The organism is Neobacillus rhizosphaerae (genome assembly GCF_050477885.1).
Lineage (GTDB): Bacteria > Bacillota > Bacilli > Bacillales > Cytobacillaceae > Neobacillus > Neobacillus rhizosphaerae_A.
The window spans coordinates 1-57,671 of the sequence record NZ_JBCNAC010000020.1 but is presented as its reverse complement, the minus strand read 5'-3'; the positions used below and the strand labels follow the sequence as shown (position 1 = coordinate 57,671).

Here is a 57,671-nt window from a genome sequence, read left to right as displayed (position 1 = left end):
TGGTGTGTAATAACCAAAAGTGACAAAGCTCGCACTCACAGTACCGTTCACCGTCAGCCCGCCATAACTACGCAATCCGCCCAGCACATAGACATTCCCGTTAATCGTTACATTGCTATTAATCGTTAACCGCGCACCAGGAGTGATATACACATCCGAGTTGACCGTCTTGTTGGACCAAGTTTCATACGAGGTAACGACATAGCTGCTCAACGGCTCCACACCCTTAAGCACGGTAAAATCGCCAACACTTAAATCGGTCTCATCCGCTTTTACTACGGTGCTATTCAAATTACTATCTTTTAATTCAATAGATTTTACTTTCCAATTACCAACCTCAGTAGTATTGTCAATTGAGAAGCTTCCAATAAATTGAGATCCACTATAGGATAGGGGGACTGTCACTGTAGATTGATTTATTGGTGAAATGTAAGTGACTACACCTTCCTGTAAGTTGGTGTCATCCTTAGCATCTACAGTTATATGGACAGAATCACCTGACTCCACTAAATTCTTATCTATAGATAGCTTAGAAAACGTAGGAGGGTTTGATTCATTAAACACTCTAAATTCACCATTATCAAATTTATTTAGGTAATCATCTGATTGAAAAATAAGGGTTTGATTATTAGATGTATCTCTTATATTAACGTAGGATACACTGTAAACTCCCGCTGCAGATGTAGAGGAAATAGGGATGATCCCTTCATAGCTATCTGTTTCCGAATTATAGTTCACAGGAACGTTAAAAGTCGTATCAGTGCCAGGTACCTGATAATAGAGATAGACTGATTTGATTCCAAAATCATCAGTAATCTTAAGGCTAACTTTTACTTGATCTCCGAAGGTTGCTTCTTTCTTATCGACAGTCATGCTCTCGAAGGTTGGTTTAGTAATATCCGCGCCACTTGTGCCGGAAACCGTAAAAGATCCATTATCAAACTTATTTTGGTAATCATCTGATTGAAAAATAAGGGTTTGATTATTCGAAGTATCCCGAATATTGATGTAGGATACCTTGTAAACTCCTGCAGCAAAATTAGAAGGAATGGAAATAGACCCTTCATAGGTATCTGTTTCAGGATGATAGCTGACAGGAACGTTAAAAGTCGTATCAGTACCAGGCACCGTGTAGTATAGATAGACAGATTTAATTCCAAAATCATCAGAGGTCTTCACACTAACATTAACCGTATCCCCAGGACCTGCTTCCCATTTATCTACACTGATACTCTCAAAAACGGGCTTGGTAGTATCTGCGCCACTTGTACCGGTAACTGTAAAGGAGCCATTATCAAACTTATGTTCATAATCATCGGATTGAAAAATCAGGGTTTGATTATTCGAAGTATCCCGAATATTAATGTAGGATACCTGATATACTCCTGTAGCAAAATTAGAAGGAATGGAAATAGAACCTTCATAAGTATCCGTTTCAGGATGATAGCTGACAGGAACGTTAAAAGTCGTATCAGTACCAGGTACCGTGTAGTAAAGATAGACAGATTGGATTCCAACATCATCTGTGACATTAACACTAATCTTTACCGTATCCCCAGGACCTACCTCCTTCTTATCCACGCTAATACTTTCAAAAACAGGCTTCGTCACATCAGCCGCCGCCATCACATTGCTGATAGGCACTGTGCTAATGAACAATAACACCGCCATAAATAGGGATATGACTCTTTTCAACTCTATCTCACTCTCTTTCTTTTAAAAAAATTCACGAATAGTTTAATAGTATCATAGTTATGTCGAAAAACAGGTATTACCTACCAAATTTATCGGATATAAATACTGGGAATTCTGCCTTTTCGAAAAATAAATCCTTCAATAGTTCGACAAAATTCATGGTTTATCCGCATGTTCAATGGGGTAAACCATTTACAATTAATGTATATTGTTGTAGAATTCAAAATTAGAAGAATAAAAGGGAGGGAGAATAAGAAGTTGGAAAGGAAAGCTGGAAAGAGTGCGAACACCGTCGATTTTTCTGAGATTGTGAAAAAGGCTTATGACAAAGGCGTAAACGAGAACGAAATCACCCTTGAAAAACTAATGGAAGAACTAAAAGCGGATTTAAAACAATTAGTTGTTTGCTAATATATATTATAGATACAAAAGGCTGTGGGAGAGAAATCTCCGCAGCCTTTTTCTGTGGGGAAATTGGTTATATTTCACTCTCGTGGGAAAAATAAAGAAAAACGCATGAAAGCGGAGAAATTGCCTTTAGCATCAACAGAATGGTCATCGAAGTCGTTAAAATTGACCTTTTTTAATATTTAACCGCCAAAGATAGAGCTGGAAATGATTTGTATTCGCGAATTGTAGATAGTTATTCGCGGATTTCCAACTTTTATTCGCGAATCTGCATAACTTATTCGCGAATGTACCATCTTTATTCGCGAATCCTCGGACTCATCAAGTCTACGGGTCAACCCAACCGATTTATGAGCGAATTTTCCTCATTTATGAGCGAATATTCACATTAAATGAGCGAATTACCGCTCCATATGAGCGAATGAAACCCATTTATGAGCGAATCTAAAAAGAGGTAACTTAAAAGCAATCAATTTAAGAGCGATTGCCTAGTCTATTGGCGAATCTCCGCACCAATCGGCGAATCCGCCCAGTCTATCGGCGAATCGCAAAAACCAGCCTATTCAAAGAAAAGGAAGCCCAACCAACTTTCGAACGTTTTAAGCCTAATTTAGAGCAAACCTTACGCTTTATCGGAGGAAACCCATCCATGCATATAATCCTTACCGCGATCCTTCTCCTTGCGGCGTTCTGGAAGGGGGATTGGCGACATTGGCGTAAATATCATCACACCATTCAATATATTATTATCTGTAACCTACTCTACAACGTTCTGTGCAGAGACCATTTGCTCTGGAAACAGAACCCGGATCTATTACCGGAATCCCATGCAATCGTTGATCTCATTTATACCTTTATCAATCTCCCTGCGGTGACATTGATCTATCTTACTCATTATCCATTTAAAACATCCAACGGGAAACAAGTGCAGTACATCCTGTGGTGGATCCTGGGCTCACTCGTCGTCGAATACCCTTTTTATAAAATGCACAGACTCCTCCTCCAGCATGGGTACCACTTCTGGATGGAGCCCATCTTCTACATAGCGATGTACACCATGATTCGCCTGTATTTCACAAAGCCGCTTCTTACATACGGAATCACGGCTGTCATTATTGTATTGCTGCTTCAATACTTTAACATTCCCGTTAAATAGATCCTGGAAAACCAAGAGAGGTCACATTCAATGTCTAGAGATTACATAATTATCATTCTAATATGGGTTATAGGTATAAGCGCATACCTATTCCTTACGCCAAAAAACCGATACAGAAAAGTCTTGTTCGCCTTAATTCTCTGCCAGGCCTTTGTATGGGTGAGCTCGCTGTTACATGTCAAATATCATCTGCTGGCCTTCCCGGTCCGTGAATTTCCGAAAGCCACAGATGTGCTCGTCACAACCGAGTATTTCTTTTACCCACTTCTATCAGGGTTTTATATCATCTTTGAACCAAAACGATCACTCGCCATTCGCTTACTCTATTTGTCGCTTTGGATCTCGGGCCTGACCCTAATGGACGTCATGCTGGTAAAATATACGAACCTCATTGAGTACGTACATTATTCCTGGTACCTAACCTGGATCAATTTCTTTTGTATATTTGCCGTCACAAACCTCATCTACCAATGGTTTTTTAGAGACAAGGCCCATTTTCAGGTGGAAAAGGAGGCGGTCAAATGAGACTAGAATGGTGGATTTTACTCGCTGTTTGGATTCTAACGACCGGGATGCTTTTCTTCATCCCCAAAAAGAAAATCTGCTTAGCCGTGACCGCCTTCTTATTCAAACAAGGAATCACGTGGATCTTTGGTTTAGTGGTAGTTGAATATGGTCTCCTATCATACCCAATCAGGCTATTTGCAGACGTCAATCGCTCAAGCTTTACCTATGAGTTTTACGTCTATCCAGCCGTTTGTGCGATCTTCAATGTATTCTACCCGTACACGAGGAGCAAGCTCATCCAGTTCCTATACTACTGTGCGTTCTGTACCGCCATGACCGTACCGGAGATTTTTCTCGAAAAATATACCGATTTAATCCACTACCTGAACTGGGCCTGGTACTGGACGTGGATTACGCTGTTCCTCACCTTTGCGCTCACTCGGTGGCTTTGTGTGTGGTTTATCAAGGGAATTGAAAAAGAGATGGATGAAAGTGGAATACACAAAGAGTAGTTTGCTGTATAATTATGGTATAAATCCATAATGATGGAGGAGGCCCTATGGGAGACTTACGGTTTGGCCTATTTGCACTTTTTCCGATTGTATTGTATTTGATCATTCTCGGATTCACGATCTATTTCATCGTCCGGGCACTGCGGTTCATGAACGACAAAACCAGATTAGACCAAGAGAGAAACGACAAGCTAGATGCCTTAATCAAGGCGGTCCAAGCGAACAACAAAGAACAATAGAAAGCGGGGAGCTGCCTCCAAAGCATCTCCTTTATTGAAAACTTTAAACATCTTTAAAAGTTTATTCATAGTTTGTTCATACAATCGGGGTATAGTAAGTACATGAAAACGAGATGCATATCTTACTTTTCTAAGACCCCCTTAAAATATTTGTATTGCGCGTCCGGCTTCTCTCATGGAGCTGGATCTTTTTTTGTCTATGAAGGAAAAAATGAGGTTCCGCCCGGCAAAAATTGTCTTTCATCCCGCCGATGAAAGACAAAAACCCAGCCCGCCCTCTCCATACCTGACCTCACAATAAAAAGGACCTACCACCTTCACAAGGAAGAAGGTATGCCCTTCAATAACCGAGTTTCTACATATTAATATATTAGTGTTTAAAACGCAGATTTTCCTTTACACAACCCACGCACGTCATGATAATAGCGAAATAAATTTCGTCCGTCGGCCTTGGCTTGGTAAAGGGCATAATCGGCATGCGTCATTAACGTTTTTTGGTCCTCTCCGTCCTCAGGAAAGAGGCTGATTCCAATGGAACAAGTCGTTGTAAAGGAATGGCGATCGATGGACCATTGCTCCTGCAATGATTGAATAATCCCACTAGCTAAATCATCGAGGTTGTTCTTCTGAGCTAATCTACGAGCAGGACCTTTGGAATCGAGCCGCTCCACATTCCAAGCAGACGTCATCTCCTTTGAATCAGCCCAAGAATAAATAACCGCAAACTCATCACCGCCAAGTCGACAAAGCGAAGCCTCCTCTGGTAGAACCGCCTGAATCCTGCCAATGAATTGCTTCAAGAGCTCGTCCCCTACATGGTGGCCCATTGTATCATTGACCCATTTAAAACGGTCTAAATCTAGAAAAAGTAAAGCAAACTGCTGATTCGCACCCACAGCTACCGATACCTTTAAATGAATCGGTAGGGTCTCAGACTCAACACCATCCGCCACCCGAGCTACATTAAACGCTTTACCCAGCAATCGATAAAACGCCCTTCGGTTAGCAACCCCCGTCAGCGAATCCACATAGGCGAGCTCCTCTAGCTTCTGCTCATACTTCTTGCGCTCGGAAACATCTCGTGAAACCACAACATACTGGAGCAACCGTCCATCCTCATCAAAAAACGGATCACAGTGCGCCTCAATATAAATCGGTTCGCCACCATCCTTCTGCAACTTTCGGTACTCCAACATATAGGTCCGCGGCTCAGCCACCATCTCCTCAAACGACGCACGCACCGCTGCCACATCTTCAGGATGAATATTGATAAAAAACGGCTTTCCTATCAAATCATCCGGGTCGTAGCCGAGCAAGGAATGGTGGGCAGGCGATGCATACTGCACCAACCCGTCCGTAGACACCAAACGAATCATATCTGAAGAATGCTCCGCAATAATCTTAAACCGATTCTCCATGCTTTTTCGCTCCGTCTCATCCCTAGTAATCGCTGCAAAACCAGTGATCTGTCCGTCAAAATTCCTTAAGGGTGAAACAGACACATTCACATCAACGAAGGAACCATCCTTGCGAACGAACTTCGTTTCCCAGTTACGAACTACCTTTCCTTGCCGCAGTAAGATTCTCATCCGATCCTCTTCCTCCTGCAACCGAGCGGGAATAATCGGCAACTTAGCACCAATTAGCTCATCCTTTGTCCAACCGTACATCTTCTCAAAGGCGGAATTCACATAAACCACCTCGCTATCTACAGTGGTGATATTAATCGCATCCACCGTACTGTTAAAAAAGGACTCCAACCGCTCGTTTGTTTCTTGTAAAGAGGCAAAAACCTGCTCCCTTTCTGAGTAATCCTCAACCACAACGTACACACCATATAGCCTCCGATCGACCATTGGAATGAATTTCAGCTGTAACACTAAGAACCTCCCATTTTGACGTGTGGAAATGACCTTACATTCGGCAGCCTTCCCTTTTAAGGCAGAGTGTAACTGTGTTAAAACTGTAAGCATATGACTCGAGTCCACAAAATCGGTGAAAAATCCCCCAGCCATCTCGAGAAAGGAAAGACCAAATAATTGTTCCGTCGCAGCATTTACTCTTGTAATCCGTCCATTCTCATCCAAGCTAAGAATGGCATTCGGATTTTCTTGAATGAGTGCTTTAAATAAAGGTATATTAAAATTCAACATCGCACGGCGATAATTCAGAAATAGAACTTGAGCAATAATCACGAGTAAAACCAATAAGATGCAAAACAAAAAGACTAAATATGGATTAAATAAATTCATCATGTAAATTGCACCTCCATATAAAAAAGATTAATAGATTAATTTTAGATATCGTAGGAACTTTCGACAATCCGTTGGCCGTGAAATGGACGAAAGGACGATTAAGGAGTAGGTATAAAGTACTCATCTGTCCTTTTTTCACCAAAAAAATTACTAACATTTACATGTTAAAATTTGTGAAAGAATAGTTTACCATTATTTTAGGAGAATAATTACCATTTAAAAACTACGTACCAAACAAACATAGAAATCAACTAAACGAGATAGCAGGTGATGAAATGGGGGTCATCGTTCACCATGCCCTATCGGCGTTAGAGCGCATATCTGATGGGGTACTTAGTATTGATTTGGAAGGACAAATCACATATATCAACCAACCAGCAGCCCAATTATTAGAAATTGCTCATGCGACACAAACGGGGGAACCAATTAGCAAAGTCGTACGAAACGCAATCGCTGTGGGACTAGAAAGAAAAATCAACCACGCCATCAGCCAACAAAGCGATGCCCATTTTGAGCTCCAGGTCCATGCTTCAAAATGGATTGAAGTTCATATATATCCATCTGCTGATGGGGCCACCATCCTCCTGAGGGATATCACCCCACAGAAGCAAATTGAGGAAACCATCCAAGTCCAGAATGAGAAATTGTTGTTATTAACGGAAGCGGCTAACCATTTATTTTATAAAAAAGAACCCAAAGCGTTGCTAGACGCACTGTTTCAGGATTTAGCCGAATACCTGGACTTGGATGTCTATTTTAATTACTTATACGACCCGGCAAAAAGCAAAATCCGCTTAATGAACTATACTGGAATACCTGAGGCAACGGCCAAAGAAATCGAGTGGCTGGAATTAGGAGAGGCAGTCTGCGGCTGTGTCGCTCGTGACCGCAAGAGGATTGTCGCAGAAAAAATTGATACATCAGATGACATCCGGGTTCAACTCGTCAAAGGCTGGGGCATCAAGGCTTATGCTTGTCATCCGTTAATGTCGTACGGTAAACTAATTGGAACCCTATCATTTGGGTCGAGTAAGCGATCACATTTCACGGAAGAGGAGCTTGACCTTATCTTCACGATCTGTCAGCAGGTGGCCACTACCTTAGAGCGGACCTTCTTAATTGCTGAACTAACACAGAAGAAGGAAGAGGCGGAAAAAGCCAATCAAGCCAAGTCAGATTTCTTATCGATGATCAGCCATGAGCTACGAACGCCGCTCAATTCAATCATGGGCTTTGCGCAAATATTAGAAGCGGACCAAAGGGATCCACTAACTGCTGGACAGAAGGACAGGGTGCAGAAGCTTCTGAAAGCGAGCCGGCATTTATTGGAGCTGATCAATGACATGATTGAAATTACTCGTAACCAAACGGGCCAACGGACCCTACAGGTGGAATCCGTCCACCTCGAATCTGTTGTTGAGGATTGTATAAAAATGATCCGCTCTATTGCGGACCATAAGGGAATTTCCATCACTAGTATTTGTCACACGGGAACCATTCAAACCGATTCCAAGCGAATCACACAAGTGTTACTGAATCTATTATCGAATGCCGTAAAATATACGCCGGCCAACGGGCAAATCGCAGTCACAGGTGAGCCACAGGGCGATGGCATCAAAATTACAGTGAGCGATACCGGCATTGGAATTTTACAACAAGAGCACGAAAAAATCTTTACTCCGTTTTATCGGATTTTTAATAAGGATATGAACATCGAAGGGGCCGGAATTGGCTTAACCATTGTGAAGCAATTGGTGGAGGAGCTACAAGGGGAAGTGGGAGTCGATAGTCGACCAGGGGAGGGAAGTCAGTTCTGGTTCACGATTCCAAATCAGAGGTAAACAAAGGGGAGAGACAAATGAAGCCGATTAAATGGATCCTGGCAGAGGATCATCCTGACTCAATGGAAATCATAAAATATTTCATCGGTGAACTGCCAGATTTCCAGTTAGTCGCAAGCTGCACAAACGGGGAAGAGCTTGTGGAGATGGTGATGGTCATGAAGCCGGACCTCGTGATCACAGATATCAATATGCCGAAGAAAAATGGGATCCTGGCGATAAAAGAATGCCTTTCCTTTCACCCGACTCTCAAGTTCATTTTTCTAACGGGCAATGATGAATTTGCGATTGAGGCATTTGAGATTAACACCGTCGATTATTTGGTGAAACCGATTGAGCGGACGCGGTTAATGGTTGCCATGGAAAAAGCGAGGAACATTCTCCAGTTTGAACACGGCGATGGGGATACCCGCAATCACCGGCTACACATGCTTCCGTTAAAGGAGCAAAACTGCACGCAGTATATCCCGCTATCGGACATCTACTTTATTGAAAAAGCAGGGAAGAAATGCTTGGTGTATACAAAAGCGCAGATTTATGAAACAAGCGAGTCCATCAGTAAGATTATGTCCCGGCTCGATGATTCCTTTTTCCAAGCGCACCGGTCGAACATTATTAATTTGAAAAAAATCTCGCAAATCATCCCGCAGAACGAAACCTATATGGTTCATTTCAAGGACTACGACAAGCCAGCCAGCCTGTCCAAACTCAAAATCAATGAAGTCAGAGAAAGAATGCTTCAATAAAAACAACGGCCAATAGAGTGTTTGGAGGAATCCAGGCCCAATTAGGCGAATCCCCTCCTAATAAAAAAGGAGTAACCATATGTGAACTGAAACACACATACGGTTACTCCTTTTTCTCTGCCACATGGGCTAACAGATTCAGGTATTCATCTAACTTTTGGCTGCACTCAACCGCTTCATCGGACGTAATCCCGTACTTAGCCACACGCTCAGCCAGCTCCTTCTTATATTGCTCAATCAAGATAATCAAATAGGTCATATGCAATCTGCTCCCTATGCAAAAAATCCCAGTGATTTGTAAAAATAATCGTAGCACGGAACTGACAAAATATGATAGTGAGGGAGTGGAATGGACCAAATGCGGATTGAAATGCGGAAATCTCGGTTTCAAGAGACTCGAGACCGTTTCAAGCGAAAAAATAGGGTTTGTTTGTTACTAAATAATGGATTATGATGAGGGGGATACTCAGACTAAAGGTGTGATAGTTATGGTCCATGCAGGATCTTACGATATGAAGCTCGTCATTTTATCCGTCATTATTGCTATCTTCTCTTCATTCGCCTCGTTAAAAATCATGACGAGACTAGCCGTAACCAAGGAAATCGAAAGGCAATTCTGGATTCTAGCAGGAGCAACCATCATGGCATTAGGCATTTGGACCATGCATTTTATTGGCATGCTTGGACACCACTTACACAGTCCTATGACGTTCAATACCAGTCTCACCTTTCTGTCCTTTCTTTTCATATTCATTGGCTCGGCCTGTATCTATGTCATTACAGCTAGATCCACCATTCCCTATCTCTCCAAATTGATTGGAATAACCGTCATGGGGGTTTCCATTATTGGGACCCACGTCATTGGGATACTTTCTGTACAGCCAATGGGAGTGGTCCATTATCATTTGCTTCTTACACTCATTACGTTGTTCCTGTCTCTTACAATAGGGGCAGGCATCTTTCTTCTGTTTTTATATATAAAAAATACAACAACGCATATTACGTTAAAAAAACTGATTAGCTCTTTTTTCATCGGCATTGGTGTTTCAGCTGTCCACTACACGGCAATGGAAGCAGTTCAATTAACGGAAGGACCTTTGTCTTTTAATGTAGAACGGATGACCATGATTAGCAGTCTGGTCTTCTCAACCGATCGACTGGCCTATGTGGTGGGACTTGCAACCATAGTCATTATTCTGTCGATTATAGTTTTAACCTATTCAGATAAAATAAAAGCGGAACAGCAGCGACTCCTGTTGGAAAGGGAGTTGGCCGAACAAACAAACAAGGCACAGCAGGACTTAATTAACACGATCCAAAGACAGCAAGGCGTAACCTTGAAATATGTTAAAATCGGGGAACGTTATGTTCATACCTTGGCTGAGGGAGAGCTACTGGCCAAGCTTGGACTCACACCTGACATTGTCGTGGGCAAGGACTTGAGAGACTTTTTGCCTCAGGACTATGCGGAGCATAAGCTTCAGTCCTATATAAAAGCCTGGGAGGGTGAGGTCGTCAACTATGAAGAACAGTTGAACGGGACGGATTATTACATGAGCCTAAGCCCTGTAATCGAAAATGGGAAAGTAATTGAAGTCATCGGCTCGGGGATTGATATTACGGAACGGATGCGTGCGGAACGAATTCTATTAGAGAGTGAAAAAAAACTAAGAGAATCACATGCCTTACGCAGAACGCTCATCGACAGCTTACCGATTGCCATCTTAGTTCTCGATACCAATCTCAATATCATCTCGGTCAATAAACCTCATTGTCATCTATTTAACATCGATGTTCCCATCAAAGAAATCATCGGAAAGAACGTCGTTCAGTATCGTCCGAACTATTACAAGAACATTAACGAGGAAGAGGCCAAGGTGAAAGGGATTATTGAGAATAAGCAGCCGGTAATAGATGAAATCGAACTGCACAGTGGAAGAATTATTAAGCGAAGCTATTTTCCATTCTTTGTGGGTAAAGAATTCAGAGGGCATTTATGGACCTTTGAAGAAATCACAGAGCGCAAACAAATCGAACAAGCCAACCAGCAAGCGCGGGAAGCGGCGGAGAAGGCGAACTTGGCGAAATCTCGGTTCTTGTCGAATATGAGCCATGAGCTACGCACGCCGTTAAATGGCATTTTAGGCTTTGCGCAATTGTTGGAATTAGATGATACACTAACGAATCAGCAGCGGATGTTCGTTCATGAAATCAACAAAGGCGGCAGACATTTATTAAATTTGATTAACGAAATATTTGACTTATCTAAAATTGAAGAGGGGAAATTAACCATTTCAACCGACAGCATCAGAGTCGATACGGTGGTCAACGAATGTATCAATCTAATTGGTTCGGCTGCAGATCAAAAGAGTGTCCAAATCATTCATGAAACGGAAAACGTGGAGGAGGGCTATGTGTATGCCGATCCGATTCGCTTGCGGCAAATAATCTTAAATTTACTGAATAACGCGATTAAGTATAATCGGTTAAACGGGGAAGTAACGGTCTGCTATACGTACCAGGAGGAACATCTATCCATCCATATCCGTGACACAGGAATCGGCATCCGGCCAGAAGAACAGGAAATGATTTTCGCGCCGTTTTACCGAATTAATCATGCCTATATAGAAGGAACGGGAATTGGCCTCTCTCTCGTGAAACAGCTCGTGTCATTAATGGAAGGCGAGGTAGGGGTCAAGAGCCAAGTCGGTTTAGGCAGTGAGTTTTGGGTCAGTCTGCCGCGTGCGGCCTGTTGCAAAGACGCCATAAATACACCGAATGAGAGGAAGAACGCAAACCTCCTGAAACAAAATACGTATATTATTCTCTATATTGAAGACAACCCGTCCAATATGCATTTGGTAAGAGAAATACTTGGTACGGTCACTGGGGTGACGTTACTATCTGCGATGACTGGAAAAGAGGGATTAAAGATAGCGGCACAACAGTCACTAGATTTAATCTTATGTGATATTCATTTGCCTGATCTGCATGGGTTTGAAGTACTCGAACGATTGCAGTCGAATCCGCTAACCGAGCATATCCCTGTCATTGCTTTAAGTGCCAATGCACTTAAGGAAGACATTCATCGGGCATTGGAAGCCGGCTTTACCGATTATATCACCAAGCCGATCGATATTCCCGCGTTCATTGAAGCCATTTCAGAGCACATGTCAAACGAATGATAGAAAGGTCCTCCGTCCATTCTCCTATGAGGAAAAGTGCTGTCAGAATGTCGTGAAATGTCCGTTTTTTGTCGCATGCTGTCCTTCCTCACCGGTCATTGGCAGAAATCGGTGCCTCTCGTGTCGATTTCTGAATAGACAGAACCTGTGATAAAAGTTACAGTTGATACTAACAATACAGGAAATAGGGTATATAGGTAGAGTGGAAGGGAGCGTTGATGATGAGCAGAGGAGAACTGGATCAGCTTCGATTGGTCAAAATGGAACATGTGTATCAGCCCTTGTGGAATGTAACCAACATGAGTCTATTTGGATATGAAGCCCTGTTACGATTTCCAGACGGATTCTTCCAAGGGAATATCGAAACATGCTTCGAACAGGCAAGAGAAGTAGGAATATTATATGAACTAGATACAAGATCAATTGAGGGTGCAGCGAGCAGCTTTCCCCTTCATCAACTGAACGAGGAGCGGCTGTTTATTAATATTTACCCATCGACACTGCTTCATCCTCAATTCGAAGCGTTTATAGATCAGTTTTTGCTCACCTATCCACAAGCCTATGGAAAAATAGTCTTTGAATTAAGTGAAACAAAATTTGAAGACGATATTTGGGAAGTGAAAGAACTAAAAGAACGGGTATGGCTCCTAAAAGAAAAGGGATTTTCCATTGCTCTAGATGATATCGGCAAGGGTGCGGCTGAGCTTCAAAAAATGATTGAGTTTACCCCGGATTACATTAAATTAGACCGCTATTTCGCAAATGAACTAGCGGTTTCAAAGGAAAAACAAGAGATGATTGCCCTCTTCATCCAATACTCAAAAGGGAAAATGGGAGTCATACTTGAAGGAATTGAACAGGGGCTAGATTTAGAACAAGCAAAAAAACTGCATGTTCCCGTTGCTCAGGGGTATTTATTAGGCAGACCGCAAAAAATTACCACCCAGAGCTTTATTCGCGATTTTTCTGCGTAAGATAAAAGAGACTTACAGCTAATGGGAGGAGGATGCTTATGGGAGAAATGAAAGTTATCATTGTAGATGATGATGCTTCTTCAAGAACTCTTTTATCACATTTTACTCAATTAGTTCCTGATTATCATGTATTGGGCGAAGCTGCTAGCAGTAAAGAGTGCATCGAATTAGTCAAGCAAGAAAAACCAGACATTGCCTTAGTCGATATCGGGATGCCCGATCTAAATGGTGTGGAAACGATGAAAATCTGTAAAGAAGTTCATCCATCCTTACAGGTTATCTTTACAACAGGTCATGATGAATATGCAATCGATGCCTTCGACCTTGCAGCAGTCGACTATCTAGTCAAACCTATTGAGCGGGTTCGTCTATTTATTGCACTCGAAAAAGCCAAAAAGTCGATTCAAATGGTCAAAAGCTTGGAAGCCAAAAAGAGTCATAAAGGCATCAATAAGCTGTTGTTTAAATCAAATCAGACATTTGTCTACCTGGCCCCTAATGAAATCCTTTATATCGAAAAAGAAGGTAGAAAATCGGTCGTTCATACAGAAACTGACCAGTTTGAAACGATGGAATCGCTGCTAGAAATGGAGGAAAGATTACCTGATACGTTTTTTAAAACGCACCGCTCGTATTTGGTGAACCTCCAAAGGGTAGCTAAAATAGAATCGCTGGGTGAAACATATGCAGCGACCTTTCCACAATCAGAAAAAAAGGCCTATATATCAAAGTTGAAAATCAATGAAGTGCATCGGCTAATGGGAACGTAAGAGAGGTCTATTTCAAGAGCCTCTTTTTTTTGAGTTGTCATCGATTTCTCAGTAAATGCATTGTGCAATACTTTCCAATTTAAAAAAACTGCTTCAAATTTCTTACAAATGGGTGTTTAATAGATATTGTGATTCACGACAATTCGACATCAGTTCGAAATGGTTTTGAAATAATTTTGACAAAAAATAGTCAAAAGATGACAAATTATGATATAATATTCAATGTTTTGTATTTAGGAAATTTAGGAGGACGAAATGGAAGAGACTATTAGTTTAAAAGAGTTACTTGAGACTTTGAAAAAACGATTGCTCCTCATCGTTTCTATAACAGTCATTGCAGGATTAGTCAGTGGAATAATCAGTTTTTACGTATTAACCCCCATTTACCAAGCTTCTACACAGATTCTCGTAAACCAAGCAAAAGGCGACCAAAGCATGTACAATCCAGGTGAAGTACAGACCAACCTTCAATTAATCAATACCTATAATGTAATAATCACAAGCCCAGCGATTCTAGATATCGTTTCAAAAGAACTTGATTTAGATATGACAGCTTCTCAATTAAAAGAAAAGATTACGGTAGGTAGTGAAAAGGATTCCCAAGTAGTCAACCTATCTGTTCAAGACCCAGATGCGAAAGTAGCAGCGCAAATTGCTAACAAAACAGCAGAAGTATTTAAAAACGAAATCTCTAAAATCATGAAGATAGATAACGTCAGCATCTTAGCAAAAGCGGATGTGACTGAAAATCCATCACCGATTAAACCAAGGCCATTATTAAACGTTGCCATTGCAATTGTGGTTGGCTTAATGGCGGGTGTCGGACTTGCATTCTTACTAGAATACTTCAATAACACGATTAAGAATGAACAAGATATCGAAAAAATACTTGGACTTCCCATCTTGGGGGTTATTGCAACCATTGAAGACCAAAAGCTTGAAGAATTAAAGAACAAGAGAGCAGCAAGAAATTCAAAAGTAAGAGGTGAGACTGTTGGCTCTTAAGAAGAAAATGAATCTAACAAGCCTAAACACTGGACGTAAGCTGATCACTTCGGTTGCGCCAAAGTCACCGATCTCTGAGCAATATCGTACAGTTCGTACGAATATCCAATTTTCATCCATTGATGGAGACATGCGAGTGATGATGGTTACCTCTTCCGGTCCTGGAGAAGGAAAGTCCACCACAGCAGCAAACTTAGCGGTTACTTTTGCTCAACTTGGAAAAAAAGTACTACTAGTGGACGCGGACCTTCGTAAACCAACGGTTCATCATACGTTCGCGTTGAAAAATCAGGTTGGTTTTACCAATGTATTAACGAAGCAAGCTTCACTTGGTCAAGCAGTAGTAGAAACAGAAGAAAAGGATTTGTACGTCTTAACAAGCGGACCGATTCCTCCGAATCCAGCCGAGCTGTTAGGCTCGAAATCAATGGAGCAGTTTGTTGAAGAAGTGAAGGCGCAATTTGATTATGTCATCTTCGACACGCCGCCATTATTAGCGGTTGCAGATCCGCAAATCTTAGCGAATCAATGTGACGGTTCGATTCTTGTGGTATACAGTGAAAGAACGGAAATTGAAGCAGCAAAGAAGAGTAAAGAGTTACTGGAAAATGCCAAAGGAAAGTTGCTTGGTGTCGTGTTAAATCATAAAGAACTAAAAAATAGCGACTATTACTATTACTACGGTGCGAAGTAAAAAGAGAATAGGGTGGTACGAATTACCACCCTATTTTTTCGACATACGACAGTATTCGACAAAATCCCACCCTTTCTCATTTGCTTCGACAGTGTTACCATTGTAATAGTTCGAAAATACCGGGAAGGGTGTGGGAAAATGGTTGATTTTCACTGTCATATATTACCTGGCATAGACGACGGTGCTCAGAATTTGTCGGAAAGTATCGAAATGGCAAAGGTTGCTGCGCAACAGGGAATACGAACCATTGTGGCCACTCCTCACCATAAGAACAATCGCTACGAGAATGATAAGCAAAGTATTCTTGCTAGAGTAGAAGAATTAAACCGAGTATTACAAGAAGAAAAGATAAATATAAAGGTGCTTCCAGGACAGGAAGTGAGGATTTGTGGTGAATTAGTTGAAGGGTACGACTTAGGAGAAATCCTTCCAGTCAACCACACGCAGTATGTCCTTGTAGAATTCTCATCCAGCCATGTGCCGAGATACACGGAGACGTTATTTTATGATTTACAGAATAAAGGTCTTATTCCAGTGATTGTTCATCCCGAAAGAAATCAGGAGATTATCGAGAATCCAGAGATTCTGTATAACTTGGTGCAAAAGGGTGCGTTATCACAGGTGACAGCTGGAAGTTTAATAGGGAACTTCGGGAAAAAGATTCAGAAATTTTCCTTTCAATTAGTTGAAGCCAATCTAACACATTTCATCGCGTCTGATGCGCATAACACAAGTAGTCGGACGTTCAACATGCGAGAAGCATATAACCTAATCCAAGCGAAATATGGCAATGACATGGTCTATTTGTTTGAAGAAAATGCGGAGTTATTAGTAGAAGGAAATCAGGTCTATAAAGAAGTACCAGAACGAATTAAAAAGAAACGATTCTTTAATATTTTTTAGCTGAAACGAACAAAATGGTTGTATTATACATCTAATTCAGGCTGCAGCGCCTGAGCGGCGAGGCTTCCCTGTCCGTTATCCATGGGGGCACTCGATCATGCTGTGGGAGGAAGCTTGAACTTCCTAACCTTAGACGCAGGTCGTCAAAAGCATGGTGTGAGGAAGGGTTAAATGCCGAAAATAATAAAAAACAATAAATATCTAATGAAAGAGCTAGTGTCAAGACACTTGAGTTTCCATTAGATATTTATTTTTTTGCCCACTTGCTTTAGTGGGTGAAAGTGAATGCAGAGATAAATAAAAGAAAAAGGGGGAGCAGTGAGTGACTTATAGAAGAAGAATATTCACATTGGCACTAATCGATACGGCCATCATTTTAGTTGCAAGCTACATACGTTTTATTACGTTAACTCCAGAAATGCAGATCTTTCAAGCTCCAATGTTTTTAGTAACGACACTAACACTAGTATTATGCCACCATGTCTTTGCTATTATGTTTAAGCTCTATAACAAGGTGTGGCAATATGCGAGTGTAGGGGAGCTCATTGTCATTTTAAAAACCGTTACATTATCGGTCGCGGTAACGGCAATAGTGAATTTTATACTAGTTCAAGATATTTACTTTAGAGGCATGATGCTAAGGTGGATGTTGTCTGTGTTGTTCCTCGGTGGTGCAAGGTTTTCTTGGCGAATATTCCGAGACAATTATATGACAAAACAAGAAGACGTGAAACGAACGTTAATTATTGGTGCAGGGGCAGCTGGCCGAATGGTTGCACGACAGCTGTTTTATAGCCAGGATTCAGAATTAAAACCAGTTGCGTTTATTGATGATGATCCAAAAAAACTGAAATTAGATATTCTAGGAATCCCTATCGTAGGTGATTCAAGCCGTATTTTTGCCACAGTGGAGAAATACGAAATTGAAAATATCGTTATTGCAATTCCCTCTTTAAGTCAAAAGGAGTTGAATCGGATTTTCGATGAATGTGCAAAAACATCGGCAAAAACGCAAATGATTCCTAAGCTTGAAGATTTGATGACAGGGAAGGTTTCTGTTAATCAATTCCGAGAAGTTCAAGTAGAGGATTTACTTGGAAGAGAGCCAGTTGAGTTGGATATTAATAGTATCTCGGAAGTTGTTTCTGGAAGGACCGTTTTAGTAACAGGTGCGGGTGGTTCTATTGGATCGGAAATTTGTCGTCAAATTTACAAGTTTAACCCAAGTAAAATTGTTTTAGTTGGTCATGGGGAGAACAGTATCTATTTAATTGATATGGAGCTTCGGAAAAAGTACCAACACCATATTGAAATTGTACCGGTAATTGGGGATATACAAGACCGGAATAGAATGTTTGAAGTGATGGAGCAACATAGACCATACGTGGTTTATCATGCTGCTGCGCATAAGCATGTTCCATTAATGGAATACAACCCAAGAGAAGCAGTTAAGAATAATATCTTTGGAACGAAAAATGTTGCTGAGGCTGCGGATACCTTTGGAGTGAATACTTTTGTTTTAATTTCTTCAGATAAAGCGGTGAATCCTCCGAATGTTATGGGTGCTACTAAGCGATTTGCGGAGATGATTATTCAGAGTTTGGCTGTAAATAGTAATACTAAATTTGTTGCTGTGCGTTTTGGAAATGTTTTGGGTAGCCGTGGAAGTGTTATTCCTTTATTTAAAAAACAAATTCAAGCGGGTGGGCCAGTTACAGTTACGCATGAAGATATGACACGTTATTTCATGACGATTCCAGAAGCATCACGTCTTGTTATTCAAGCTGGGACATTAGCTCGTGGCGGTGAGGTGTTTGTTCTGGATATGGGTGAGCCGGTAAAGATTGTTGATTTAGCGAAAAATGTGATTAATCTTTCTGGATACTCAGTAGAAGAAATTGGTATTCAGTTTACGGGGCTTCGTCCTGGTGAGAAGATGTATGAAGAACTTCTTAATGAGAATGAAGTGCATCCTGAGAGTGTGTTTCCGAAGATTCATATTGGGAAGGCGAAGGTTATTCATTCTGATGAATTAGCACGATTGATTGGTAGTTTATTAGATATGTCTGAATTGGAAATGCATGATACTTTGATTGATGTTGCTAATAATAAGTTTGAGGGCTTTTCTAGTTTGTCAGCTGTTAACTAGATGGATTGATTAAAAGAGCCAAGCCTTACGGTTTGATTTAACATGTAAAAAGGGGAATTGGTATGAAAAGAGTACGGAAGGCTATTATACCAGCTGCAGGACTTGGAACGAGATTTCTACCTGCTACTAAGGCTATGCCTAAGGAAATGTTGCCGATTGTTGATAAACCAACGATTCAATATATTCTTGAGGAAGCAATTGCATCTGGTATTGAGGATATTATCATTGTCACAGGGAAAGGAAAGCGCGCCATTGAGGATCATTTTGATTATGCGCATGAACTAGAACAAAACCTTTCAGAGAAAGGTAAAACAGAATTGTTAGATAAAGTGCGTTATGCTACTAATCTTGCTGATATTCATTATATTCGACAGAAGGAACCTAAGGGGCTTGGACATGCAGTTTGGTGTGCTAGGAACTTTATTGGGGATGAACCTTTTGCAGTTCTTTTAGGTGATGATATTGTACAGAGTGAAACTCCTTGTCTTAAGCAGCTAATTAATCAATATGAAGAAACCCTTTCTTCTGTGATTGGTGTGCAGACAGTTCCAGATAATGAGACTCATCGTTATGGAATTGTTGAACCTTCGGTTCAGGTTGGTAGGAGATATCAGGTTCAGAATTTCGTTGAGAAGCCTGCTCCTGGAACTGCTCCTTCTAATCTTGCGATTATGGGGCGGTATATTCTTACACCTGAGGTTTTTATGTTTTTAGATCAGCAGGAAACTGGGGCTGGTGGAGAGATTCAGTTGACGGATGCGATTCAGAAGTTGAATCAGATTCAAAGGGTATTTGCTTATGATTTTGAGGGGAAAAGGTATGATGTTGGGGAGAAGATTGGGTTTGTGAAGACTACTATTGAGTTTGCTTTACAAAACCAAGAGTTGAGATCTGAGTTGCTTACCTATCTTGATGAGGTTATGAACCAAGTGAAGGTGAAATAATTTGGGATTTTTCTAATCAAGCCTATTCTTTGGTTGATGTAATAAGAATAGGTCTTGGTTGGATAGTTTAGTTTTAGTGGTTTAGTAGTTATTTGGAGTGGATAGGTATTTCCAATTAAGTCCTAACTTACTAAATAAGGTTCAAGGAGTGTTACAGACATGTATATGAAAATTAAAAGATTGATAGATATTATTCTTTCATTAATTGGACTCATAGTACTATCACCGATTTATTTAATTCTAATTATTGCTATTAAGGTCGACTCAAAAGGTCCGGTTTTGTTTAAGCAAAGGCGCGTTGGAAACCACAAAACGCATTTCAATATCTTGAAGTTCCGTACTATGAAAATAGATACGCCTAAGGATAGGCCTACACATTTGTTAGAAAACCCAGAACAGTATATTACCAAAATGGGTAAGTTTTTGAGAAGTTCTTCACTAGATGAGTTACCACAGATATGGAATATCTTTGTTGGGCAAATGAGTATTATTGGGCCAAGACCGGCATTGTGGAACCAATATGATCTTATTGCTGAACGAGATAAGTATGGTGCTAATGATGTCCCACCTGGATTGACTGGATGGGCGCAAATTAATGGTAGAGATGAACTTCCTATTGAAATTAAGGCTAAATTAGATGGTGAGTATGTTGAGAAAATTAGTCTTTGGATGGATGTTAGGTGTTTCTTTGGGACTATTGTTAGTGTTGTTAAGAGTGATGGAGTTGTTGAAGGTGGAACAGGAAACAAGAAAGAAGTTGTAGAAACTAAAGAAAATTAAAGAAAATTAAAGATAAAACATAAAGTAATTGTTAATAAAAGCTCGGGGGCATATTCGCATATGAAAATACTAGTTGTTTGCCAATATTACTATCCTGAACCTTTTAGGATTTCAGATATATGTGAAACTCTTGTTAAAAAGGGCCACGAAGTTACGGTATTAACAGGTCTTCCTAATTACCCAGAGGGTAGAATACTTGACGATTATCGTTACGGTAAGAAAAGAAATGAAGTAATAAACGGTGTAAAAGTTATTAGGTGTTTTGAAATTGGTCGAGGGAACAGTAATTTGAGACTTTTTTTGAATTATCTTAGTTTTTCAGTATCAGCATCGTATAAGGCGCTGTTATTAAAAGAAAAGTTTGATGTTATATTTGTTAATCAGCTTTCTCCAGTAATGATGGGGATACCTGCAATCTTATATAAGAAGAAGCATAAGAGAAAAATGTTGATTTATTGTCTTGATTTATGGCCAGATAGTTTGGCTGCAGGCGGTATAAAAGAAACCTCTATAATTTATAAAGTGTTTAAAAAGCTCTCTAAATGGATTTATAGTTCAGCTGATTCCATCGCGGTGACATCTAGTATGTTTAAAGAATATTATAAATACACTCTTGGGATTAACATAGACAATGTTATTCATTTACCACAGTATGCTGAAGATTTATTTTCCGAAAGCGTTGAAGTTACTAAAAAAAATAAATATAATTTTGTTTTTGCCGGAAACATTGGTGATATGCAAAGTGTCGAAACAATTATAAAAGCTGCTAACGAATTGAGAAATCGTTCTGATATAACTTTTCATATTGTTGGAGACGGGTCGAAATTAGAAGAATGTAAATTGTTAGGTAAGGAATTAGGTCTTGCAAACATTGTATATTATGGGAGGCGGCCTGTGAGTGAGATGCCGAAGTATTACGGATTAGCAGATGCGATGTTAATTACCTTAAAGGATAATAAGAACATTTCATACACGTTACCTGGAAAGGTTCAATCTTATATGGCTGCTAGCAAACCAATAATTGGAGCCATTAATGGTGAAACTAGCCAAGTGATAAAGAAAGCAAAATGCGGGTTAGCATGTACCGCTGAAAATTATAAAGGGTTAGCAAATTTAATTATAGAGTTTTGTAATAGTGATAAAAAAGAAGAAATGGCGAAAAAATCCTACGATTATTACGTTAAAAATTATAGCAAGGAAAATTTTATATCAATCCTAGAAGAAACCTTAATTAACTTGGAGGGCAAATAGATGTTTAAAGATAAAACATTATTAATAACTGGAGGAACTGGTTCCTTTGGTAATGCTGTCATGAATAGATTTTTAGATACAGACATTAAGGAAATTAGAATATTCTCTCGTGATGAAAAAAAACAAGATGATATGAGAAAACTTTATAAAAATGAAAAGCTTAAATTCTATATTGGTGATGTAAGAGATTTGGCAAGTGTAAAAAATGCTATGTATGGTGTCGATTATATTTTCCATGCTGCTGCATTAAAACAGGTGCCTTCTTGTGAATTCTTTCCACTCGAAGCTGTTAAGACTAATGTGCTTGGAACAGAGAACGTCCTTAACGCTGCTATTGAGAGTAATGTAAAGAAAGTTATATGCCTTTCTACTGATAAAGCTGCTTATCCTATAAATGCAATGGGGATTTCTAAAGCAATGATGGAAAAGGTATTTGTAGCCAAAGCAAAAGCTGTAGATCCAGAGAGGACATTAATTTGTGGAACTCGTTATGGAAATGTAATGGCTTCTAGAGGGTCTGTAATTCCATTGTTTATTGAACAGATTAAAAGTGGACAACCTTTGACAGTTACTGATCCTAATATGACAAGATTCCTTATGAGTTTGGAGGAAGCTGTAGAGCTCGTAGTATTTGCTTTTGAAAATGCTGAAGCGGGTGACATAATGGTGCAAAAATCATCAGCTTCAACTATTGGTGATTTAGCGCAGGCACTCAAAGAATTATTTAATGTTGATAATGAAATAAAAGTTATTGGTACTCGTCATGGTGAAAAGTTATACGAAACATTGCTTACAAGGGAAGAGCATGTCGTTGCAAAAGATTTAGGTGGGTTTTATCGAGTTCCTGCAGATAAAAGAGACCTTAACTATGAAAAGTATTTTGAAGAAGGGGACCAAAAATTATCTTCTGAAGAGGAATATAATTCTCATAACACAGAGCGGCTAAGAATTGAAGCTGTTAAAGATAAACTCTTAATGCTTGATTATGTTCATGAAGAATTGAAAGGTTGGAATAAATGATGAAGATATTAGTAACTGGATCAAAAGGTTTTATTGGTAAAAATCTCATAGCAGAATTAAGAAACCGAAATTATACTGATATCTATGAATTTAGCAGGGAAACAGATCCAGTTCTACTTGATGAGTACTGTAGAGATGCCGATTTTGTATTTCATCTTGCTGGAGTAAATCGCCCTAAGGATCAATCTGAATTTATGGATGGAAACTATGGTTTTACATCTATATTATTAGAAACTCTAAAAAAGTACCAAAACAACTGTCCAGTTATGATTTCATCTTCAATTCAAGCAAATTTAGAAAACCCTTATGGTATTAGTAAAAGAGCAGGTGAAGATTTACTTTTTCAATACAGTAATCAAACAGGAGCAAAAGCGCTAGTATATCGTTTCCCTAATGTTTTTGGGAAATGGTGTAAACCTAATTATAATAGTGCAGTTGCTACCTTTTGTAATAATATTGCTTATGGGCTACCAATCAATGTAAACGATCCAAACGTTAAAATGAATTTAGTTTATATTGATGATGTTGTTGAAGAACTCATTAATGCTTTAAATGGTAATGAAAATAATATTGATGATTTTTGTGTGGTTCCAGTAGTACACACTATTTCTCTAGGTGAAATTGTTTATCTGATTTATTCTTTTAAGGAGAGTCGAGAAAGACGTTTAGTTCCCGATATGTCTAATTCATTTACTAAAAAATTATATAGTACGTATTTGAGTTATTTGCCAGAAGACCAGTTCAGTTATGATCTCAAAATGAATGTAGATCACAGAGGTTCTTTCACAGAGTTTATTAAGACTCCAGAAAGAGGGCAAGTTTCTGTTAACATTTCAAAACCTGGAATTACAAAAGGTAATCATTGGCACCATACAAAGAATGAGAAGTTTCTGGTTGTTAGCGGCCATGGAGTTATTCGTTTTAGAAAAATTAATTCTAATGAAGTTATTGAATATTATGTCAGTGGTGACAAAATGCAAGTAGTTGATATACCTACTGGGTATACACACAACATTGAGAATCTTGGTGATACGGATATGGTCACTATTATGTGGGCAAATGAGCTATTTGACCCAGAGAAACCAGATACTTACTACCTGGAGGTTTAACCATATGAAAAAATTAAAAGTTATGACAGTCGTTGGTACTAGGCCAGAGATCATCAGGCTGTCAGCTGTGATTAATAAATTAGAAGAATCAAACGCCATAGAACATACACTTGTTCATACAGGGCAAAACTATGATTATGAATTAAATGAAGTGTTCTTTAAAGATTTTAATTTAAAGAAACCCGACTATTTTTTGAATGCAGCTAACGGCACTGCTGTTGAAACAATCGGTAATATTCTTGTGAAAATTGATCCAATTATGGAAGAAATTCAACCAGAGGCTTTATTAGTACTAGGTGATACAAATAGTTGCTTATGTGCAATCGCTGCAAAGAGAAGACATATACCAATATTCCATATGGAAGCTGGAAATAGATGTTTTGATCAAAGGGTGCCAGAAGAAACAAACAGAAAAATTGTGGATCATACTGCAGATATTAATTTAACATATAGTGATATTGCAAGAGAGTATCTTTTAAGAGAAGGGTTACCTGCAGATAGAATCATTAAAACTGGGAGCCCTATGTTTGAAGTTCTCAACTCAAGAAAAAACGATATTGAGAAATCTGATGTATTAGAAAGATTGGAATTAGAAGCTGGAAATTATTTTGTGGTTTCGACTCATAGAGAAGAAAATATTAGTTCGGAGACTAATTTTCAAGATTTAGTTGATAGTTTAAATGCAATTGCACAGAAATATAACTTACCTGTTATTGTAAGTACACATCCTAGAACTAGAAATATGATTAATGCCAAAGGAGTAAAGTTTAACCCTTTAGTTAAGACGTTAAAGCCTCTTGGATTTAATGATTATGTAAAACTTCAAATAAAAGCTAAGACAGTTCTAAGTGATAGTGGAACGATAAGTGAAGAGTCTTCAATTCTTGGCTTTAGAGCTCTTAATATAAGACAAGCTCACGAGAGACCAGAGGCTATGGAAGAAGCATCGGTTATGATGGTAGGTTTGAAAAAAGAGAGAGTATTGCAAGGATTAGAGATTTTAGAAACTCAAGATAATAATACATTAAGGCATGTTTCTGATTATAGTATGCCTAATGTATCAGATAAAGTGCTTAGAATTATAATATCTTACACAGATTATGTAAATAGAGTTGTTTGGAGGAACAACTAGTGAGAATATTACAAATTAATTCTGTGTGTGGAGTAGGGAGCACTGGTAGGATAGCAACTGATATTCATCAGTTACTGATTGAACAAGGGCATGAAAGTTATATTGGATATGGTCGTGGTGAAGCTCATAATTGTGAAACAGCTATTAAGATAGGAAATAAGTACGATAATTATGCACATGCGTTAATAACAAGGACTACTGACAAGCATGGATTCGCCTCAAAGAACGTTACAAAACAGTTTATAAAAAAAATTGAAGAGTTAGATCCCGATGTAATTCATTTGCATAATATTCATGGATATTATATCAATATTAAATTACTATTTGATTATCTGAAAACAGCTAATAAACCAGTTGTTTGGACATTGCATGATTGTTGGGCTTTTACAGGACACTGTGCATATTTTGATTATGTTGGTTGTGATAAGTGGAAGGTTGGTTGTAATAACTGCCCAGAAAAGTCGTCCTATCCTTCTAGCAGTTTTATAGATAATTCACGAGATAACTATATAAACAAAAAGGATATTTTTAATGGTGTAGAAAACTTGAAAATAGTGACACCTTCAAAATGGCTGTCTGGATTGGTGAAAGAGTCATTTTTGAGTAAATATCCTGTTGAAGTAATAAATAATGGGATTGACGTGAATATATTTCAACCAACTAAAAGTAATATTAGAAAAAAATATAATATTGAAAAAGAATATATAATTTTAGGTGTTGCAAGTATGTGGGATCGACGAAAAGGGCTTAAATATTTTATAGAGTTATCTAGCAAGCTAAATGATAATGAAGTAATAGTATTAGTAGGTTTATCTGAAAAACAAAAAGAACAACTCCCTAAAAAAATAATTGGAATTACAAGAACAAATAATATTAAAGAATTAGTAGACATTTATTCAGCTGCTGATGTTTATGTGAATCCTACTTTGGAAGATAATTTTCCAACAACTAATTTGGAAGCACTAGCATGCGGAACACCAGTTATTACTTTTGATACTGGAGGTAGTGGAGAGCCTATTGAAAATAATACTGGGTTTGTAGTAGAAAAGGGAGATATTGCAGCATTAGTCAAAAGAATTAATCAAGTAAAGAATGAAAGAAATAATTATAAAACTGATTGTGTTAAAAGAGTATTAGATCATTATGAAAAAGAAAGTAAGTATCGTGACTATATTCTTTTATATGAGGATTTTTTTAGCTGAATATACAGTTATAATAAAAAAAAATTTAGTATCTGAATTAAGAATAGCCAGTCTATTGTTTTAAAAATCATCCGTAATGTTGGTAATAATAATTGGTTAATCGGGAGTTATAACTATTGATCTAGTGGCTTGAATTGGAAGGGAAATCAGAGAAGGCTTGACTCCAAAGTGTTGTGCCAAAGCTATTAGGGAGAGGGAAGATGTGATAGTTTTTGCAAATATCGTAATAACGAGCAATAAGATCAAAGCTCCTGCCGATTTAAAATATTTGGAAAAATGGGTTAACATATTAAGAATGTAGATGGTGATATAGATGCTGTGTGAATTATATGGAGTCCTCCATAAGTTTGCCAAAAAGGTGTTGGGAAGGTCTAATTTTAATTTAAATCAATATCGAATGGTTAATTTTACAGATAGAGATTTTGATACCAATGGGTGTGTGACAATTAGGAATAATAGTAAAAAGTCTTTTATAAACGAATATGAATACGATGTAAAACAATTAACAGTTCTAAAAAGTAATGTGTATCCTGTTGAGAATCTGGTCCCAGTAGAATCATACCTAGAATTGCAAGATTCCTTTAGTGATAAAAAAAGGAAGAAAAAGATTAGAAGATACAATAGCTTGGCTGAATCAAGTATAGCTTGGGAAAGTTTTATAAATAATTCTAGAATTCCATATGGATATAGGAATGCCGGACTTCATTATGCTGGTTATATTAGAGAATATGAAAATTGGTGCCTGCCAAGCTGGGTGTGGACAAATGGGGCTTTAGTACGATATTACTGCACTTTAGGCGAGATCGAAAAGGCAAAAGATATGGCAGACATTATCCTTGATCTACAGCATGATTGTGGTGGTTGGATTGTACGCAACGATTATAGTTCAGAGGGAATAGTTCCTGTATTGGCGCCCAATGACTCGGCTTATCTAGCCAATAACTGTTGCCTTTCCTATTATTTAGTTACAAAAGATGAAGCCTATCTTGTCGCTGCTGAGAGATGTGCTAAATGGATTATGGAAACAGCAAGATCAGACGGTTTCGTCTATTTTGGTTTTGATGATAAAAGAAAGTCATGGATAAAGGATAGAAATATTGTTGATATTGGTTTTACAGCCGCGCTATTTGCAAAATTATACGAAATAACAGAAAAAAAACCATACTTAAGATTCCTTGAACGTTTTGTTGAAAAATATATTGAACTATTTTATATGGAGGAAAATAGATGCTTTGCAACGTCTATTGATGAAAATAATCTTCAGATTGGCGGTGCTTTCGGACGAGGACAGGCATGGGCTTTAGAGGGACTTATCCCCACTTATCAAGTTACTGGTGATGCCCATATAAAAAATGTTATACAGAGTACTATCCAAACCCTATTGGATAAGCAAGATAAAAATGGAGGGTGGTCATACAATTTAGTGAAGCCACTTATGGGGACTGATTGTAAAGGAACACCAGTCATTGCGCGAAGCATAATGGAGTGGTATTTCATAAATCCGGACCAACATAACTTGTATAAGTCAGCTGAAAAGGCACTAAACTGGTGTGTGAACCATACCGATTCATCAGGAGAATCAAAGGGTGGTATTTTTTCTTATACAATCGAGGGGGCGGTAGTGCATCACATGTATACAAACACAGCTTTTGTGTATGCAAGCTCTTATGCGTTGGAAGTAAAGCATATGCTTGAAGAGATATAGATTTTTTTTGAGGCAAAGAGGTGATTATATTGGAGAGTATTTTTCTAGTGAAAGATGCTACTAAGCTGTATGAAGTTTATTCAAATTCGATTTTAAAAAAACTAAAAAGCCTTACCGATATAGATATTCAAAAATTTTATACAGAAGACTCACTGACTTCTCATAAACATGAACTTATTAATGTAAAATATATTTTTTCAACATGGTACATGCCTAAACTTTCAGAAGAGAAGATAAAAGAATTTTTCCCAAATTTGAAGGGAGTTTTTTATGCAGCAGGTACGGTTAAATATTTTGCAGAACCTTACCTAAAAAGAAATGTTCGTATTTTTAGCGCAAACATTGCCAATGCGATTCCTGTTGCGGAATTTGTAACTGCGCAGATAATACTTGCAAATAAAGGATATTTTCAGGCGCAGGCATTGTATAAGAAAAGAAAATTCAAAAAAGCTTTCTCATTTTCTAATAAAAAGACGGGAAATTATAATTGTACTATTGGCTTAATTGGAGCGGGAAATGTAGGGGCTAATGTGATAGAACTTTTAAAACCTTACAACATAAGGGTGTTGGTATATGATCCATACCTTTCTCATGAAAGGGCAGAGGAGATGGGATGTACGAACGTTTCTCTAGAAACACTTTTTAGTCAGTGTGATGTAATTTCTAATCACCTACCTGATAATCCGGAGACAAAAGCTATGTTAAGTTATAGGTTATTTTCCAAAATGAAAGAGAATGCAACCTTTATTAATACAGGTAGGGGCGCGCAGGTGGTAGAGAAAGATCTTGCGAGGATACTAAAGGAAAGACCTTATACATGTGCTCTATTGGATGTAACTGTACATGAACCATTGTGGCCGCATAGTCCTTTTTACAGGCTGAAAAATGTCTTTATTACCCCTCACATTGCAGGTAGTATAAAAAATGAGGAACAGAGGATGGCGGAATATATGCTTGAGGCATATCAAATGTGTATTGCAGGGGATCCATGCCCATTTGAAGTGACCAATGAAAATTTAGAAAATATGGCGTAAGATAGAAAATTGTTGGGGGGCTTTATGTTATCAAAATTAGGAAAAGGGATTAATAAAATAAATATAGTAGCTAAGAGAACAAAAGTAAAATTACAGAGAACAAAACAACAGAATCCTATTCACTGGGGTATTATCGGATTAGGAACAATGGCACACAGTTTTTCCAACGCATTAGAGCTTGTGCCTGATGCTTCTATAATTGCAGTCGCTTCAAGGACCAAAGAGAAAGCAAAGTCCTTTGCTGGAAAACATAATATACCAAATTCTTACGGAAACTATGAAGAAATGTTAAGTGCAACTGATATTAAATTAGACGTTATTTATATTGCAACTCCAACTAAATACCATTATGAGCATATTAAGATGTGCCTTGAAAATGGCTACAGTGTCCTATGTGAAAAACCCATAACTACTAACGCAAAAGAACTGTCAGATCTGATGAGTATAGCTCGTGAGAAAAAGCTATTTCTTATGGAAGGAATGTGGATGAAATGCCTTCCTACGTACCAAAAAGGATTACAATGGGCTCAAGAAGGTAAAATTGGGAATGTTCAATGGATACGTGTTGACTTGTCTAAAAATGAAGTGGTAAATAAGGACAAAACTACCTTTATAAAAGAAGAGGGAGGAGGAGTCTTATTAGACTATGGAATTTATGCTACCGCGTTTCCAATTGACTTTCTTGGGAAAACAGTTGAGATATCCCAGTGTTACAAAAATCTCCGGGAATCGGGCATAGATAGGGATTGGTTCTTTGTTATTGAGAGTGAAGACAAAAAAGCGTTTGTAAGTATATCCTCCGGGTATCAAGGGGATAGAAAAGCTGTTGTTATTGGTGATAAAGGGACTATTGAGTGGACTGCCCAGTTTAATCGAACCAATTGTATCAATCGTTTTGATCAAAAAGGGGAAATGGTAGAGTCCTTTAAGACAAATTATCTATACGATGGTTTTGAATATGAAATTCAGGAAGTCCACAAGTGCCTACGTGAAGGGAAAGTAGAAAGTTCTCTTGTACCTCTTGAAAAGTCTTTGATTACCTTGGAATTGGTCGATGATCTTTGGTATAAAGCTAGATGATCCAAAAGTTAGGAGGATAGGTAATGTATGGAAGAAAGTATGAAACCTTAATAAAAAATGTATTTGATCATTATATTCCATACATTGAAATGGAATGTGTTGAGGAAGCAAAATTAATTGACCCAAATGATAAGAAGGTTATTGGTTTCCACTATGGAGAAACACATTTTGCTGCAGCAATGATTATCTATGGTTATGAAAGTTCTGATAGGACATTAATACAGAAAGGCATTGCTGTACTTTCTGGTTTTATGAAAAATATCAACGAATACAACCAAGAGCCTGCATATCATTGGGATTTTAATAATTTTGCCCTCTGTGTTTTATATGAATATTTGAAAAAACATAACCAGAATTTGAACCTTCAAAAGGAACTGAAGATTTTCGTGCTAAATCAGAAGGATAGTAATAACCCAACAATTAACTGGATTCCAATGCGCATATTTGTTAATTCCTGTAAGTATGAGTGGACAAATGAAAGGAAATATAAAGACATAATTGATAAACTTAAAAAAATAATCGCTAAGGCTCAATATCAAGATGGGTACTTTGAAGATTTACTTCCGAAAGGGACAAGCTTCAATTTCCAATATCACATCTTTACTACGGCAATGCTAGCGTTCCTAAATCTTAGGGGAATCAAAATTGCCGATTTTGATATAGCTGTTCAGCAAGTTGAGAATCTGATTGACCCTTTGGGAGATGCTAATTATCTTGGTAGAGGAATTAATCAAATATTTGCTTGGGGGCCACTTATTTATCTCTTGGATGTTACAGAGAGTCCTGCAATTAGCCGTGCACTGCAGTATTTAGAGTCAGTAGCCCCTGACGCGGTTGAGAAGAATAATCTCATGTTGAATGATTTTCTAGGGGAACAAAAGACATGGTGGTGGGATTATCATTATGCTTCCGTTTACCATGCCCACTTTGCTCTATGGCTAGTATTGGCATTGATTGAAAAAAGGAAAACTAATTGGGAAAGAAGTTCGTTGGCTATTTCGGATAGTGGCGTACATATCCTTAAAAAAGGGGGATATTTCGTATGCACATTTGATGGAAGAAAACATTACCTTGCTGAGAGAGGAAAGCAAGTAGCAAATATTTGCCATAAAGAACATGGTTATGTTTTCAAAGGAGCCTTTGGTCCGTATCCAGGCAAATTTGGTAATTTATATTCTTCCCCTGTTACTATATTGCACAATTATTTCGGTCCTATTTCCAAAAAGGTATCTAAGTTCGGGTCTCTTTCTATAAAACCAATATTCCCAGAGAATATCACAGTCGGTTTAGAAAATGGAAAGCTCTTAATTAGGTTTTCGCTTAAGAAAACTTATAAAAATCTGATGTTCAACTTACCTTTGTATGGTTTACAAAGTGAAGTGAAGATTGTTAGTGATAGAAAATCTAATATAGATTTGAAACGGGTTGGTGCAATTGATGGACCGTATGGGAGAGTTAATATATATCAATGTGATTGTGTAGACGCGAAAACTATTGATGTTTTGATAGGTGGAGATAAAAATGAAATTAGTTTATATAAATGATGAGCTTGCTACTGGTGATGGCAGCAACGCTCATGCTTTGGGTATGTTGAGTGCTTTCAAGGAGCTCCTGGGTGAAAGCAATGTATATTCATTCCCATTGCCGAAAGACGGTTCAAAGGACGCTGCAAATATAAGGAATGTAGTAATAAGGCAAAAACTAAAAGTAGTTCTTCAATTTGTTAGATACTTTAGGAAGAAAATAAATTCTATTAAGAGAAGTAAAGCCTATATTGCAGAAATGGAAAGTAATGGTTTCATTCCAACGCATGTGTTGGCTCGTTCCACAGTATTCGATGTTACCGCGAATTATGTAGCTAAGTATTTTAATGCAAAGCTAATATATGAAATTAATACTCCTATGTATTATGAGGCCGGGGAAATTCGAAAAGTGCCAATGGAAAGACAAATGGAAGTTTGGGAGAGAAAAATCATTGAAGAATCAGTCTATGTTTATGTAGTTTCTAAGGTTTGCCGGGATATGTTGTGTGAACATTATAACATAAATACAGATAAGTTTATTGTTGTGCCAAACGGTTATATGGAAGATTTGTACACGGAAAATGATGAAGAACGTCAGGTAATTAGAGATGCAATTCGAAAGAAAGAAAATATAATAGATAAATTTGTTATTACCTTTGTCGGAAGCCTTAAAGTATGGCATGGTATTCAGATGTTTTGTGAGATAGCTGAAAAATTTCAAAAAGACTCAAAAGTTCATTTCCTTATTATCGGGGATGGTGAAATGAGAAAAGAAATTGTGAATTATGTCCAGTCTCACGATAATATGACTTTTATGGGAAAGTTAGACTACCAGAGAATGAAACAATATTTATATGCTTCTGATCTTGGTTTGATGCCATACAATAAACAGGAAAATTTTTATTTTTCACCTCTGAAAATGTTTGATATGATTGGAGCTGGACTTCCGTTTGTTGGTACAAGGGTGGCTCAAATAGAAGATATAGTTAACGAATTTTTCGATGCTAATTTTTTGGTGGAAAATAATAATCCCCAACTGGTCATTAAAAGGATAAATAATATTGTAATTGATAAAGAGGCATACTCTAGTATGGAACAAAAAGTTATAAAGAATAAAGAATTATTTACTTGGAAAAAAAGAGCTCAATATTTACTTGAAAAAATCAATCGTGGATAAAGGAATTTTAAAAAAATAAATTAAAGAAATGGGGTGAATAATAATTGTATAGATTTAAAGTCAACAAAATACTTCTATTTCTAGTTATAACAGTATTTGGTATTTATAGCATCCAGTTAATTACAGGATTTTCTGAAGGCACAGAGAATTTTATCTTTAGAATAATTGTGGGGATTATATTTGTTTACTGCATATATAGAGGTGTACATGATAGTAAATTAATTAACCCATATCTATTGTTTTCAATCACACCTTTTTCATTATTGATGTATTCAGATAAAATAAGTCCAACCTATTTGGTGAAGTTAAATACAGACACCTGGGTCTTGGCCATAATAAATATGATCGCCTTTTTAATTGCGTTAAGCTTAACTAAAGGAAGAAAGGTTATAGATTCATCAAATATAAATCTTGAAGCAATGGCTAAGAGTAAACGATATGTTCTGACTAAGCATTGCATTTTATTTTTCATCATAGGACATATTCCGACAGTATATAGTACAGTATTTGGTGGAACTATGCCATATGCATCAACTCTATCGTTGTTTTCATTTTTTGCAATAGTTTGTGCGTTTAGAACCAAAAATAGATTACTAATAACAGGTGTTTTATTTTTAACATTATTATCTTTTACTGGTGGTTTCAACAAAACAGCATTTTTATTTTTGGGAATGACAATAGTAATTTCATTAGAAAAATACTATTTTCAGAATAATAAGAGCAAATTAAGGCTAATTGGAATTATAACTGTTACTGCTATTCTCGGCATTTTTGTTGCCTTTCCTTTAAAGGATTATATGTCTACTGGTGGTTCATTGTTTTCATTCTTTAATGATAGAAATAACACAGGGATGCAATATTATGAGGGAAAAATTAATTGGACTGAACATCCATCATTAATGCTACCATACATGTACCTTGTTTCATCTTGGACTAATGTTCAATATGTTATGTTGACTCAGGATACAAGTACCTTTGGATTATGGTTATTAAAGCCTTTGCTAGGATATTTTAGTATGGATAAATTTTTTGATTCATATTATTCTTTATTCTCTTATTCAAGTTTTAACACATTTACTTTTGTAAGTGTAGTGTACAAGGATTTTGGATTCTACGGCTCAATCTTTGGCACTATGTTTCTAGGCTGGTTTGTTAAAAAGGTATATTTAAGATATATAAATACAAACTCATCTTTGGATACGGCAGTTTATGCTTTAACAGCATGTGCTGTTTTACAAATGTTTTTTAGTAATCATTTTTTAATGCTATCGTATCCATTTACTATTTTTATCCTCTCATGGATATACAAAAAAATCATCCCACTATCAGAAAGGAAAGATTTATAATTATTATTAAAAATTAGGAGAGGAAGTATTATGCATCCTTCAAAAGTTAATGTTCCAGTGGCATTGAATGTATTTGTCAGACCAAGTGAATTACAGATTGTTTTTGATGCAGTAAAAAAAGCTAGGCCAAATATACTTTTTTTAATAGGAGATGGTCCAAGAGAAGATTCTCCAACAGATGAAGCAAACATTAAACAATGTAGAAAAATAGTAGAAGATATTGACTGGGATTGTCAAGTCTACAGAATCTATTCAGATAAAAATAAGGGAATGTATAGAACGTATTTTGATGCACAGGATTATATATTTAATATTGTTGATAGATGTATTTTTCTTGAAGATGACGTATTGGTATCTCAATCCTTCTTTAGGTTTTGTGAAGAAATGCTGGAAAGATATAAGGATGATCTTAGAGTACATTATGTTACTGGGCTAAATTATTTTGGGGAATATGATGATCCAGATGCAGATTATTTCTTTTGCGGAGAAGGTTCTATTTGGGGATACGCAATATGGAAAAGAACCTACGAAAGCCAAAATATGAAATATGCCAATAGCCCATATGTTATTGATAGAATGTGTCTTGCAGCAAAACAACTTAAGCCACGTTATGAAAAGAAAATCAGAGGGTATGTAAATAATCCACATTATGAAGGACATATTCCAGGGCCTGAGTTTTTTAAAAACTCATTACGCTTTTCACAAAATCAAGTGTATATTGTTCCAACAAAGAATATGGTAAGTAATATTGGAGTAGGGAATGGTGCTACGCATTCTGCAGACAGTATGCGTAAACTTCCAAAGGGAGTCCAGAGACTTTTTAATATGCCAATATATGAATATCAATTCCCATTAAAACATCCACAATTTGTTGTTAGAGACCTTTATTATGAAAAGTATGTTAATAGAATACTTGGATGGAATCATCCATTTGTTCAATTACACCGTAAGATTTCAAGTGCAATGAGGAATCTTTTTTATGGAGACTTTTCTAGTATTCGTAATAAGATTGGTAGAGTGTTGAAACGAAATATCGAGACTTAAGACATGTAAATCATAATATTAAATTAAGCTTAACACTTTGGCAATAAAGAAGGGAATTATTAAAGTGAAACCAAAAGTAAGCATCATTTGTCTCGCTTATAATCATGAAAAATACATTAGAGAGGCTCTAGATAGTATTGTTACACAAAAGACAGCTTTCCCATTTGAAATAATTATCAGTGACGATGCTTCCAATGACAGTACAGCACAAATAATAAATGAGTATGAGGAGGCTTATCCTGAATTAATAAAGCCTGAATATTTTACAACTAATCAATATTCACAAGGAATAGATATTATTTCTCAATTGATTAAGAAGGCAAAAGGAAAATATATAGCTTTTTGTGAATGTGATGATTATTTTACAGATAATGAAAAACTTCAAAAACAGTATGATTTTCTTGAGGCTAATTTGGAATGTGTTGCATATGTACATGATGCTGTAAAGATTAGTGAAAACGGTAAAAGAAAACTTGGTATTAGGAAACCATTTATAAAACATGATTATTTAAAAATAGAAGATATATTGCAATGCATTGCTAGTAATTATGCACTTAATACTTTGATGGTACGTTCGGAGTGTTTAAAAGAGTTACCTGATTATTATTACATGTCACCAGTTGGAGATATTCCACTAGCTATCAAAATCTCATTATGTGGAACAATTTATTATGATAAAAAAATCATGTCTGCATATAGACTAGCATCTCAAGGGTCATGGTCACAAAGAATAGGTAGTAGTAAAAAATATTCAAATGAATATTGTAATAAAATGATTTTAATGCTGGAAGCATTTAATAAAGAAACAAACTATAAATACAAAGATATTTTATCGGAAAAAATTGAGTTGTATGAGTTTTGGAGAGCACAATTTGCAAATCCTAGACTTGTATTTAAGGAAAAACGTTTTCATAACCATTTTAAAAGACTATCAGTAAATACGAAAGTAAAACTCATAGTTAAAGCGTTATTAAAATAGAGATTAGATTGTAGGATATTACGATGGATAATTATAATGTTCAGTCAAATGTATTTTCTGGTTTTTTATGGAGATTTGCTGAAAGAAGTGGAGCGCAAGGGGTTAGTTTTGTTGTTACAATTATACTTGCTAGATTATTGGCACCACAGGATTTTGGTACCTTAGCTTTAATTACTATTATTATAGCCATATTACAGGTATTTGTTGATAGTGGTATGGGAAATGCCTTAATACAAAAGAAAGATGCAGACGATTTGGATTTTTCAACTGTTTTTTATTTGAATTTATTAATATGCCTGATATTATATATTGTCATGTTTATAGGAGCCCCATTTATAGCAAAATTTTATGGGAATGATCAATTAATTCTTTTGATAAGAGTACTGAGTTTAACACTCATAATTTCAGGGGTTAGGAATATTCAACAGGCATATGTTTCTAAACATATGCTATTTAAGAGGTTTTTCTTTGCTACATTAGGAGGCACAATTGGTGCAGCTGTTATAGGAATTGGGCTAGCTTTTATGGGTTTAGGAGTTTGGGCATTAGTTGTACAACACTTATTCTTAACACTGGTTGATACATTGATTTTATGGATAACAGTTAAGTGGCGTCCTAAGATAATGTTTTCATTCAAGAGAATGGTAACTTTATATTCTTACGGATGGAAATTATTGGCATCCAGTCTTCTTGAAGTATTATACAACAATATGCAACAATTAGTAATAGGTAAACTATATTCAACATCTGATTTAGCGTATTATAACAGCGGTAGGCAATTTCCAAGTCTTGCAATTACTAATGTAAATGCATCGATTGATAGCGTACTTTTTCCCGCAATATCTAATGTGCAAAATGATTCAGCAAAAGTAAAATCAATGACCAGACGTGCAATTAGAATAAGCAGTTATATTATTTGGCCAATTATGATAGGACTTGGAGTTATAGCTGAGCCATTAATAAGTCTCTTAATGACTGATAAATGGTTACCTAGTGTTCCATATCTTCAAATATTCTGTTTTGTTTATGGATTTTGGCCTATTCATACCGCAAATCTAAATGCAATAAAGGCCCTCGGTAGAAGTGATATTTTTTTAAAACTTGAGATTTTAAAAAAGGCTATTGGATTAATATCGTTGTTTGTATCAATGAGATATGGGGTAATGGCAATTGCTATGGCTTTTGCAATTACCACACCAATAAGCGTATTCATTAATATTACACCGAACGTAAAATTACTGGGATACTCTTATAAGGAACAATTGGCAGATATACTGCCTTCTATAGGACTAGCAGGGCTAATGGGTGTAGCGGTGTATTCTATTCAATTCTTGCACTTTGAAAGTTTCCTCAAATTGGTTATCCAAGTCATAGCAGGAATTATTATATATATAACATTATCCAAATTTTTTCGAATTGAAAGTTACTATTATGTCCAGAGAATGATTATAAATATTATTAAAAAGCCTAATATACGAATAAGGAATTAATTTCATTTGAAATGGGTACAAATTTTTGAAGTATAAAGAGGAATGAGCTAGTGAGAAGCTCATTCCAAAAAAAGTTTTGTAAGATATCCTCGAAGGAGAAATGGACATGGATCAAAAAATCTTAGTAACAAGGTCTTCTATGCCAAGTTTCGAAGAATATGTAATGGAAATTAAAGATATTTGGGATAGTGGTTGGCTTACAAACATGGGAGTTAAACACAAAGAACTTGAAAAAAACCTTTCCAAATATCTAGGAGTGGAAAATACCAGTTTGTTCTCTAACGGTCATCTAGCTCTTGAAATTGCAATTCAAGCTATGGATTTGAGTGGTGAAGTAATTACCACTCCCTTTACCTTTGCATCCACTACTCATGCAATTATAAGAAGTGGATTAAAACCTGTTTTTTGTGATATAGACCCGCAAGATTATACGATTGATGTTAAAAAAATTGAATCACTTGTCACAGAGAGAACATCCGCTATTATTCCGGTCCATGTTTATGGGAATATTTGTGATGTCGAAGAGATTGATCGGATTGCTAAAAAGTATGATTTAAAGGTGATTTATGATGCAGCACATACTTTTGGAGTAAAGTATAAAGGTAGTGGAATTGGATCTTTTGGAGATGCTTCAATGTTTAGCTTTCATGCTACAAAGGTTTTCAATACAATAGAGGGCGGAGCGGTTTGTTTTAGTAATCCTGATTTAGGGGAAAAAATGAATCGATTGAAAAACTTCGGGATAAAAAACGAGGTTGAAATTAATGAAGTAGGTACAAACGCAAAAATGAATGAATTTCAGGCTGCGATGGGTCTGTGCAATCTTCGCAATGTTAATAATGAAATCGCAAAAAGAAAAACTGTCGTAGAACGGTATCGCAAACATCTTGATGATATTAACGGAATACAACTTTCACCTATACAAAAAGATGTTATTTCGAATTATGCATATTTTCCGATAATAATTGATAAAAATTTATTCGGTGCAAATAGAGATGAAATTAGTGATGAATTAAAGAACCATGATATATTCTCAAGAAAATACTTTTATCCACTGACTAATACATTTGATTGTTTTCACGGTCAATTTGATCCAAAGCAAACACCGATTGCATTAAGTATTTCTGAAACAGCGTTAACGCTTCCACTCTATGCGGATCTTTCTTTATCAGATGTAGATCGGGTATGCGATATTATTTTGAGTATGAGGAAAAGTGGTATTAGTTGATAAAAGATATTTCTCTAAAAAATTTACAAGTTAATAGCCTAACAACTCAAATGTATAGCATTACTTTTCTACCTATGAATGTTGCTGTAGCAGAGCAGAAAAACCTGTTGATAAAGTCATTTATCATTTATTAATCAAGCATTTGTTACTATAGTAGAGAATTTTACTGACATAAGTGGTCTATCTTTTCAAAGCGAGAGATTACTTTTATTATTAGCGTACGAACATATAATTAAAGAGGTGATTATAGTTGAAAGGAATTATATTAGCTGGAGGATCTGGTACACGCTTATACCCATTAACAAAAGCAATTTCTAAACAAATGTTACCTATATACGATAAGCCAATGATTTATTACCCATTATCTGTGCTAATGCTTGCAGGCATTAAAGAAATTCTTATTATTTCTACGCCAAGAGATGTGGGTGGTTTTCAAGAACTTTTAGGAGATGGTGGACAACTAGGTATTAATATTAAATATGCAGTACAAAATGAACCTAATGGTTTGGCAGAAGCTTTTGTAATTGGTGAAGAGTTTATATGTAATTCTTCAGTCGCTTTAGTCCTAGGAGATAACATTTTTTATGGATCTAATTTTAGTAATATATTACAACAGGCGGCAGAATTAAAAAGTGGCGGAATTATTTTCGGGTGTTTTGTAAAAGATCCACGTGCATATGGCGTAGTTGAAGTCGATGAAGAAAGAAATGCTATATCTATTGAAGAAAAGCCAGAGAATCCAAAATCCTCTTTTGCAGTACCAGGATTGTATTTCTTTGATAATGAAGTAGTTAATATAGCAAAAAAGGTTAAACCATCTAGTAGAGGTGAGAAGGAAATAACTTCAGTTATTGATAATTACCTTAAGAGAGGAAAATTAAAAGTGGAGCTCACTGGACGGGGGCTTGCATGGTTAGATACGGGTACTCATGAATCTTTATTGGAAGCATCCAATTTTGTTGAAGCTGTTCAAAAGCGTCAAGGATTATATATTGCATGTATAGAAGAAATAGCTTTTCGTAGGGGGTATATCACAAAAGAGCAATTACTAGACTTAGCTGAACCACTATTAAAAACTGAATACGGAAAATACTTACAAGAAGTTGCGATGGTGAGTAAAAGTATAGAAATTCCCCAATTAATTAAATAGATTATGGAGCAAATTTTAAATCATGAATAGAGATCCAGACAATTTAGATGTTGAGGAATTAAATTTTAATCCAATGATTTAGATATACAAAGGAAATTTATTAATTTGTAATTCAAATATTATTTCATAAAAAATAAATGATGAAGAATCATTTGAGAATTAGTAGAGGTGAAAAAGTGGCACGGAATAAAATTCTTGTTACAGGTGGCGCCGGATTTATCGGTGGGAACTTTGTTCAATATATGGTGGACAAATTTCCTCAATATGACATTTATAATTTAGACTTGTTAACTTATGCAGGTGATTTAACAAAACATAAGAATATACAAACAAAAGATAATTATTATTTTATAAAAGCGGACATTGCTGACCGTGAAACGATATTCGGGCTCTTTGAAAAGGAAAAATTTCACTACGTTGTTCATTTTGCAGCAGAAAGCCATGTTGATCGGTCCATTACTGATCCAGGAATATTTGTTCGAACGAATGTACTTGGAACACAAGTATTGTTAGATGCTTCTAGAGCAGTAGAGGTAACAAAATTTGTACACGTATCGACAGATGAAGTGTATGGAGAATTAGATTTTGATCCAACTACATTTTTCACAGAAGATACACCTTTAAATCCGAATAGTCCTTATAGTGCAAGCAAGGCATCATCTGATTTATTGGTACGAGCCTATCACGAAACATATGGGTTACCTGTAAACATCACTCGTTGTTCTAATAATTATGGACCATACCACTTTCCTGAAAAATTAATTCCATTGACTATTTCTCGAGTGTTAAACAACCAAAAGGTACCAGTTTATGGTGATGGGAAAAACATTCGTGACTGGTTACATGTAATTGACCATTGTGCTGCGATTGATATAGTTATGCATGAAGGTGTAAATGGAGAAGTATACAATGTTGGTGGTCATAATGAACGAACAAATTTAGAGGTTGTTAAAACAATTATTAAAACTCTAGGTAAATCAGAGGAGTTAATTGAATTCGTTAAAGATCGATTAGGTCACGATAAGCGTTATGCTATTAATCCTACTAAGTTAGAAAATTTAGGTTGGCAACCAACATATACTTTTGACACGGGAATTGCACAAACTATTGAATGGTATCTTGATAACAAAGAATGGTGGGCACAAATTATTAATGGTGATTATCAGAAGTATTTTGAGAAACAATATAGCGTGAATAAAAAGTCTTTACATCAATAAGGTGTAAAGACTTAAGTTATTTAAAAGCTATTGAAACTTGGAAGAGGTAATGTTCATATGAAAATTACAATCGCTGGAACAGGTTATGTGGGATTATCAAATGCAATTTTACTAGCACAACACAACGACGTAATTGCATTAGATATTATCCAAGAGAAAGTAGATATGATTAATAATAAAAGGTCTCCTATAATAGATAGTGAGATTGAAGAATTCCTAGCAACAAAAAAATTAAACTTAACAGCAACAACTGACAATTATAAAGCATTTAAGGATGCTGAATTTGTAATCATCTCTACACCTACCAATTATGATCCTGAAAAGAATTACTTTAATACGAGGACAGTTGAAGCTGTTATTGCTAACGTTTTATCTATTAATCCAGATGCAGTTATGGTCATTAAGTCTACAGTCCCCGTAGGTTATACAGAAACAGTTCGAGAAAAATTTAAGACAGAAAATATTATCTTTTCACCGGAATTTTTAAGGGAAGGTAAAGCATTATATGATAACTTGTATCCTTCAAGAATTGTTGTGGGTGAGCAGTCTGAAAGAGCTAAGGTTTTCGCTGATTTGTTAGTGGAGGGCTCAGTTAAGGAGGATATTGACGTCTTATTTACTAATTCAACAGAAGCTGAAGCTATTAAACTATTTGCAAATACTTATCTTGCAATGAGAGTTTCATTTTTCAATGAGCTAGACTCATATGCAGAGATCAGAGGGTTAAATACTAAACAAATTATTGATGGAGTATGTCTAGATCCACGAATAGGTAGTCATTATAATAATCCTTCATTTGGTTACGGAGGATACTGTCTCCCTAAAGATACGAAGCAACTGCTAGCTAATTATGAGGACGTACCAAATAATATCATGGTAGCAATAGTAGATGCGAATAGAACAAGAAAAGATCATATTGCTGAAATGATTATTAAAAGGAATCCAAAGGTTGTAGGGATTTATAGACTTACGATGAAGATGGATTCAGATAATTTTAGACAATCTGCTATCCAAGGAGTTATGAAACGTATAAAAGCAAAAGGTATCGAAGTTATAGTTTATGAGCCAGCTCTTCATGAGGATACTTTTTATAATTCTAGAGTAATAAAAAACTTTGAGGAATTTAAAAAAGTTTCAGATATAATTGTAGCCAATCGTCTATCAGACGACTTACTAGAAGTAGAGGATAAAGTGTATACCAGAGATTTATTTAGCAGAGACTAGGAGATGTAATAGGAACTGCATAAAACTACTGCTTTAACCTATTAATAATTCTAATGACAAACCTATATTTAAAAACTTTATTAAATACTAAAGAGTTAAGTTCGAAAAAGTTATAGTTTTAGCAGCTGTAGTAACGATTAATGTATAGCTAAAATTAAATATTAAGTAATTAATTCTGATATGGAAATTAACAGGGAGGAATAAAAATGGAGAATATTGTTATTTATGGTGCTGGTGGTTTTGCTCGTGAAGTGGCGCATCTAATAGAACAGATAAATGCAGTGGATCAAAAGTGGAATATATTAGGGTTTATAGATGATGACCCGAATAAAACTGGTATTATGGTAAACGATTGGCCTATTCTGGGTACTTTTGAGTGGTTTAATGATAACCCTAATGCTAACGTGGTGCTTGCCACAGGTAGTCCTAAGGGGAAACAATTAATAGTGAATCGACTTCAAGCTTTTTCGGATCTAAAGTTCCCCAACCTATTTCATCCTAGCCTAAAAATGTCAAGGTTTAATCAATTAGGAATAGGTAATGTCATTTGTGAAGGAAGCATATTGACCACCAATATTACTGTGGGTAATTTTGTTACAATTAATCTTAACTGTACTATCGGTCATGATGTTGAAATTCAAGATTTCGCAACTATTCTTCCGAGTTCTTCTGTTTCAGGTAATGTTGTGATTGAAGAAGGGGTGGACCTTGGTACTAGTTCTTCTATCATTCCACATAAAAGAATCGGTTCATGGACAATTGTTGGGGCTGGGTCAGTAGTAGTAAAAGATCTTCCAGAAAATTGTACGGCCGTTGGTATCCCAGCTAAACCAATTAAATACCACGAATAGCCAAGACTTATAAAATTATTATCTATTACTAAAGAAAAATGAAAAATCATAAATTATAACTGCTTTAAATTTGAATTAAGTAGAAGATTTTAAATGTTTTGTAAATGCCTGATTTTTGAATATTTATCTTTGGTTGTTAGTTTTAATTGAATGAAAAGTGAAGTGCTTAAATAAATAGCAGGTGTGTAGAGAGGGGTACATCATGATTCAAACAGTGACGGTAATTGGTGCAAATGGCACAATGGGGTGCAATGTTTCTGGTATTTTTGCTTCCTTTGGTGAGGTAAAAGTTTATATGGTAAGTCGCTCAATGGAAAAAGCAAAAAATGCTGTAGAAAAAGCAGCTATGTCAGTAAGAGCAGATGCTATTAAGGAAAACCTTATACCAGCAGATTATTCAATGCTAGAAAACTGCATTAAGGATTCTGATTTGGTGTTTGAAAGTGTTGCAGAAGATTTGAATATAAAATTATCGGTAAATCATAAAATAGCAAAATATGTTGATAAAAATACAATAATTTGTACTGGTTCCTCTGGTTTGTCAATTAAAGAACTTGCCGAAGCATTTCCAGAGTCAATTAGACAAAATTATTTAGGTGTTCATTTTTTTAATCCACCATATAATTTAACACTATGTGAGTTGATTCCATCTGAATATACAGACAGAAATCTTTTTTGTAATATAAGAGAATATGTAACAAACACCTTATATAGAACAGCAGTAGAAGTGAATGATGCCCCAGCATTCCTTGGCAATAGAATAGGATTTCAATTTATTAATGAGGCCCTTCAATATGCTGAAAGGTATAAGGATAATGGAGGTATTGATTATATAGATAGCATTCTTGGACAATTTACTGGAAGAAGTATGGCCCCATTAGTAACATCTGATTTTGTTGGATTGGATGTCCATAAAGCAATTGTAGATAATCTCTATGATAATACCAATGACTATGCTCGAGATACTTTCATCATGCCTGAATTTGTAATTAATATGGTCAATAATGGCGTATTGGGTAGAAAAACAAAAGGTGGATTATATAAACTTGAAGTGTCTAATAGTGGAGCTAAAAAGAAAATGGTTTACGATATCGCTTCAAACAGTTATAGAGATGTAATAAACTATAGTTTTCCATTTGCTGATGGTATGGTAAATGCTTTTAAAGTAGGCGATTATAATACTGCTTTCAAAACATTAATTAACAATCACTCCACTGAAGCAGAAATTTGCATTGAGTTTTTATTAAAATATGTTATCTATTCTTTAAATACAAATAATATTGTTGGTAAGAGTATACATTCGGCAGATGATGTAATGGCTACTGGTTTTAATTGGTGCCCACCTCTTGCTGTAATACAAGCTTTGTTTGGTATAGAAAGTTTTAAGAGTTTAGCAGAGGAAAGATTGAGTAATGATCTATTGAATCAAATTGACTTAGATATGCTTCTGAGCAAAGTTGAGGTTTCAAAATACGACTATCGTAGATATTTTAAAGCTAAACGGTGATTAAATTACTACAACAATGAAGAGGTGTATTATGGAAAAAGTGTATGTACTAGGTGGAGCACAAACAGATTTCGAGCGAAATTGGACAAAAGAAGGTAAAAACGTTATAGCATTATTAAAAGAAGCAATTACCGATGGCTTTGAAGATGCAGGTATTTCCTTCGAAGACATCCAACAATTAAATAAAGAGAATAGAGTAGCTAGCTTTGTTGGGAATTTTATTGCAGAAGAATATATCAAACAAGGTCACTTAGGTGCATTACTTACTGAAGTTCACCCGGCTTTCTACGGTGTACCTTCAGCAAGGTATGAAGCAGCTTGTGCATCTAGTTCTGTAGCACTTGATGCTGCGAGCAATAAGATAAAATCTGGAGATTATGATGTGGCGGTTGTTGTTGGTTGGGAATTAATGAAAACTGTTGATTCAAAAACCGGTGGTGACATCTTAGGAAGAGCTGCGTACTATGAAAAGGAAGGAAGAGGAATTGATTTTCCATTTCCTAAGTTGTTTGGTAAGCTAGCAGATGAATTAGTCAATAAATATCAGTTAGAGGAACAACGTTTTATGGATAGCCTTGCTATGATTTCAAATAAAAATTACAGTAATGCGAAGAGAAACTCAATGGCACAAACTCGTAATTGGTTTATGAATTTAACACAAGCTCAAATGAGAGGTACAGATACGAACCCACTAGTGGGTGGAAGATTAGCAGTATCTGATTGTTCACAGGTAACCGATGGTGCTGCCGTAATTGTTCTAGCATCCGAGAAATTTGTTAAGGAAAATTATGATAAAAAAGTTCCGATAGTAAAAGGATACGGTCATAGAGTTGCACCTATGTTATTCGAAAATAAAATGATGGATAATAGCAATTCTTCATATATACTTCCTTGGACAAGACAAGCAGTTGTAGATGCATATAATCGTTCTGGCTTGACAGTAGATGATATAGATTTCTTTGAAACTCATGACTGCTTCACTTCAAGTGAATATGCTGCAATTTCATCTTTTGGGATTACTGAACCAGGAAGAGAGTTTGAAGCGATAGAACAAGGAATAAATACTTTTGATGGATCCAAACCCATTAATCCAAGCGGTGGACTAATTGGCTGTGGTCATCCCGTAGGAGCCAGTGGAGCAAGAATGTTCTTGGATTTATATAAACAAGTTTCTGGAAAAGCAGGAGATTATCAGTTAAAGAAAACTGATAATGGGATGATGCTAAATATTGGAGGAAGTGCTACTACAAATTATGTATTTATAGTAGGAAATGAGTAATAGTAAGAGTATCAATAAGCTTATAGTCCCACCTAGAGTTTGTAAAATAAAATAAATAAAACTTTTTGTTACTCCGATGTTTATGGCAATTAATAAATGTACCTTATGGCAATCGGGGGTATGCAATAGATCCTGCATAAATCCAACTTTACATGGAGAAGTGGTGATGGCAGGATAGTTTGCCAAGCAAGAACAACCCATGCCCTATTGCCTTTCACCTTTACCACAAAGGCTCCATGTCAAGTTACCTTGGGTATGAATATACTGCCATACGGATATTACCGATTGCCATTTCATACAAAAATTAAATGCCAAATACACGTCCGATGCTTCTAAAGTAAAGAGCGAACTGGGCTGGGCTGCCAAACGTGACATTGTAACTATGTGCCGTGATGCTTGGCAGTTTGAGAAGAATATAAAGAGTAATATGTTTTTTGATTAAATAAAATTTCCCGCTGGGCTTAATGGCTTGACGGGCTTATTTGTGTTGTTTAATTTTTCCTAGAAATACAATTCTTCATACTCAGTACCCCGTAAAATAATGATACTTGTCTCTATGTTTAAATGTATGGGTTTAAATTGAATATATTGCTCGGCTAAAACACGCATATCCATTACTATGGAATATTTAGTAATCGGTTTGTCGTAAACAGCAAGCCTACGAATACCGGTTCCTGTCACCATGCTATCAAGCTAAGCAAATAATTTCCTAATTTCGCAAAAAGGACCAATTCTTTCTTTGAAACCTAAAGAAAGGTAGGTCCTTTTTATGCTAAATCGTAAGCTGAGTGTGGAAGAGGATTTTTGACTAATTTCTGACGATTTGATCAAGATTTTTAGCCCTATTTCCTCAATGATTTGGCAAGAAAAAATTTATTTCTTCAGAGGTCCAGCAAATTCGAACCTAAAGATTTTACAGAAGCCTATTATATTTCAGGGCGAAAACGAAAATACTTGCTTTTGTCAAGGATGAAATGGGAAATTTAGTCAGATTAGACATAGAAAAAATAATGGAAGAGATGGAGATTGGTGAGACAAGAGAAATAGAAGATATCTATGCGGGGAAGGGAAAGTTAAAAATTCCACGCCTTATTTTGTGTAAATTAAAGAATGAACAGACGGAAAAGAGGTTGAAAAGACGGGACAAAAAGGAAAGAAAAAATGGTGTGAAATTTTCACACCAAACCAAAAAGCTCTCAAGATTGAACATGTTCATAACTAATATACCATATAATGTAATTTCTAAGAAAGAAATACAACCGCTATATTCTCTCAGATGGCAAATTGAAATTTTATTTAAGGCATGGAAATCGATATACGATATCAATAAAGTAAAGAAAATGAAAGTAGAACGATTTGAATGCCATCTTTATGGAACCCTTATTTCACTACTTATCGCATCTACGTTAGCGTTTAAAATTCGAGAACTTCTTTACTTAAAAAAGGAGAAAGAAATAAGCAATATAAGGCCTTCTCCATCATAAAGCAATTCCTTGCCACAGTTTACCAGGCCTTAATGGAAGGAGGTGATGCTCTTTTAGCCAATATTGAGGTTATGTTTGAACAGGTAGAAAAAAATGGACAAAAAGCGAAACGATTGAAGAAAGGAACCCCTTTTGAGATCCTTCTCGGCGTATTCGAACAAAACAATAAAAAAGTTGCTTTAACGATTTTGTGAAAATATATATTGAAAAAAAGCCTGGTTTTGTAGGCTTATTAAAGTATGCACTTTTTTAGAATATAGTTTAGCATCAAAATAGAAATCACAAGGGTAGACAAAATTCCAGCTATTGTCGAAAAATTCGCTTGTAGGCTATGGTGCCTGTCACCGCCCGAATTTTGTCGAAGGTAGAGGGGAAGTAAGGCTATGGTTATTGTGAATAGAACTTCGTAGACGGTACCATTTTTCAAAGCAATAGTAGATGTAGGTATCCTATAACTACCTCCAATTATGTGTATTTTGTGACATATATTTACATTATCTTCGTATACTGATAATCTTTGAGTTAGGGAAAGACGCTTCAACCCAATGTATGTTTCCTTCCCTTCCTCGGGTAATTTGCCCGAGGATTTTTCATTTTAATTACTTTATATTAAATTGGTTAATAGTTCCGTAAAAGGAGTGACTTTTATAGAATCATTAAAAAGAAAAAATAGAAAGTTAGGATATATTTTTGCTTCGTTTAACAACTATCTGATCTTTACTATTATTTTCCCTTTCGCCCTTCCTGACTCCGCATATTCCATCGCTTTTTGAGCATCTTCAAAAGGAAAAACTCTATCAATTATAGGTTTGATTTTACCAGTCTCAATAAAGTTTGCGATGATACGTAATTGCTCTCCACTTGGCTTCATAAACAAAAACGTATATTGTACATTATGCTTTTTTTCAAGTGCAGTAAGTTTATGACTTGCTGCTGAAAACAACAACGTTTTTAAAAATCCGGAACCATATTCTTTACCAATACGAGCATTCGGTAATCCCGAAACGGAAACAATTTTTCCTCCGCTTTTGATCACTTCGAATGATTTTTCGAGGATCTCGCCCCCAAGTGTATCAAATACGGCATCATAGTTTTTCAGTATCTCTTCAAATTTTTCTGTCTTGTAATTAATCATTTCATCTGCACCGAGAGACTTTACTAAATTCGCACCAGCTTCACTGGCAGTTGTTGCAACAGTGGCACCCATTAATTTGGCCAGTTGAATAGCAAAGGTACCGACACCACCAGCCCCAGCATGAATTAAAATTTTTTGTCCCTTTTGTAATTGCAAAATGTCTGTTAGGGCTTGATAGGAGGTTAACCCAACCAGCGGGATCGATGCTGCTTCTTCAAAGCTTAAATTTTTAGGTTTTAGGGCGATGTCATCTTCATGAATAGCGATATATTCCGCAAAAGTACCGATTTTACTCTTACGTGGACGTGCAAATATTTCGTCACCAACTTTAAAACGAGTCACTTTTGCGCCAACCTTTGCAACGACACCAGAAAAGTCATTTCCTAATATAAGAGGCATTTTATATTTAACTAACAATTTCACTTTCCCGTCGCGTATCTTAAAATCAACAGGATTAATACTAGCTGCATGAATTTCTGTGAGTACCTCATATTCGCCAATTTCAGGTGTGGGCATGTCTGCCAAACGCATTGGAACTTTCCCATACCTTTCAATAAACATTGCTCTCATAGCCTATACCTCCAAATAATGGGAGTTTAGTTTCCATCATTTCTATAAAAGTTCTGCATGAACTGATCAATATTCGACACAAGCATTCGTAGTAAACCTAATTCTGTACGTATATTAATATAATAAAAGTTTTTTGTCTCTTCTTTACGTATTAAAATAACACCGGCATCGCGTAAAACCTTCAGATGATGGGACACAGCTGGTCGAGAAAGATGTGTTTGTTCAGTGATTTCACCCACACGTAATCCTGTTTGACAATCCGTCCCAATTAGAACAAACAAGATCGATTGACGTGTTTCATCACCAATTTCCAATAGTCCTTTTTGACAATTAATCAAATTCTTTGATTATATTTAGTTGGTCTTGTTTATTCATTCAGTAAAATACCTCCAACGATCAGTTTAATGGTTTAAGTTGATGAACCATATCACCGAATACAACAATATACTATCGTTTTAAAAGGTGCAATATTGAGAAAGCAAATCGAGACGAATTACAACTTAGAGGGGAAGCATCATTAACTTTTCTCATTAAGAGAATTTTATAAAATTGTAAAGGTTAAAGATTCAGTGACGGGAGAAGAATCGGAACGAATCGAAGTGAGGGGTGAATTTAAGCAGCCGCTACTAAGAGAACAGATTCGAGCTGCCAATAAGCAGGTTCTTAGAAATATTGGTTTTCACGAAGATGATGAAGATGTAAATCCTTTTAAATAAAAGCTCTTTGGAGACCGGTTAATCCGTTTTTTTTTTTTTGTATAAGAAGGGATATTAATGTTGATAGTCACCGCTCTATGCTGAAACCCTATTCTAAATCTTTGTATAAGATTTCTTTGCAGTTAACACCTTAAAAAACCGCCAATAGCCGACATTCTTTTTGATGATTTTAGTGCAAGAATCCAATGTTTATGAGGGCTTATCCTTTTACTAATCAATCGTTTGATTAGTATCGGAAAAGAGCGAATGTAATCGAATGGAGGCGCTTGAAGAGAAAAGACAATGATTTTGTGAAATGGTAGGGGAATAAGAGGAATAATCATCGACATACTTTTTTAGTAGGTTTGTACAGGAGCATGTATAGATAGCGGTTCATGTTTCTTTTAATTAATCGTTAAGTTAGTATAACTGATAGGAGAATAGAAGAAATATGTAGGTTTATAGGGAATATGACAATAGTAGGGCATGTATTCTTAAATGATTCCAGTATAGCGAATAAGCTAAGATGGGGGAATAATCAAATAAAGTGTAGGGATAGGATCTTCGAGGTTGGCCTACCTAGAACATTTACTCGGTCGCGCTGTCTCTTGTAAATGCTCATGGGAAGTTATCTGCCAATATCCATGGCACTGCATTTAATATGGGTTCACTTGCTTCATTAGGGCTGGGGCATTTGAGAAAACGGCCATGGAGGGTTCAGCACTCGCTACTTTACTGCAGCGAGAAACTGAACACTTGTTTTTATTATTTATTATTCTATCTCTAATTGTTCCTTCAAAACACTCTGTACTCGCTGTTTCTCCTCTGGAGATACAATTCCATAATAAATTTTATCGACTTTTGTTCCTTGTTCCTTTATTTCCATTTGCTGAATGTCGTTTGCTGCGTCTTTATAATTCTTTTGGATGTCCTTCATCTGTTCAAATGTGAGATTCGTTTTCACATTGCTACCAAGTGCTTTGAATATATTTGAGTAATTAGTTAAGCTCGACAAGCTTGCGCCTTCCTTAATAACGCCTTGAATAATTTGACGTTGCCGCATTTGTCGGCCGAAGTCTCCTCTTGGATCTTCGTGTCTCATTCTTGAGAAGCTCAATGCTTTGGCACCATTTAATTTTAATTTACCTTCAGGAAACTCATATCCGCCCTCAGTAAATTGTAAATCATTTTGTACGGTTACTCCTCCGACCGCATCAACAATATCTTTAAAGCCTTCCATGTTAATTTTTACATAATAATCGATCGGGATATCAAGGAAGTTTTCTACTGTATCCATGGCCATTGGAACGCCTCCAAAGGCATACGCATGGTTAATCTTATCCTCTTTCCCTTTTCCCACGATCTCTGTTCTAGTATCACGAGGAATACTTAGCATCTTTACAGAGTGATTGTTGGGGTTAACAGTTAACACAATCATGGAGTCTGAACGGCCGCGGTCACCTTTTCGTTCATCTACTCCTAACATTAAGACAGAGAAAGGATCCTTCTTCGTAAATTCAACAGGCTCCTGGCGTTTTTCTGATTGCTTCCGGTCAATTGGTTGGTGCATGGTCTCTACCGCATTTTTAAGAGAGTGATAGACAGAATAAGCGTAAACTCCCAGACCTATAAAGAGAACTAGTAATATAATGCCTGTTACTTTAAGCCATTTTCTCTTCTTTTTTTCAGTTTTCATTTGGGCAAATCCTCCAAGAAGTATATTAATTTATCAATTATATATGGTCCAAAAGTATTTGACAATTTTTTTCAATTAAGGACTTTCCTATTATAAATCATTATCTCTGTAAAAGGTATTATTATTAAAAGCCATTTCTGTAATGCTGACCGCATGAACATTGTTGGGGTGGTTGGGTGTTCGCTTCTTTCCGTTTGGGGAAGGAACCATAGGGACGGTTCTGATGGTTTTTTTCATAAGGATCGGCGCCGGTTCTCAACAATTTTTTGGCTGGTTTTGCAGCAAGAATTCAATGCTGTCATGGGCTATACCTACTATTAACCAAACGTTTGTTTAGTTTCGAATAAAAGGGAAGAAGAGAGAAGAATGTCGTTTTAAGAAAAGAGACTAGTGTTTTGTGGAATCGAGGAGAAATTTGCGGGTATATGGGCGAAATTCTTTTTATGCTTATTCGGATAGAATGTGCATGATGGTGCGGTTTACGACCTTTTTAACCAAACGATTAATTAGTATAGCTTATAGGGGAAATGGTGTAAAAATGACGAAAGATAGGACGAAAAGGGCGATTTTACTGGCTTTGGTTAGTGCCAGGAGAACCGTCCCTGTGGTGTTCTATGGGCTATAGCAAACAAAGTGCAAAAAAGGGGACAGTCCCTCGGCACTTTAGCGCAGCGGAGGACTGTCCCAAAAAACAACGTTATTCTTCCCAATTCTCCAGTGCTTCGATAAATTCGGAGGCTTTGATTCCTAACTGGGAGGAGATAATAAAGATAGTTCCCAGACTTGGTTCTTGTATGTTTCGTTCGAGTTTACTCATATATGACACACCGAGCGCACAATCAAATGCCAGGTCTTGCTGTGTGATGTTCAGTGCTTTGCGATACCTTTTTAGTAACTTCCCAATATATTTTCCTCTTTTTTTCTTCATTTCATTTACCCCTTATTAATCTAGTGAAATGTCCAACAGATTACTTTATTGATATAGTGAAAACCTAGGTGAATTTGTAATGCTGAAGAGTCATCCTTGCTTTTTATTGAAAGCATCAAAGTTGTATTTGCCGTTTTTCAGTTTGGTTAATTGACGGCGTTTTTTTGGTTCGAAGTGAGAGGTCATGGGGTTAAGGGTGGTTCCTCTATCTTTTGATAGTTTCCATAGTTGTAGGGCGATCTGCATTTTGTTATTAAAGGATGCTAGCTTTGAATCGACAATGATAGAAATACCGTTGCTTAACTCTACTTCCGTCTTGTAGCCGATACTTTTCGTTTTGACAATATGCTGGGGGTTAAACCATATACAATCATCATTTTGGGTTGATTTAATTGGAAATATGCAAACATCTTGATACGGATTCACGATGACGGGACACATTCTGCGGTCACCAAGAATGTATTTGGCTCCTTTATAGGCACCGTTCAAATTAAAACTGATGTATTTTAATGTATCATCCATTAATTGGAGTGGGGTTCTTTCCACCAAGAGAGACCCACTGCCAATCATCACGCGGGAACATAGCCTGCCGTATTGGTTATATTCTCCTACCATCATACTAATATTGCGATCAATAAGATAAAACGTTTTTATCGACATCCATTTCGCCCCTTATTTCTCTTTGTTATCGGAGGTATAAACTCTTTGTTTCATCTATGGTAGACAAAAAGTCTCCTTTCGCTTAAGTTTGCCCTTCAATATAATAATTGTCTGTTAAAGTGAAATTTCAGAATTATCCCTCATGTCCTTATTGAACACTATTTTTGAAAAATAGGAAAAGGACAATAGTATTCAAAAATAGCTTTTTTTCAACAATTTTTGACAAAATAATGAATTATTTACTTTTTTAGTAGAAGTTTGTTAATTGGCTTATCGATTCATGAAGTTTTCCCATTCAATCACTGACCAGTGCTTTTCTGGCGATTGATCCGGTGCTAATTCAAAAAATTCCTCAAAAAATTTATTCTTCAAGATTCCATAGTAGTAAGCAATCGGGTTTTTAATTGATTTTTGTGTTTTAAGTTTCCGAATCAGCTGCTTAAAGGCATGAATGGCTGTTTGAAGTACTGTTTCATGGTCTGTTTTCTCATACAATCGATAGGCACAAAGGGAGGTCATTTTCCAGTACTCCTCAATGGTTCTAGCCTCTGGAAAAAAGTATTGGACCAGCTGCGTAAATGGCTGTGGAACACGGTCACTGGTGAAAGTATGTTCGAGTGACAGTTGTTTTTCATGTGTACGTTCTTTTATCTCTTTATTATTAGTTTCAGAAAGATTACTAGTTTCTTTATGGTGGTTCAAGTGTTGGGGTTTAGGTGGTTCGTTTGAAGGATAACGATTGAACACGTATAGGTTGCTGGACTGAGAACCGTTTTTTCGCTCGGTTTCATAGACCGTAAAGATGCCTAAGTGGATGGCTTTTTGAATCATGCGTTTAAAGGTAGAGCGGGAAATCCCATGATCGTGGTATTCCTCATGGATTGCTTTTAAAACGGTTCCGATTTTCGCGTGACAGACGCCAGGAACTTTCGCAGAAAAACGGATCAATCGTTTCAGACCGATAAGCTCCCCTTTAGAAAATTTCTGTTTCGTTTCTAAGAGCCACATCTCTATGTGATGATTAAATTCCTTTACACTCTCAAACTGTGAATACTGTTCATACTGATTCATAGAACTAGATTTTAGATTCTTCATCCCGTTAACAACCCTTCGTCGATATATTGTGGGCCTGTTGGCAACTCCAACAATATCGAGTTTGGAAAGAAGAATCGAATCACGTTATTTCCATTTTGAGGACATTTTCGTCGTTTATGTGCCCATTTTGCCCACTAAAGTGACATAAAGAAGTGTTTTTGTTATTTTTTTAAACCAAGAGGATGATTTAGGTTGGTTTCCTCTTCTATTAACCAATCGTTTGATTAGTATCGATTAAGAGGGGAATGAATAGAGTATTTGCCATTATATTGTGGATTAGATCCCTTTGAACTTTGAAAATGTTAAAAAATATGGACATTTAAGGAAAATGAATATATTATTCTATGAAAATTATTTATAATATTAGTAGGTAAAAAGTCTTATTAAATTTAATGAAGAGTAGGTAATATGTATGCCGTATTATTCATTTCGAGAAGTTTGGACACCTTTGAGGCTTTTTAACATTCGATTTTTTATTGATAACAATGATAATAGTTATTGGATCAAATTGGGGAATCAACCGAGAAAGAGGTTAACAAAAGAAGGTTAAAGAACTAATACTAACAGGAAAGAGCTCTGTCTGCACAGAGCTCTTTATCATTGTTTTCGGTTAAAGCTACATCTTGGATAGATTATAGTTGTTGTTTTTCTCCATTAGTTAATAGTTTATAAGATTAGATAGACACCTTGTCACGGTTACATTATTTGGCGCTGATAAAAATAGTTTCCCGAGGTAAAATTTAGGCTCGTAAACACCTAAGAAAGAATGGTTTAGTTCAGAGGCATATTTCTTAATTTCTGTAATGCCCCTATCTTCCATTGCTTCACGGCTGAAACAGACACGTTTTCTTGAACCGCCAGATCCTTCATGGTTTGATCTTGGAGAATGACACCCATCACCCATTTTGTTTCTTTTTCTGTCAGTCCATGGCAATAAGAAAGCAATATCTCAGCATCAAGAGGAATATCAGGATTTTGGTCCTGTACGGTTTCCCAATACTCTTCTTTTGGATAACTGACCATTGTCTCATCCTTATTTTTTTGGGTCAGCTCCATTAGGAGTTTCCCTTTTATATAGGTGTACGCATAGTTGGTGAAACTTCCTTTTTCTGGGTTAAAGCGATTGTCTGCCTCCCAGAGGGCAATTAATGCTGTTTGATAGAATTCCTCCTGGTTGCGGTAAAGATGAAGGGAGTGCATGATTTTATGAATCATAGGGTTATACTGCTCGACTAACTGATTAAAGCTATCCATTGCTGGATCCTTTCGGGACAGCATGCTTCCGATTTATTCCTAGGTAGCTTAAAGATAACGAGAATAATGGATTTAATCGAACGAAGCTTTTTCATTTTTGAAAGGGAAAAGGGAAGGAAAAGAGTCTCTTTTGGCCTCAAAAAACAAATTTGGGGCTGTTTTTTGTGATTTTGAGAAGATTTTATATGGATTTGTGGGATTTTGGTGGCAAGCACCGCCTGGATTTTGTCGAAGAGTGATAGGCCTTTATGTGGTTAATAGAGATAGAATGTAGATGCAACTGAATGACTAGTTTGCAGCTACTCAGTTTGGCTGGAATGTAGGTGGAAATGAACAGTTTTAGTTGATTATTTTTCCATAGGAGGGGCTCTTAAATTGTGTTCCAAGCTGTGGGTTGGAACCATTGCTGTTAGGATTATCTATTTTTACTGCTTGTAGCCTGTATGATCAGACATGTAGCTGCGGTCTTTTTATATTAAAAATTTCACTAAAATCCTTATTGATTTTGATTGTTGAAAGGATAGTAAAGTCTTAAAATAAAGGGATAAAAACGTTTTTAGGCGGTGGCTATGTGGAACTGGTTAGGGAGCTGTCCTTCAATCTTGCAATCATCATGCTTCTATTATTTATTTTTAATCTTTGGGTTGAACGGTACTATAAGAATTCCCTTCCAAAGGTTTTGGGTATTTTTGGGTTTCTCTTATCGATCATGATTTGTCTAATATTTTCAACAAGACATTATGGAGTTATGGTAGATTTAAGGCAAATCCCTATTCTTATAGGTGGGTTTTATTTTGGATTTGGTCCACTATTAACTTTCTTTTCGCTCCTTTTTAGAGGGGTGTTTTTTGGAGTTGACAGTGCTTTTTGGACCGTTCTACCGCTCTATATCCTTTTAGCCATTTATTTAAAGTATGCTCACCCGTGGTTCCTTAAGCAAAACGCAAAAAAGAGACTTTGCGTCGTGCTTACCACTGCAGTGATCATGAACATACTAATATTTATTGGTCTATTGATTACTGGACATTCGGCTAATGGACTTAAGGCTGTTACGATCACCACTATCATTCAGTGTATCGGTACCTGTATGATTTCCTACTTAATTGAGGAAATGAAACAAAATAAGTTTCTTATCGATCAAATGGTGAAGTCACAAAAAATTGAATTGGTCAGTCACATGAGTGCAGCTATCTCTCATGAGGTTCGGAATCCACTAACAGCTGTTAATGGTTTTTTACAGCTTGCTTTAGAAGATCCGAAAATGGAAGACACTACAAGGGGTTATATTGATATCGCTTTGACAGAACTTCATGCTGCTGAACAAGTGATAAAGGATTATTTAACAGTTGGACAACCCTCTTTGCAGACCATTGAGAGGTTTGATTCCAATGAAGAACTGAGAAAGATGATTAAATCCTTACAACCAATGGCAAATATGAATTCAGTTGAGCTGAACATTGAGACCATTCATCCTTGTCTCATCCACGGTGATAAAAATCGATTTCGTCAATGCTTCCTAAATATATTGAAGAATTGTATAGAGGCTATGCCAAATGGCGGAAGGTTATGTATTGATACTGAAGCTTTAACGGACGAAGTGAAAATTCAGATTACTGATTCTGGTATCGGTATGACACAAGAACAGATTAATCGATTAGGTGAGCCCTATTTTTCTACAAAAGGACAAAAAGGAACAGGTCTTGGACTTATGGTCTCATTTAGTATTATTCGGGAGCTAAAAGGTACTATAAAAATTAAAAGTACAGTAGGAAAAGGAACCGTTTTTGTCGTTACCCTTCCTGCTGTAAATAAATAAGTAGAGAAGGGACAGTCCCCCAGCGCT

At 36.5% G+C, this 57,671-nt stretch carries 50 protein-coding genes and 1 pseudogene (1 of these 51 running past the window's edge); 41 read left to right on the top strand and 10 right to left on the bottom strand.

Annotated features, from left to right (window positions below):
• A protein-coding gene (locus tag ABES03_RS02700) for an Ig-like domain-containing protein (protein ID WP_430114946.1) crosses the window boundary here: on the bottom strand, window positions 1-1,695 show its 5' end (the start). The gene continues 3,285 nt to the left of window position 1, outside the view; 1,695 of the gene's 4,980 nt are visible here — the first part of the coding sequence; the start codon lies at window positions 1,693-1,695; its stop codon lies beyond the left edge, outside the window.
• Between the two features lie 258 nt (window positions 1,696-1,953).
• Here ABES03_RS02700 and ABES03_RS02695 point away from each other — a divergent pair, with 258 nt between their 5' ends.
• The 5 genes from ABES03_RS02695 (at window position 1,954) to ABES03_RS02675 (ending at window position 4,517) form a co-directional block, all read left to right on the top strand.
• Window positions 1,954-2,106 carry a hypothetical protein gene (locus tag ABES03_RS02695; RefSeq protein WP_430114944.1) on the top strand — a complete coding sequence of 51 codons (153 nt, stop codon included), beginning with the start codon at window positions 1,954-1,956 and terminating at the stop codon, window positions 2,104-2,106.
• Window positions 2,107-2,599: 493 nt separating this feature from the next.
• Window positions 2,600-3,259, top strand: coding sequence for a CBO0543 family protein (locus ABES03_RS02690; protein WP_430114942.1), 660 nt, complete (start codon window positions 2,600-2,602; stop codon window positions 3,257-3,259).
• A 30-nt stretch (window positions 3,260-3,289) separates the two neighbouring features.
• Window positions 3,290-3,784 (top strand): CBO0543 family protein, encoded by a 495-nt coding sequence (locus ABES03_RS02685; RefSeq protein WP_430114940.1) that lies wholly within the window; start codon window positions 3,290-3,292, stop codon window positions 3,782-3,784.
• Entirely contained in the window at window positions 3,781-4,278 is a 498-nt protein-coding gene (locus ABES03_RS02680) for a CBO0543 family protein (RefSeq protein ID WP_430114938.1), read from the top strand. Before ABES03_RS02685 ends, ABES03_RS02680 begins: the two co-directional genes overlap by 4 nt.
• A gap of 47 nt (window positions 4,279-4,325) precedes the next feature.
• Entirely contained in the window at window positions 4,326-4,517 is a 192-nt protein-coding gene (locus ABES03_RS02675) for a hypothetical protein (protein WP_430114936.1), read from the top strand.
• Window positions 4,518-4,894: 377 nt separating this feature from the next.
• On the opposite strand, the gene ABES03_RS02670 is transcribed toward ABES03_RS02675, so the two are convergent.
• Complete coding sequence (locus ABES03_RS02670; protein ID WP_430114934.1) at window positions 4,895-6,772, bottom strand: PAS domain S-box protein; 1,878 nt, start codon at window positions 6,770-6,772, stop codon at window positions 4,895-4,897.
• Window positions 6,773-7,047: 275 nt separating this feature from the next.
• Between ABES03_RS02670 and ABES03_RS02665 the strand changes: the two genes are divergently transcribed.
• Both ABES03_RS02665 and ABES03_RS02660 read left to right on the top strand, forming a co-directional pair.
• Window positions 7,048-8,613, top strand: coding sequence for a GAF domain-containing sensor histidine kinase (locus tag ABES03_RS02665; protein WP_430114932.1), 1,566 nt, complete (start codon window positions 7,048-7,050; stop codon window positions 8,611-8,613).
• Between the two features lie 17 nt (window positions 8,614-8,630).
• The gene (locus ABES03_RS02660) at window positions 8,631-9,359 is read left to right on the top strand and encodes a LytR/AlgR family response regulator transcription factor (RefSeq protein ID WP_430114930.1); all 729 of its coding nucleotides are present in this window, start codon (window positions 8,631-8,633) and stop codon (window positions 9,357-9,359) included.
• 103 nt (window positions 9,360-9,462) lie between these two features.
• Here the strand turns inward: ABES03_RS02660 and ABES03_RS02655 are convergent, their stop codons facing one another.
• Window positions 9,463-9,618: a Spo0E family sporulation regulatory protein-aspartic acid phosphatase gene (locus ABES03_RS02655; protein ID WP_430114928.1), complete on the bottom strand. Its 156-nt coding sequence runs from the start codon at window positions 9,616-9,618 to the stop codon at window positions 9,463-9,465.
• A 229-nt stretch (window positions 9,619-9,847) separates the two neighbouring features.
• Here ABES03_RS02655 and ABES03_RS02650 point away from each other — a divergent pair, with 229 nt between their 5' ends.
• The 32 genes from ABES03_RS02650 (at window position 9,848) to ABES03_RS02495 (ending at window position 47,989) form a co-directional block, all read left to right on the top strand.
• Entirely contained in the window at window positions 9,848-12,544 is a 2,697-nt protein-coding gene (locus ABES03_RS02650; protein ID WP_430114927.1) for an ATP-binding protein, read from the top strand.
• Between the two features lie 218 nt (window positions 12,545-12,762).
• Complete coding sequence (locus ABES03_RS02645) at window positions 12,763-13,518, top strand: EAL domain-containing protein (protein WP_430114924.1); 756 nt, start codon at window positions 12,763-12,765, stop codon at window positions 13,516-13,518.
• 38 nt (window positions 13,519-13,556) lie between these two features.
• Window positions 13,557-14,288: a LytR/AlgR family response regulator transcription factor gene (locus ABES03_RS02640; RefSeq protein ID WP_430114922.1), complete on the top strand. Its 732-nt coding sequence runs from the start codon at window positions 13,557-13,559 to the stop codon at window positions 14,286-14,288.
• Window positions 14,289-14,543: 255 nt separating this feature from the next.
• Window positions 14,544-15,293, top strand: coding sequence for a YveK family protein (locus ABES03_RS02635; RefSeq protein WP_430114920.1), 750 nt, complete (start codon window positions 14,544-14,546; stop codon window positions 15,291-15,293).
• Window positions 15,283-15,987 (top strand): CpsD/CapB family tyrosine-protein kinase, encoded by a 705-nt coding sequence (locus ABES03_RS02630; protein WP_430114919.1) that lies wholly within the window; start codon window positions 15,283-15,285, stop codon window positions 15,985-15,987. Before ABES03_RS02635 ends, ABES03_RS02630 begins: the two co-directional genes overlap by 11 nt.
• A gap of 138 nt (window positions 15,988-16,125) precedes the next feature.
• Window positions 16,126-16,890, top strand: a complete 765-nt coding sequence (locus tag ABES03_RS02625) for a tyrosine-protein phosphatase (protein ID WP_430114916.1) — start codon at window positions 16,126-16,128, stop codon at window positions 16,888-16,890.
• A 322-nt stretch (window positions 16,891-17,212) separates the two neighbouring features.
• Entirely contained in the window at window positions 17,213-19,039 is a 1,827-nt protein-coding gene (locus ABES03_RS02620; protein WP_430114913.1) for a polysaccharide biosynthesis protein, read from the top strand.
• A gap of 62 nt (window positions 19,040-19,101) precedes the next feature.
• Window positions 19,102-19,983, top strand: coding sequence for a UTP--glucose-1-phosphate uridylyltransferase GalU (galU, locus tag ABES03_RS02615; protein WP_430114911.1), 882 nt, complete (start codon window positions 19,102-19,104; stop codon window positions 19,981-19,983).
• A gap of 159 nt (window positions 19,984-20,142) precedes the next feature.
• Window positions 20,143-20,763 carry a sugar transferase gene (locus ABES03_RS02610; RefSeq protein ID WP_430114910.1) on the top strand — a complete coding sequence of 207 codons (621 nt, stop codon included), beginning with the start codon at window positions 20,143-20,145 and terminating at the stop codon, window positions 20,761-20,763.
• A gap of 60 nt (window positions 20,764-20,823) precedes the next feature.
• Window positions 20,824-22,014, top strand: a complete 1,191-nt coding sequence (locus ABES03_RS02605) for a glycosyltransferase family 4 protein (RefSeq protein ID WP_430114908.1) — start codon at window positions 20,824-20,826, stop codon at window positions 22,012-22,014.
• Window positions 22,015-23,034: a polysaccharide biosynthesis protein gene (locus ABES03_RS02600; protein ID WP_430114906.1), complete on the top strand. Its 1,020-nt coding sequence runs from the start codon at window positions 22,015-22,017 to the stop codon at window positions 23,032-23,034.
• The gene (locus tag ABES03_RS02595; protein ID WP_430114969.1) at window positions 23,034-24,143 is read left to right on the top strand and encodes a capsular polysaccharide biosynthesis protein CapF; all 1,110 of its coding nucleotides are present in this window, start codon (window positions 23,034-23,036) and stop codon (window positions 24,141-24,143) included. The genes ABES03_RS02600 and ABES03_RS02595 overlap by 1 nt, the downstream gene beginning before the upstream one ends.
• A 4-nt stretch (window positions 24,144-24,147) precedes the next feature.
• Window positions 24,148-25,275 carry a non-hydrolyzing UDP-N-acetylglucosamine 2-epimerase gene (gene wecB, locus ABES03_RS02590; protein WP_430114904.1) on the top strand — a complete coding sequence of 376 codons (1,128 nt, stop codon included), beginning with the start codon at window positions 24,148-24,150 and terminating at the stop codon, window positions 25,273-25,275.
• On the top strand, window positions 25,275-26,477 hold the full coding sequence (locus ABES03_RS02585) for a glycosyltransferase family 4 protein (RefSeq protein ID WP_430114901.1): 1,203 nt from the start codon (window positions 25,275-25,277) through the stop codon (window positions 26,475-26,477). Before wecB ends, ABES03_RS02585 begins: the two co-directional genes overlap by 1 nt.
• 313 nt (window positions 26,478-26,790) lie before the next feature.
• Window positions 26,791-28,182: a glycoside hydrolase family 88 protein gene (locus ABES03_RS02580; protein WP_430114898.1), complete on the top strand. Its 1,392-nt coding sequence runs from the start codon at window positions 26,791-26,793 to the stop codon at window positions 28,180-28,182.
• Between the two features lie 29 nt (window positions 28,183-28,211).
• On the top strand, window positions 28,212-29,216 hold the full coding sequence (locus ABES03_RS02575) for a hydroxyacid dehydrogenase (RefSeq protein ID WP_430114896.1): 1,005 nt from the start codon (window positions 28,212-28,214) through the stop codon (window positions 29,214-29,216).
• A 24-nt stretch (window positions 29,217-29,240) separates the two neighbouring features.
• Window positions 29,241-30,296: a Gfo/Idh/MocA family protein gene (locus tag ABES03_RS02570; RefSeq protein WP_430114894.1), complete on the top strand. Its 1,056-nt coding sequence runs from the start codon at window positions 29,241-29,243 to the stop codon at window positions 30,294-30,296.
• Between the two features lie 23 nt (window positions 30,297-30,319).
• Window positions 30,320-31,840 (top strand): hypothetical protein, encoded by a 1,521-nt coding sequence (locus tag ABES03_RS02565; RefSeq protein ID WP_430114893.1) that lies wholly within the window; start codon window positions 30,320-30,322, stop codon window positions 31,838-31,840.
• Entirely contained in the window at window positions 31,818-32,996 is a 1,179-nt protein-coding gene (locus tag ABES03_RS02560) for a glycosyltransferase (protein WP_430114891.1), read from the top strand. Before ABES03_RS02565 ends, ABES03_RS02560 begins: the two co-directional genes overlap by 23 nt.
• 44 nt (window positions 32,997-33,040) lie before the next feature.
• Window positions 33,041-34,342 carry an O-antigen polymerase gene (locus tag ABES03_RS02555; RefSeq protein ID WP_430114888.1) on the top strand — a complete coding sequence of 434 codons (1,302 nt, stop codon included), beginning with the start codon at window positions 33,041-33,043 and terminating at the stop codon, window positions 34,340-34,342.
• 30 nt (window positions 34,343-34,372) lie between these two features.
• Complete coding sequence (locus ABES03_RS02550) at window positions 34,373-35,386, top strand: hypothetical protein (protein ID WP_430114887.1); 1,014 nt, start codon at window positions 34,373-34,375, stop codon at window positions 35,384-35,386.
• Between the two features lie 64 nt (window positions 35,387-35,450).
• On the top strand, window positions 35,451-36,365 hold the full coding sequence (locus tag ABES03_RS02545; RefSeq protein ID WP_430114885.1) for a glycosyltransferase: 915 nt from the start codon (window positions 35,451-35,453) through the stop codon (window positions 36,363-36,365).
• A gap of 23 nt (window positions 36,366-36,388) precedes the next feature.
• Window positions 36,389-37,855 carry a lipopolysaccharide biosynthesis protein gene (locus ABES03_RS02540; protein ID WP_430114883.1) on the top strand — a complete coding sequence of 489 codons (1,467 nt, stop codon included), beginning with the start codon at window positions 36,389-36,391 and terminating at the stop codon, window positions 37,853-37,855.
• Between the two features lie 106 nt (window positions 37,856-37,961).
• Window positions 37,962-39,083, top strand: coding sequence for a DegT/DnrJ/EryC1/StrS family aminotransferase (locus ABES03_RS02535; RefSeq protein ID WP_430114880.1), 1,122 nt, complete (start codon window positions 37,962-37,964; stop codon window positions 39,081-39,083).
• 250 nt (window positions 39,084-39,333) lie between these two features.
• Window positions 39,334-40,233 carry a glucose-1-phosphate thymidylyltransferase RfbA gene (rfbA, locus tag ABES03_RS02530; protein ID WP_430114877.1) on the top strand — a complete coding sequence of 300 codons (900 nt, stop codon included), beginning with the start codon at window positions 39,334-39,336 and terminating at the stop codon, window positions 40,231-40,233.
• Between the two features lie 176 nt (window positions 40,234-40,409).
• Window positions 40,410-41,450 (top strand): dTDP-glucose 4,6-dehydratase, encoded by a 1,041-nt coding sequence (gene rfbB / locus ABES03_RS02525; RefSeq protein WP_430114875.1) that lies wholly within the window; start codon window positions 40,410-40,412, stop codon window positions 41,448-41,450.
• 57 nt (window positions 41,451-41,507) lie between these two features.
• Window positions 41,508-42,674: a nucleotide sugar dehydrogenase gene (locus ABES03_RS02520; protein ID WP_430114873.1), complete on the top strand. Its 1,167-nt coding sequence runs from the start codon at window positions 41,508-41,510 to the stop codon at window positions 42,672-42,674.
• A gap of 206 nt (window positions 42,675-42,880) precedes the next feature.
• Window positions 42,881-43,525: an acetyltransferase gene (locus tag ABES03_RS02515; RefSeq protein ID WP_430114870.1), complete on the top strand. Its 645-nt coding sequence runs from the start codon at window positions 42,881-42,883 to the stop codon at window positions 43,523-43,525.
• 202 nt (window positions 43,526-43,727) lie between these two features.
• Window positions 43,728-45,032, top strand: coding sequence for a 3-hydroxyacyl-CoA dehydrogenase family protein (locus ABES03_RS02510; protein WP_430114868.1), 1,305 nt, complete (start codon window positions 43,728-43,730; stop codon window positions 45,030-45,032).
• 31 nt (window positions 45,033-45,063) lie between these two features.
• Window positions 45,064-46,311, top strand: coding sequence for an acetyl-CoA acetyltransferase (locus tag ABES03_RS02505; RefSeq protein ID WP_430114867.1), 1,248 nt, complete (start codon window positions 45,064-45,066; stop codon window positions 46,309-46,311).
• Window positions 46,312-47,285: 974 nt separating this feature from the next.
• Window positions 47,286-47,795 (top strand): transposase, encoded by a 510-nt coding sequence (locus ABES03_RS02500; RefSeq protein ID WP_430114865.1) that lies wholly within the window; start codon window positions 47,286-47,288, stop codon window positions 47,793-47,795.
• 32 nt (window positions 47,796-47,827) lie between these two features.
• Entirely contained in the window at window positions 47,828-47,989 is a 162-nt protein-coding gene (locus ABES03_RS02495) for a hypothetical protein (protein ID WP_430114862.1), read from the top strand.
• A gap of 512 nt (window positions 47,990-48,501) precedes the next feature.
• Here ABES03_RS02495 and ABES03_RS02490 read toward each other — a convergent pair.
• Window positions 48,502-49,500 carry an NADP-dependent oxidoreductase gene (locus ABES03_RS02490; protein ID WP_430114860.1) on the bottom strand — a complete coding sequence of 333 codons (999 nt, stop codon included), beginning with the start codon at window positions 49,498-49,500 and terminating at the stop codon, window positions 48,502-48,504.
• A gap of 26 nt (window positions 49,501-49,526) precedes the next feature.
• Window positions 49,527-49,875 (bottom strand): annotated as a pseudogene (locus ABES03_RS02485) (ArsR/SmtB family transcription factor).
• Between the two features lie 194 nt (window positions 49,876-50,069).
• Between ABES03_RS02485 and ABES03_RS02480 the strand changes: the two are divergent.
• A complete protein-coding gene (locus tag ABES03_RS02480) occupies window positions 50,070-50,216 on the top strand; it encodes a hypothetical protein (protein ID WP_430114858.1) in 147 nt (48 codons plus the stop codon).
• Window positions 50,217-50,967: 751 nt separating this feature from the next.
• On the opposite strand, the gene ABES03_RS02475 is transcribed toward ABES03_RS02480, so the two are convergent.
• The 5 genes from ABES03_RS02475 to ABES03_RS02455 form a co-directional block, all read right to left on the bottom strand.
• Window positions 50,968-51,891, bottom strand: a complete 924-nt coding sequence (locus tag ABES03_RS02475) for a LytR family transcriptional regulator (protein WP_430114857.1) — start codon at window positions 51,889-51,891, stop codon at window positions 50,968-50,970.
• A 697-nt stretch (window positions 51,892-52,588) separates the two neighbouring features.
• Window positions 52,589-52,819: a helix-turn-helix domain-containing protein gene (locus ABES03_RS02470; RefSeq protein ID WP_430114855.1), complete on the bottom strand. Its 231-nt coding sequence runs from the start codon at window positions 52,817-52,819 to the stop codon at window positions 52,589-52,591.
• A 90-nt stretch (window positions 52,820-52,909) separates the two neighbouring features.
• Window positions 52,910-53,479: a competence protein ComK gene (locus ABES03_RS02465; RefSeq protein ID WP_430114854.1), complete on the bottom strand. Its 570-nt coding sequence runs from the start codon at window positions 53,477-53,479 to the stop codon at window positions 52,910-52,912.
• Window positions 53,480-53,749: 270 nt separating this feature from the next.
• The gene (locus ABES03_RS02460; protein ID WP_430114851.1) at window positions 53,750-54,574 is read right to left on the bottom strand and encodes a hypothetical protein; all 825 of its coding nucleotides are present in this window, start codon (window positions 54,572-54,574) and stop codon (window positions 53,750-53,752) included.
• 771 nt (window positions 54,575-55,345) lie between these two features.
• A complete protein-coding gene (locus tag ABES03_RS02455; RefSeq protein WP_430114848.1) occupies window positions 55,346-55,852 on the bottom strand; it encodes a sigma-70 family RNA polymerase sigma factor in 507 nt (168 codons plus the stop codon).
• A 547-nt stretch (window positions 55,853-56,399) separates the two neighbouring features.
• On the opposite strand from ABES03_RS02455, the gene ABES03_RS02450 reads away from it, so the two are divergent.
• Window positions 56,400-57,644 (top strand): ATP-binding protein, encoded by a 1,245-nt coding sequence (locus ABES03_RS02450; RefSeq protein ID WP_430114846.1) that lies wholly within the window; start codon window positions 56,400-56,402, stop codon window positions 57,642-57,644.
• The last annotated feature ends 27 nt before the right edge of the window (window positions 57,645-57,671 follow it).

Bases quoted from the DNA above. Each gene is read 5' to 3' on its own strand.
- ABES03_RS02670 (WP_430114934.1), bottom strand. From the start codon at position 6,772: ATGATGAATTTATTTAATCCATATTTAGTCTTTTTGTTTTGCATCTTA.
- ABES03_RS02460 (WP_430114851.1), bottom strand. From the start codon at position 54,574: ATGAAGAATCTAAAATCTAGTTCTATGAATCAGTATGAACAGTATTCA.
- wecB (WP_430114904.1), top strand. From the start codon at position 24,148: ATGAAAAAATTAAAAGTTATGACAGTCGTTGGTACTAGGCCAGAGATC.
- ABES03_RS02675 (WP_430114936.1), top strand. From the start codon at position 4,326: ATGGGAGACTTACGGTTTGGCCTATTTGCACTTTTTCCGATTGTATTG.
- ABES03_RS02635 (WP_430114920.1), top strand. From the start codon at position 14,544: ATGGAAGAGACTATTAGTTTAAAAGAGTTACTTGAGACTTTGAAAAAA.
- ABES03_RS02580 (WP_430114898.1), top strand. From the start codon at position 26,791: ATGCTGTGTGAATTATATGGAGTCCTCCATAAGTTTGCCAAAAAGGTG.
- ABES03_RS02520 (WP_430114873.1), top strand. From the start codon at position 41,508: ATGAAAATTACAATCGCTGGAACAGGTTATGTGGGATTATCAAATGCA.
- ABES03_RS02550 (WP_430114887.1), top strand. From the start codon at position 34,373: ATGCATCCTTCAAAAGTTAATGTTCCAGTGGCATTGAATGTATTTGTC.
- ABES03_RS02560 (WP_430114891.1), top strand. From the start codon at position 31,818: ATGAAATTAGTTTATATAAATGATGAGCTTGCTACTGGTGATGGCAGC.
- ABES03_RS02595 (WP_430114969.1), top strand. From the start codon at position 23,034: ATGAAGATATTAGTAACTGGATCAAAAGGTTTTATTGGTAAAAATCTC.
- ABES03_RS02650 (WP_430114927.1), top strand. From the start codon at position 9,848: ATGGTCCATGCAGGATCTTACGATATGAAGCTCGTCATTTTATCCGTC.
- ABES03_RS02565 (WP_430114893.1), top strand. From the start codon at position 30,320: ATGTATGGAAGAAAGTATGAAACCTTAATAAAAAATGTATTTGATCAT.
- ABES03_RS02515 (WP_430114870.1), top strand. From the start codon at position 42,881: ATGGAGAATATTGTTATTTATGGTGCTGGTGGTTTTGCTCGTGAAGTG.
- ABES03_RS02605 (WP_430114908.1), top strand. From the start codon at position 20,824: ATGAAAATACTAGTTGTTTGCCAATATTACTATCCTGAACCTTTTAGG.
- ABES03_RS02610 (WP_430114910.1), top strand. From the start codon at position 20,143: ATGTATATGAAAATTAAAAGATTGATAGATATTATTCTTTCATTAATT.
- ABES03_RS02640 (WP_430114922.1), top strand. From the start codon at position 13,557: ATGGGAGAAATGAAAGTTATCATTGTAGATGATGATGCTTCTTCAAGA.
- ABES03_RS02540 (WP_430114883.1), top strand. From the start codon at position 36,389: ATGGATAATTATAATGTTCAGTCAAATGTATTTTCTGGTTTTTTATGG.
- galU (WP_430114911.1), top strand. From the start codon at position 19,102: ATGAAAAGAGTACGGAAGGCTATTATACCAGCTGCAGGACTTGGAACG.
- ABES03_RS02470 (WP_430114855.1), bottom strand. From the start codon at position 52,819: ATGAAGAAAAAAAGAGGAAAATATATTGGGAAGTTACTAAAAAGGTAT.
- ABES03_RS02500 (WP_430114865.1), top strand. From the start codon at position 47,286: ATGGGAAATTTAGTCAGATTAGACATAGAAAAAATAATGGAAGAGATG.
- ABES03_RS02505 (WP_430114867.1), top strand. From the start codon at position 45,064: ATGGAAAAAGTGTATGTACTAGGTGGAGCACAAACAGATTTCGAGCGA.
- ABES03_RS02600 (WP_430114906.1), top strand. From the start codon at position 22,015: ATGTTTAAAGATAAAACATTATTAATAACTGGAGGAACTGGTTCCTTT.
- ABES03_RS02455 (WP_430114848.1), bottom strand. From the start codon at position 55,852: ATGCTGTCCCGAAAGGATCCAGCAATGGATAGCTTTAATCAGTTAGTC.
- ABES03_RS02465 (WP_430114854.1), bottom strand. From the start codon at position 53,479: ATGTCGATAAAAACGTTTTATCTTATTGATCGCAATATTAGTATGATG.
- ABES03_RS02685 (WP_430114940.1), top strand. From the start codon at position 3,290: ATGTCTAGAGATTACATAATTATCATTCTAATATGGGTTATAGGTATA.
- ABES03_RS02665 (WP_430114932.1), top strand. From the start codon at position 7,048: ATGGGGGTCATCGTTCACCATGCCCTATCGGCGTTAGAGCGCATATCT.
- ABES03_RS02625 (WP_430114916.1), top strand. From the start codon at position 16,126: ATGGTTGATTTTCACTGTCATATATTACCTGGCATAGACGACGGTGCT.
- ABES03_RS02655 (WP_430114928.1), bottom strand. From the start codon at position 9,618: ATGACCTATTTGATTATCTTGATTGAGCAATATAAGAAGGAGCTGGCT.
- ABES03_RS02535 (WP_430114880.1), top strand. From the start codon at position 37,962: ATGGATCAAAAAATCTTAGTAACAAGGTCTTCTATGCCAAGTTTCGAA.
- ABES03_RS02645 (WP_430114924.1), top strand. From the start codon at position 12,763: ATGATGAGCAGAGGAGAACTGGATCAGCTTCGATTGGTCAAAATGGAA.
- ABES03_RS02510 (WP_430114868.1), top strand. From the start codon at position 43,728: ATGATTCAAACAGTGACGGTAATTGGTGCAAATGGCACAATGGGGTGC.
- ABES03_RS02475 (WP_430114857.1), bottom strand. From the start codon at position 51,891: ATGAAAACTGAAAAAAAGAAGAGAAAATGGCTTAAAGTAACAGGCATT.
- ABES03_RS02495 (WP_430114862.1), top strand. From the start codon at position 47,828: ATGGAAGGAGGTGATGCTCTTTTAGCCAATATTGAGGTTATGTTTGAA.
- ABES03_RS02680 (WP_430114938.1), top strand. From the start codon at position 3,781: ATGAGACTAGAATGGTGGATTTTACTCGCTGTTTGGATTCTAACGACC.
- ABES03_RS02490 (WP_430114860.1), bottom strand. From the start codon at position 49,500: ATGAGAGCAATGTTTATTGAAAGGTATGGGAAAGTTCCAATGCGTTTG.
- ABES03_RS02660 (WP_430114930.1), top strand. From the start codon at position 8,631: ATGAAGCCGATTAAATGGATCCTGGCAGAGGATCATCCTGACTCAATG.
- ABES03_RS02570 (WP_430114894.1), top strand. From the start codon at position 29,241: ATGTTATCAAAATTAGGAAAAGGGATTAATAAAATAAATATAGTAGCT.